The following is a 57,671-nucleotide window of genomic DNA, read 5'->3' as shown; positions in this document are numbered from 1 at the left end:
AGCATCACGACGCACCGTAGCTTCAAAACCATATCTTTCATCAAAATCATATGACACACGGCCAAAGTATGAGAATAAACCGGCGTTACGAATAGTAGCGTTAACGTTATCTACAAATAAGTCGTTTGCAGAGTTATCAGGAATAAAAGCGGCACCATCTCCGGGAGAGAATGTTTTAGGATCTAAACCTCTTTGGAAAAATCCAAAACCTCTAAAATGCGCTTTGAAGTACTCTGTGTAAGCACCGGCATCAACGGTATGTTTACCCCAAGTTTTATTAAAGTTTAAAGATGTTACCTGGTTGTAACTAAAAATTCTGTTGGTTTGTTGATCTTGGAAACCTGAAGTTGGATTTCTAGCACCACCAAATAATAAGGCGTTAAAAGAATCTGGAGCTTCAGCTCTGGTTCTAATTTCATTTTGATAATCACCACCCATTACAACGTTAGCAGTTAAAAAATCTGTTAAAGCATAACTGGCGTTGAATGATCCTACCAATCTTACCTCCTCTTCAAAACGCGTAAATGTTCTAGATAAATCTAAAAGGAAAAGTGGTGTGTTTGTGAATGATAGTGGCGATAATATATCGGCTCCTGTGGTGTAGTCGTCTGCGGTGATGTACGGTACAGACTGCACAGCGCCTAAAACGAAGTTACGGTTAATACCTCCGGTACCAATAGCATCAGGCTCATCAGATTTGGAGTAGTTTAAGGTTAAATTTGTAGCGTAATTAAACTTGTTATTAGAAGATTTACCGGTTACGTTAGAACGTATGTTAAATCTTTTCAATCCACTATTAATTAAGATACCTTGGGTATCGTTAAAACCAAAAGAAGTAAATTGAGTTGAATTTTCACCACCACTAGATAATGATAAGTTGTGGTTTTGGGTAACACCTGTGCGGAAGAAGAAATCTAACCAATCAAAGTTAGGAGCTGCTGCGATTTGCGCGTCGGTCATTGGCTGACCAGCTCCAGGGTTAAATACACTGGTTGAGTTACCGGCACCGGCACCGTTACCACGAGTTCTTTCATAAGTTAACAACTCTTGTGAGTTCATGTAATTGTAATCGTTGTTTTGTAAAGTGTTAAAACCAACAAACATATTGTAGTTTACACGTAACCCTTGATTAAAACTACCTTGTCTTGTTTTGATAACAATAACACCATTGGCACCTCTGTTACCGTAGATAGAAGTTGCACCCGCATCTTTTAAAACGTCAATAGAAATGATGTCTTGAGGGTTTAAAGAACGAAAGTTGTCCTGATCAACAGGAGTACCATCGATAATAAACAACGGCTCGGTATCACCGTTGATAGAACCAACACCACGCAATTGCACTGTTGAGTTACCACCCGGCTGACCAGAACTGGTTGTAATATTTAAACCGGGAACTTGACCTTGCAGCGTTTGAACAAAACTTGCGTTAGGTCTATTCTCAATGGTTTCGGCTGTAACTCTTACAGACGATACACTAGATTTTGCCTTAGTTTGTGTAGCGTAACCTGTTACCACTACTTCGTCCAGTACATTACCAGCCTTCATTGAAACATTGACGGAATTACTTGCGCCTACTCTTACTTCGGCAGTTTCATATCCAACATAAGAAAACACCAACATTTCTCCTTCACTAGCTTTAATGGTGTAATTTCCATCAAAATCAGTTTGTGCTCCACGTTGAGTTCCTTTTACGATTACGTTAACGCCCGGCAACGGAAATCCGTCGTCAGCACCAGTAACCGTACCTGTGATAGTTCTCTCTTGCGAAAAGGAAAACTGCATCACAAACGCCATAAATAGCGTTAATAACCATGTTAACTTTAATTTCATAAAACAATTATTTGAGTTAGTCTTGCGCAAACATCTTAATTATTTATTAAATAAACAAGTAATTGCTATAAAAAAATGTTAATGTTATAACCTTAAAAAGCTGGGTTTTTCAACTATTTTTTGTAGAAGGTTTTTCTTAAGTATATTATGCACGCATAAATTTTATAAGTTTGAGTAATTAAATTTTTATAATTGAACATTGTATGCCTCTAGAAAAAAAATTTTCTACAAAATTATTTGAATGCGGTACCGATGAAGCAGGTCGTGGTTGTTTGGCCGGTCCGGTTACGGCTGCGGCTGTTGTTTTACATGAGAATTTTAACAACGGGCTTATTAACGACTCAAAAAAACTAACACATCACACCAGACAAATTTTAGAAACATATATTATAAATGAGTGTGACTATTTTGGCATATCTCACGTTTACCCCGAAGAAATTGATGACATTAATATTCTGAATGCTTCCATAAAGGCCATGCACCTATCTATAGCGCAATTAAAAAAGGAGCCCGAATTTATTATTGTAGATGGAAACCGTTTTAAACCCTACAAAAACATTCTATACCAAACCATTATTAAAGGTGATGCTAAGTATTTGAGTATTGCCGCTGCTTCAATCTTAGCTAAGACGGCGCGCGATGCTTACATGGATGCTATTCACGAAGAATACCCTATGTATAACTGGAAACAGAATAAAGGCTATCCCACAAAAGAGCACAGAGCTGCTATTGCTAAATATGGCATCACAAAATATCACAGGAAATCATTTAGGCTTTTACCGGATCAACTCAGTTTTAATTTTAATAGTCAAAATAAAGATATACCTTGATACTTAATTCATAAATCCCGACCGTTAATATTTCAAGAATTTTAGTTGTTTGTTTACCTTTGTTTGAAAATTAAATATTTTGAAATTTAAGCCTAACTTTTATATAGCATTATTTTTTTTAACGTCTCTCTCAATTTTGAATTGTAGCGATAACAATTCATACAAGAACAAATGGAATTATTTAGATGATTCATTTCAAACCGTTCTTGTAATGCACGACTTTGAAATTGCCAAAAGCAGGCTTATCAATAATGATTTATTTAAACAACTTGGCAGCTCTCATCCACTAGACAGTTTAAAAACTACCATAAATAATTTAAGCAATATTTCCTTTGAAGGTGAAGCCTTGTTAGCTATCACCAACCAAAAACAGTTTCACTACCTTTTAGTGGCTGATACGCTTGAATTGAAGTTGAATTTTAATTCTTCGGAAGATTTTATTAAAGACAGTTTATTGGTTTACAATCAACACAACATTAACCATACTCTTTTACAAAATGCTAACTTTTACAGCGTTTTAGATGAAGGTTTTTACCTGCAAACCAACAATATTGACTTATTGAAGTCTGTTTTAAATCAAAGCAAACCATCAGAACAGTTTAAAAACATTTATCAATTAAGCGATAAAAGCAAGACCATTTCCATATTAAGTAACAAAGACAAACTTCTGAGCACTTTTTTCTCACAAGAAAAAAATATCGGGTTTGGCAATTACTATGTGTTAGACTTAACCTTAGAAGAAACTCAAACCTCCATTACCGGGGTTACGCAAAGTACAGATAGTACATCAATACTTAATGTTTTACAAAACGCAAAACCCTGCAACACGCAATTTGAAAGTATTGCTCCAAGTTCAGCCGACTACGCCATTAGTTTATGCTTAAGCGATGTTGCTAATTTTAAGTTGCAACTTAATATAAACAAACAAGATAGTTTACCTGCCTTTTTAAATTTGGCGGTTGAAGCTGCGATGTTTACAACCAACACCGAAAAAGTGATGGCTTTGCGTTTTCCTGACAAAACTATTGTTACTAATGAAATTTTAGCCGAAACGGTTTATGAAACCTATCGAGAGGTTGAAATTTACAACTTTGCATCAGCTAACATATTCGAACATATTTTCAATCCATTTATTGATGTAGCAACTACAAATTACGTCTTTGAGTTAAACAATTTTTTTGTTTTTACAGAAAATTCAGATGTGGCTAAAGACATTATCAGCGATTTTACCTTAGGCCGAACAATTGAACAGTCGAAGGCTTACAAAGACATCGAACCTAAATTGAGCAATCAAAGTTCTGTTTCGCTTTTTCAAAATCAGAACTCATTACAACAAACTTTTGCCGAGGTATTCGGTACAGAAAATCAAGCAAAGCTTAATAATTACCAACTTTCTGCTTTTCAATTGATTTATGAAGACAACTTTGCTCATATCAATGGCGTTATTTCTCAGCATAGCACACGTAGTCAAACCGCTCAATTAAAAGAATTATTCAACATCACCTTAGAAAATGACATTATTGGTAATCCGCAGTTTTTTACCAATCACCTAAACAACACTAAAGATATTTTGGTTCAAGACAGTAGCAATCAAATTTATTTAATTTCTAAAGACGGAAAGATTCACTGGAATAAGCGTTTGGATGGCCCGATACGTGGCGAGATTTCAGAAATTGACACTTACAAAAACGGCCGTATGCAAATGGCTTTTGTTACTGATAAAACTCTCCATGTACTAGACCGCAATGGAAAAGATGTGAGTGGCTATCCCAAGACCTTTAACGATAACATTACGCAACCACTGTCGGTTTTTGATTACGACAATAATAAAAATTATCGTTTACTGGTAACACAAAAAAACAACCTGCTTATGTTTGATAAAGCCGGTAAATCGGTAGGTGGATTTAAACCAGAATTATTAAACGATGACATAACAACACCACCAAAACATTTTAGAATTGGCAACAAAGATTACATTGTTTTTGCTCAAGGCAATACCCTTCAAATTTTGGATCGTGTTGGAAAAACTCGAATTAAAGTAAGAGACAATATCAACTTCTCAGATAATAGTATTTACTTAAATGACAATGCTTTTGTTACCATTACAGCAGATGCCAAGCTTTTGAAAGTTAATAATAAAGGTATTAGTGCCTTTTCAAACTTAAAAACTTCAGGGAATACCCACATGACAGCAGACCAAAATACAACGGTGTTTTTTAGCGAAAATAAGCTCAATTTAAATAATAAGGAATTAGAACTAGACTTTGGTAATTATACCGCACCGGAACTATACAAACTCAACAACCAGAGCTATATTACAATAACCGACCTGCAATCTAAAAAGGGTTTTGTTTTTAACAAAAACGGAAAGGTTTTAGATAATTTCCCTATCTATGCTTCAGGGCCGGTACAGCTTACGAAAGCCAATGGTAGAAACTTATACGCACTTACAAAAACAGACAACCGAAGCTTGGTATTATATCAATTTTAAATTTTAAGACAAACTCATTTCTGCTTCAAACAGGCTTGAAAAATGATTTAAGAGTTTCTCTTTTACAAGTGTTTCATCGACCTCTGGTAATCCCAATTCAACATTTAAAGAAGTTACCGCTTTTCCTTTGATACCACAAGGAATGATGTTATCAAAATATCCTAAATCTGCATTGACATTAAGCGCAAAACCATGCATGGTTACCCAACGGCTTGCTCTCACGCCCATGGCACATATTTTTCGGGCAAATGGGGTGCCAACGCCCAACCAAACACCGGTTTCGCCAGGGCTACGTTCAGCATTTAGGCCGTATTCTGCTAAAGTTAGAATAATGACTTCTTCTAAAAACCGTAAATATTTATGAATATCTGTGAAAAAATTATCCAAGTCTAATATAGGATAGCCTACAATTTGCCCCGGACCGTGATAGGTAATATCACCACCGCGATTAATTTTATAAAAAGACGCCTTTTTAGCCTTGAGTTGAACTTCATTTAGTAATAAATTCTCAAGATTTCCACTTTTACCTAAAGTATAAACATGAGGGTGCTCAACAAACAAAAAGTAATTAGGCGTTTCTAATTGGCTGCTCTCTCTTCGGTTTTTAATTTTCGTATCTAAAATTCCTTGAAACAACAACTCTTGTAAATCCCAGGTTTCTTTAAAATCTTTAGTTCCTAAATCGGTTACTTTTACCACTTTGTTCATAGCCGGCAAAGTTACACAATTTTAAGACTTCGGATTGTTAAGAATAACCAAAGCTGCTACTACGCCCGGCACCCAGCCGGCAAGAGTTAAAAGTAAAACGATAAGAATAGAACCACAACCTTTATCAATTACGGCCAATGGGGGAAATAAAATAGAAAGTAATACGCGCCAAATGCTCACTTCAACAAAATTTAAAATTCAGTAACCGCTAAAATAACAAATAAAGCGATGTTAAAATTAAGAGATGTACTAAAAACTTTTATGAACAAAAAAATGTAATTTTGCACTTGTTTTCTCAACAACAGACAAATTTTATCTTTAGAAAATGCAACTATCAGAACAAGAAATAGTAAGACGCGAAAAATTACAAAAACTCAGAGATTTGGGTGTAAATCCTTATCCGGCAGACTTATATCCTGTTAAAGAAACTTCTAAACAGATAAAGGAAAGCTTTGAAGTAGGAAAAAAAGTAATTCTTGCCGGTAGATTGATGTCGCGAAGAATTCAAGGAAAGGCGTCGTTTGCAGAGCTACAAGACAGCGAAGGACGTGTTCAGGTTTATTTTAACCGCGACGAAATTTGTACCGGAGAAGACAAAATATTATATAACGAAGTCTATAAGAAACTTTTAGATATAGGGGATTTTATTGGCGTTGAAGGTGAATTATTTACTACTCAGGTTGGTGAAAAAACTGTTATGGTTAAAAATTTCACCCTCTTAAGTAAGGCTTTAAAACCATTACCCTTGCCTAAGACTGATAGCGACGGCAATACCTATGATGAATTCAACGATCCTGAGCAACGTTACCGTCAGCGCTATGCCGACTTGGTGGTAAATCCACATGTAAAAGAAGTATTTGTAAAGCGCACCAAACTTTTTAACGCCATGCGCGACTTTTTCAATAAAGCCGGGTATTTTGAAGTTGAAACACCTGTATTACAACCAATTCCGGGCGGTGCAGCGGCAAGACCTTTTATAACACATCACAACGCCTTAGACATTCCGTTATACATGAGAATTGCCAACGAGCTTTACTTAAAAAGATTGATAGTTGGCGGCTTTGATGGCGTTTATGAATTCTCTAAAAACTTCAGAAACGAGGGTATGGATCGCACCCACAATCCGGAGTTTACGGCCATGGAAATTTATGTAGCCTATAAAGACTACAACTGGATGATGGATTTTTGCGAACAACTTTTAGAACACTGCGCCATAGCGGTTAACGGCACTACCAAAGCCACTTTTGGCAAACACAGCATAGATTTTAAAGCGCCTTATATGCGCATTACCATGACCGAAGCCATCAAACAATTCACCGGTTTTGACATTACCGATAAAACCGAAGCTGAAATTAGGTTGGCTGCCAAAAAAATGGGTATTGAAGTTGATGATACCATGGGAAAAGGTAAGCTCATCGATGAGATTTTTGGCGAAAAATGCGAAGGCAACTTTATTCAGCCAACTTTTATTACAGACTACCCTAAGGAAATGAGTCCGTTATGCAAAGAACATCGCGAAAATCCCGAACTTACAGAACGATTCGAATTAATGGTATGTGGTAAAGAAGTCGCTAATGCCTACAGTGAGCTCAACGACCCGATAGACCAAAAAGAGCGTTTTGAACACCAACTCAAATTAGCTGAAAAAGGCGATGATGAAGCAACCCAATTTATTGATTACGATTTTTTAAGAGCTTTAGAGTACGGTATGCCACCAACCTCTGGTATGGGAATTGGTATGGATAGATTGGTGATGTTTTTAACCAATAATCAATCTATACAGGAAGTACTGTTTTTTCCACAAATGAAGCCGGAAAAAAAGGCGGTGAGCTTGAGCGAAGATGAAAAACTCATTGTGTCCATACTCAAAAAAGAATCGCCTTTGGAGCTAGAGCAGTTAAAACAACAATCTGAACTTTCTAACAAAAAGTGGGATAAAGCCATTAAGGGCTTAACAAAAAACGGTATTGCCAAAGTTGAGAAAACTGAAACTTCTTTAAATGTATTTCTATCTTAAGACGACACTTTTTTGTTAATTTCTGTACCAAATACCAAGGCTTAAGAGTTAAAAAAAATATTAGTTTTTAACAAGTTTAAACTCAGTTAGAAGATCAAATTTAGATTTCATCACACGTTAAATTTTTACTAAATAAACACAGGTTGTTTCAAGGCTTGGAGTTAATATGTATTTTCACCCATCTAATTTTTAATTCCAACTATTTTGAAACAATTAAGTACCAAGTTAATTATTTTTGCTTGTATTTTATTAGTAGCTTCTTGTTCAACCACTAAGAAAACAGCAAAATCTAAAAACGGGGCAGCGCAAACTTCGCAAGCCGCTACACCACCCGCCAAAAAACCGGGTAAAGATGACATTCAACCCTTTAGTAAAGTCATTACCAAAGACGCTAAAACAGATAAAGGTCTGTTTACAGTTCACAAAATAGACGATACTTATTTCTACGAAATTCCAGATTCACTCTTTGAAAGAGAAATGTTAATGGTAACCAGAATTGCCAAAACTGCCAGTGGCATCGGTTTTGGTGGTGGAAAAACCAATGAACAGATGTTGAGATGGCAGAAAAAAGATAAAAAAGTGATATTGAGGGTAGTTTCATCAGCGGTAACTGCTTCAGATTCGTTACCTGTTCACGAGGCCGTAGTTAACTCTAATTTTGAGCCCGTTTTATTTACCTTTCCAATTAAAGCCTTTGGAAAAGATTCTACCTCGACCGTAATAGATGCTACATCACTTTACGAAACAGATGTTAAGCCACTTGGCTTTCCACAAAGCGGACGTCAGCAATACGGTATTACACGACTAGACAATTCACTTTCTTATATTGAAAGTATTAAAAGCTACCCTACAAATATTGAAACGAGACACGTAAAAACATACGCAGCTTCAAAACCGCCTTCAAATGCCAGTACCGGCAATATTTCCTTAGAGATTAATAATTCCATGATTTTGTTACCAAAAGAACCTTACAGACGGCGTTATTTTGATCAGCGTGTAGGTTGGTTTACCAGTTCTACTATAGATTATGGCCTGCCGGTGCAAGAAAGTAAAACTGTGAGATATTTAGACAGATGGCGTTTAGAGGTGAAAGATGAAGATATTGAAAAGTTCAAAAGAGGTGAATTGGTAGAACCTAAAAAACCAATCATTTATTATGTAGACCGCGCCACGCCAGAACAGTGGAAACCTTATATAAAACAAGGTATTGAAGACTGGCAAGTTGCTTTTGAAGCTGCAGGCTTTAAAAATGCCATCATCGCTATGGACCCACCTTCTCCCGAGGAAGATCCCGAATGGAGCCCTGAAGATGCGCGTTATTCTGTTGTTCGCTATTTGGCATCACCCATACCAAACGCTAATGGTCCGCACGTAAGTGATCCGCGTTCAGGTGAAATTATTGAAAGCGATATTAACTGGTACCACAACGTAATGACTTTGCTACGCAACTGGTTCTTTGTTCAAACTGCTGCTATCAATCCTGATGCGCGTGGCGTAGCTTTTAAAGACGAAGTAATGGGAAGATTAATTCGTTTTGTTTCTGCTCATGAAGTAGGCCATACTTTAGGTTTACCCCATAACATGGGCAGCAGTGTAGCTTATCCGGTCGATAAATTACGCGATCCCGAATTCACAAAAAAATATGGGACCGCACCATCTATCATGGACTATGCACGTTTTAATTATGTAGCACAACCAGGAGATGAAGGTGTTGCATTAATGCCGGAAATTGGAATTTATGATAAATATTCAATCTCTTGGGGTTATAGACCTATTTTAGAGGCCAAAACAGCCGAAGATGAAAAGCCTATTTTAGACAGTTGGATTCTGGAACACGCCGGAGACCCAATGTACAGATTTGGTCGTCAACAAAGCGGAGGTGTAATAGACCCAAGTTCTCAAACTGAAGATTTGGGTGATGACGCTGTTAAAGCAAGTTTATACGGGATAGCCAATTTAAAGCGTATCATCCCTAACCTTATTGAATGGACAGCCGAAGATGGTAAAAATTACGACGATTTAGAAACCATGTATGGGCAAGTTCTTGGCCAATATGGCCGATATATGGGGCATGTTGCAGCCAATATTGGTGGTGTTTATGAATACTACAAGACTTATGACCAAGAAGGTGCCGTTTACACACACGTTGACAAAAAGCGCCAAAAAGAATCTTTAGATTTTCTTCAAAATGAATTGTTTACTACACCTAAATGGATGTTGGACGACAATATCTTCAATAAATTTGAAAGTGCCGGTCATGTAGAACGCGTGCGAAGTTTACAAACTCGCACCTTAAACGATGTTTTAGATTTTGGAAGAATGGCTCGTATACTAGAAAACGAAACTATTAACGGTCGAGATGCTTACCCACTGTTAACCATGATGCAAGATTTAAGAACAGGATTGTTCAGCGAGCTAAATTCAGGCAGAAGCATCGACATTTACCGAAGAAACCTCCAAAGAGCTTACATCGAGCGCATGGAATACATTATGAAGAACGACCAAGGTAGTGTACCCGCAGAGTTTAGAAGATTTATCTCTAGAACCAATGTTAATGTAAGTCAGTCTGACATTAGAGCAGTTGTAAGAGCCGAATTAAAGGCTTTACAATCTTCTGTGAGAAGTGCCGTTGGTAGAACCGGTGATACCATGAGTCGTATTCATTTACAAGATGCGCTTGAAAGAATTGACAATATTTTAAATCCTAAAAGTTAAGGGTTTTAATAATATTAAAATTTTAAAAGGCCGCCTCGAGCGGCCTTTTTTTATGGTAATAAAATAGCATCAATACTATCCCAGTATAAAGAAAATTCTGAAAGATTGTTATGCATGGCACCATCTACCATAATAAAGGCCGCTTTTTCACCGTAAAGCTGATACAGTTTTAATGCAGACTCAATTGGCACCAACCTATCATTTGTTCCGTGCATAATGGTAACCGGTGCGCTTATTTGATTGGCAAATTTATTATTAGGAAAATGATATTTAATTAATTTCTTAACAGGAAAGATTGGAAATCTTCTTCCTGCAACGTCGGCTATATTGTAAAACGGGGTTTCTAAAATGACATGGCTCACTTGCCGCTTAGAAGCTACATACGAAGCCATAGCGCAACCTAACGAACGCCCATAAGTTATAATATTCTTATAATTTTGAGCTATTAGCCAGTCGTAACAAAAAAGTGCATCGTGGTACAATCCCGCTTCAGAAAGCGTCTTACTGCTCTTTCCGTAGTTTCTATAATCTATTACTAACACATCGTAATTGTATTTAGTGAGTTGAGAGGTTATTTCTCCCCAGCGTTGTAAATTACCTGCATTTCCATGAAAGTATAAAATAACCCCTTTTGGTACTTTTGCTTTAAATAACAAGGCGTTAATCGTAGTATTTTCATCTGTTTTAAAAAACAACTCTTCAAAAGGCACTTTAAAATCGAACTGATGAGATAACTCCAAACTTACGGGTCTGAAAATAATATGCTCTTGAATGGTGTAAAAAATGGTCATAACAGCTAAGTAAACAGTTAGGATGGCAACAACCAGAAATTTAAGCTTTTTTCTTAGACTTTTTGGAGCTGTGGATAACATTAATGCTGGTATTTGATAAGTCGACCGTTTTTGCAGGGGTAGTAATAATACTTTCCAGCATTTCGTGATATGCAGGAAAATTATTTAAATCCTTATGACCACCGCCAATAACCGTATGAAGTTTTGTTCGTGACGAATTAATTTTACTGAGCTTTACACTTGTTTTATAAGGAATAAGTTTGTCGTTGGTGCCATGGATAATATGAATTGGGCACTGCACGTACTTCAGCCACTTATAAGTAGGAAGCGGATACTTCATTAAAATCGATAACGGCATAAAAGGCATAAATCTGGTGGTCACTTTAGTTAAACTATAATAAGGTGCATCTAGGATGAGCATTTTAGGGTTGTTAATAGAAGCCAGCTTAGCAGCAAATCCGGAGCCTAAGGAACGGCCATATAATATAATGTTGTTTTCGGGAGTGAGGGTTTTAATCTTGTTGTAAATTTCCTGTAAATCGCGCTTGATGGCCTTTTGTGTGCGTTTGCCGGTACTTTTCCCAAAGCCACGGTAATCAACCATTAATACGCTATAGCCCAAACGTGTAAAATCTACCGCAAACTTTCCCCAACCTTTAATACTTTTAGAGTTTCCTTTGAGGTAGAGTACAATTCCTTTTGGGCTTTCTTTACTTTTAAATAGCACCCCATTAATTACAGCACCGTCTCTGGTTGTTAAATTATACTCTTTAAACTCTTGATTATCATAATTAAACCTAAAATCCTTAGGGAGCTTCTCCGGTTTAAAAAGCAGGTAATCTTGTAAATAATACAATGCAATGCTTATGATAAAATAAACAGCAATTACAAGTAATAAAATATACAACCAAGAAGGCATAGTCAGTTATTAATGCTTTGAAAGATACAAAACTTTTGATTTTTGCACTGCATAACTGTAAGAAACATCAATTTAATATTGATTAACCAAGTTTGATTAATGGTTTTTTATTTCAAGAATAGAAATATTCTTGAAAAAATAAATTTGTTTTTAATCTTTCTATCTCCTTGTATGATTTAAAAGATTTGGCAGCAAAGAATTATCAAAAATCCAATAATTATAACTGTGAATTGGGTAACCTTAAACAAATTGCCTTGTTATTTTAGTTTCAAAATCACCTTTCTAGCGGCTTCCACGGTGGTATCGATATCTTTGTAAGACAATGCATCATTTAGAAACCAACTTTCAAAGGCACTAGGAGGTAGATAAATGCCTTCTTGCAGCATCCCGTGAAAAAATCTCTTAAAAGTATCGTTATTCCCTTTGGCTGCAGATTTAAAATCAACTACAGGTTCATCAGTAAAATGTACCGAAATCATGGAGCCAACACGATTAATAGTGTAATCTATACCAAAACCATTGAATACTCCATCCAATCCTTCGTGTAAATAGGCGGTTTTTGCGTTCAGACTCTCAAAAATGGTTGTATCATCATTTAATGCGTTTAACATGGCGTATCCCGCTGCCATGGCCAAGGGGTTTCCACTTAAGGTTCCAGCCTGATAAACGGGGCCAATAGGTGCAAGATAATCCATAATTTCGCTACGTGCGGCAAAAGCCCCAACGGGCAAACCACCACCAATTACTTTTCCAAAACAGACAATATCGGCTTTAATATTAAACAACTCTTGAACACCGCCTTTTGCTAGTCTAAAACCGGTCATCACTTCATCAAAAACAAGTAAAATATTGTGCTCATTACATAAACTTCTCAGCGCTGCTAAAAATCCTTGTTTTGGCGGAATACATCCCATATTCCCTGCAACAGGTTCAATGATAATACAAGCAATTTCACCTTTATTGGCATTCATTAATGTTTCCACACTTTCAATATCGTTGTACCTAGCAAGAAGCGTATCTTTAGCTGTACCCTGGGTTACACCCGGACTATTCGGACTTCCAAAGGTTACTGCTCCACTTCCCGCCTGAATCAAAAAGGCATCACTGTGACCGTGATAACAGCCTGCAAATTTGATGATTTTGTCTTTACCAGTAAAACCTCTGGCCAACCTAACTGCACTCATACAAGCCTCGGTACCTGAATTTACAAACCTGATTTTATCAATATTTGGAACCATGCTCACTGCAAGTTCGGCAATTTTTGTTTCCAACTCTGTAGGCATTCCAAACGAGGTTCCTAATTTGGCTTTTTCAATAACAGCATTTACTACCGGCTCGTAAGCATGACCTAGAATAACGGGGCCCCAGGAGCTTATGTAATCTATAAGTTGATTACCATCTTCATCAAAAATATAGGCACCTTTAGCCGACTTTGCAAAAACCGGTGTACCACCAACTGAACCAAAGGCTCTTACAGGTGAATTGACTCCGCCCGGAATCACCTTCTCCGCCATTTTGAAAAGCTCACTACTTCGTTTATATAACATTATTCTTTAATTTTTAATTCTTGACCAACAGATAGGTTAGTTGAAGTTAACCCGTTTAATTGCTGTATCCTTTCAACAGTTGTATTGTATTTTTTTGAAAGTGAATACAAAGTATCACCTGCCTGTACTTTGTGAGTAATTAATTGACTATCTGCTGAATTTATAGTTTCGATACTTTGAGCCACAGTATTTAATTTTGAGTTCTTCCCAAGCACCATCTGGTCGTATTCATATAATCGATATCTTTCAATTAAACCAATTAATTTTTCGGGATACTGACGATCTGTGGCATAACCGGCCTGTCTTAGGCCTCTTGCCCAACCTCTGTAATCGTCGGGTTTTAATTTAAATAAACCGGCATAACGCGATCTTCCTGTTAAAAACTTGGAGTGATCTTCATAGCTGCTCAAAACTTCATTATATTTTCTAAAACATTCCTGTGATGCGTCGTCATCGTGATAAATCTTATCGCCTTCCCAACCATGACATTTTATTCCGAAATGATTATTCGCTTCAACTGCTAATCTACTTCTTCCTGAACCGGATTCTAAAATGCCTTGAGCTAGCGTTATACTTGCCGGTATATGATATCTCTGCATTTCCAACATTGCTATATCTCGAAAAGCGTCAATGTAAGCTTCGGTTGAGTTAATAACTTTAGGTTTTTCTGCAGGAATTTCAGGTGATTTAACAATTTCTACTGAAGGCTTTTCGGTTGTTTTATCATAAACTACGCGCTCAACCGGGCTATTCTTTTTTTTAGTGACAACACCCTTTTTTGGTTTACAGCCAAATATCACCAGACTAAATACAATTAAGAAAATATAATGTTTCATCTGTTTAAATTATATTTTTTTCGGAACGACGGAATGCCCAAATAAACATTTTCGACTTCCGCGCCTGAAGCTTTGAAGCGCAAGGCGGTTGGTTTGCAATTTTGTTAATGGGCATTTCATTCAAAATTTATTAATGGTAATTTGGCACTCTTTAATTTTAAATTCATTCCTGTAACACCTTGGAGTCCGCCGGTGTGAATTGCTAAAATTTTTGTGTTAGGATTGAAATAATTACTCTTAATCAAATCCATAATTCCAAATATCATTTTACCTGTGTAAATCGGGTCAAATTTTATGCCGAAATCAAGATAAAAGTTGTTTAAAAACGCAATTAATTCTTCATTTATTTTAGCATAACCACCAAAATGATAGTTAGAATTTAGCTCCCAATTATTTCGCGTTGCAAATTTACTAATTTCTGAACTCAAAAAATCACCTTTCAATGCCGAAAACCCAATAATTTTTTGATGTGATGAAGCACTATTAATAAGACCGGAAATAGTACCACCGGTACCAACGGAACAACATATCACATCAAATTTTTTGTCGTATTCACTAAGAATTTCCTCACAGCCATTAACAGCCAAGGTATTGGTACCTCCTTCAGGAATGATGCAGGCACTGGGAAATACTTCTTTCAAATTATCAAGATAATTAGCTGCTGTCTTTTCCCTGTAGGTTGCTCTAGAAACAAATTTTAGCAGCATTCCTGCATTCTTTGCAAAATGTAAGGTTGGATTGTCTGCAATTTTTGTCTCAAGTTCCTCTCCCCTAATAATACCAACAGTTTTAAAGTTATAAATTTCTCCTGCTGCAGCAACAGCAGCAATATGATTAGAAAAAGCACCCCCAAAGGTGACTAAAGTATCTAATTTATGTGCCTTTGCATGGATCAAATTATATTTTAACTTTCTAAATTTATTGCCTGAAACAGTTGGATGTATTAAATCTTCGCGTTTAAGCCATAGTTCAACACCACTATTGGTTCTAAAAATGAACTCGTTATTTATTTTTGGATGTTTTAAATTCCAATCCATTAAACAATGTAATTACATAAATTAAACACACTAATTAAAAAATAATTGCATTAGATAAACAATATTAATTAAAGCACTTTAAAACTGTTAAATAATATTCGCTAAACCATTTAAACATATTTAAGAATCATCAACCAAGTTCTCTTTTTTAAATAATTAAAATCTTTTTCATTTGTGTAAGCCTCTCGCTCAAAACAAATGTTTAGATACGCCTGTTGGTGGTTACGATATTGCAAAAGTCTCACGATGTACTCCAAAAAATACCAGATATAAAATGGTAAAACCAACAATTCTATTTGTTGTCTCAAATGAATTTTTTCATGGTTTAACAACACCGAATTAGTACTCAAATCTCGATACTTTAATAAAACAAACGGATACAAAGCCATAGCCGAAACACTTCGCGGCAACCATTTTATGACCAATAAAATCATAGAGAGAAAATTAAATTTTTAGCTTTTGCTTTATCTTTGTAAGATATGAAGAAAATCATTCCTATAGAAGAAGGCGATTATTATTTAACTCCTGAAGGTTATCGTTGCTTTACGGCGCAATACTTACTTAAAAGAGGTTATTGTTGTGAAAGCGGATGCCGTCATTGTCCTTATGGATTCGATAAATCTAACTTAAAAACGCGCTGATGACTGTTGTAACAAAAACATTCAAAAAAGACATCTTAGAAGGTATTCCGAAGGAGTTGCCCAAGGCTAAACCTTTTGACCCCGAGGTAAATCATGCCCCAAAGCGCAAACAAATTTTAAGCCCGGAAGAAGAAACATTGGCCTTGAAAAATGCATTACGCTATTTTAAACCAAAGCATCACGCTGTTTTATTAGATGAATTTAGAGAAGAATTAAAAACCTATGGCCGAATCTATATGTACAGATTGAGGCCAGATTACGAGATGTACGCCAGACCCATCAATGCATATCCTGCCAAATCCAAACAAGCGGCAGCCATCATGCTAATGATTCAAAATAACCTCGACCCCAAAGTAGCACAACATCCGCACGAACTCATCACCTATGGCGGTAACGGTGCCGTCTTTCAAAACTGGGCGCAATACAGGCTTACAATGCAGTATTTAGCTACTATGACTGATGAGCAAACGCTGGTGATGTACTCCGGACACCCAATGGGATTGTTTCCTTCTCATAAAAAAGCACCAAGAGTTGTGGTAACAAATGGCATGATAATCCCTAATTACTCCAAACCGGACGACTGGGAAAAATTTAATGCACTTGGCGTAACACAATATGGCCAAATGACAGCCGGGAGTTATATGTACATTGGTCCCCAAGGTATTGTGCATGGTACCACTATCACGGTTTTAAATGCCTTTAGAAAAATAAAAAAATCTCCTGAGGGTGGCTTGTTTGTAACTTCCGGACTGGGAGGTATGAGTGGTGCGCAACCCAAAGCAGGAAACATTGCAGGATGCATAACGGTTTGTGCCGAAGTAAATTCGAAAATTGCACAAGTGAGATTAGATCAACAATGGGTTGATGAAAAAATAACCGATTTAGATCTTCTGGTTATAAGAGTTAAAGAGGCTAAGAAAAACAACGAGACGGTTTCTATTGCATTTCTCGGAAACATCGTCGATGTGTGGGAGAAATTCCTTGAGGCAAATTTAACAATAGATATTGGCAGCGATCAAACCTCATTACATAATCCCTGGGCAGGTGGCTACTATCCTGTAGATTTAGGTTTTGACGAAGCAAATACCATGATGTCTGAAAATCCTGAAGTATTTAAAAGAAAGGTTCAGGAGTCTCTAATCCGCCAGGTAAATGCCATCAATCAGCATGTTGAACGAGGCACCTATTTCTTTGATTACGGCAATGCGTTTTTATTGGAAGCCTCTCGCGCCGGCGCTGATATCATGGCCGAAAATGATATTGATTTTAAATACCCAAGTTATATACAAGATATTATGGGACCAATGTGTTTTGATTATGGCTTTGGTCCGTTTAGATGGGTTTGCGCCTCAGGCGATGCAAAAGACCTTGACATCACAGATGCCATAGCCTGCGAAGTTCTTGAAAAAATGATTCGAAAGGCGCCAAAAGACATATCTCAGCAAATGCAAGACAACATACAATGGATAAAAGCAGCGAAAGCCAACAATTTGGTAGTAGGTTCGCAAGCCAGAATTTTATACGCCGATGCTGAAGGCCGAATTAAAATAGCCCAAGCCTTTAACAAGGCCATTAAAAAAGGCATGATTGGCCCGGTTATTTTAGGACGTGATCACCACGATGTATCCGGCACCGATTCGCCTTACAGAGAAACCTCAAACATTTACGACGGCTCAAGATTCACAGCCGACATGGCCATACAAAATGTAATAGGCGACAGTTTTAGAGGAGCCACCTGGGTGAGTATTCATAACGGTGGAGGTGTTGGTTGGGGCGAAGTGATTAATGGCGGATTTGGTATGGTTCTTGATGGAAGTAAAATAGCTGATAACAACCTTAAATCTATGTTGTTTTGGGATGTTAACAATGGCATTGCCAGAAGAAGTTGGGCAAGAAATGAAGGTGCTGAATTTGCCATCAAACGCGCGATGAAACAAGAGAAAAAATTAAAGGTGACTATTCCAAACCACGTGGACGATTCACTTCTGAAATAACTTAAAATTGTACGACTATGAAAACAATACTCAAATTTTTTACACTGCTCATTATAGCGATATCTTTTAGTTCGTGCTCCTCAGTAAGAGTCGCTGCTGACTACGAAAAATCAACCGATTTCAACAAATACAAAACCTACGCGTTTTTTAAGCCGGGAGTTGATCAGGCTAAAATAAGCGATATTGATAAAAGACGTATTTTAAGGGCTATTGAAGCCGAAATGCTAGCCAAAGGCTTTACCAAATCCGAAGAACCCGATTTACTGATAAGTATCTTTACCGAGTCTACCCAACGTGTGGATGTCTACAACAACGCCTGGGGCATGGGCGGTTGGGGCTGGGGCGGCTGGGGCTGGGGCGGCTGGGGTCCTGGTTGGGGCATGGGCTGGGGTCCCGGATGGGGCAACTCAGTTTCTACCTCGGTTGAAGGACAACTGTTTATTGATCTCATAGATGCCAACAAAAAAGAATTGATTTGGCAAGGCTCTGGTACCGGTAATATTACTAATAAAGACGTGGATAAAAAAGTAGCCGAAATTAATACCTTCGTCAATAAAATTTTAGAACAGTTCCCTCCTGGTCAACAATAAAATATGCTATAAAAAAAGGTCGAATATAATTCGACCTTTTTTTATTTTATAATACTAATAAGCCAGTAATTCAATTAATTTTTGTTTTACTTTTTCGGTGCTTGGTATCATGGTTTCTTCAAGTATTGAGTTTAGAGGAATGGCCGGCATATTTTCGCTGCCAATGGTCATTACAGGTGCATCTATATATTGAAAACACTCCTCCTGAATTTTTCCTGCCAGAGCTCGTGCAAAGCTATTATTTGAAGGTTCTTCGGTGACCACCAAACATTTTCCTGTTTTTTTAACCGACTTCATAATGGTTGCTTCGTCTAAGGGGTAGAGTGTTCGAAGGTCTATAATTTCTACCTGATTTCTCAGATTCAATTCACCAGTGGCGTTGTACGCCCAGTGAACTCCCATTCCGTAAGTTACTATGGTTGCTGTTTCTTCTTCCTCTTGAGGCCAGATTTCCTGTAAAACCCAAGCTTTTCCGAAAGGCAATACGTAATCTTCTGCCGGCTCAACAGAGGTCGCGCCTTGCGTACCTTTCACCTTACTCCAATACAAACCCTTGTGCTCTAAAATTACTACCGGATTAGGATCGTAATAAGCGGCTTTCATCAAACCTTTTAAATCGGCTCCGTTACTTGGGTAGGCAATTTTAATGCCTCTAATATTGGTAACAATACTTTCAACTGAAGACGAATGATAGGGTCCGCCACTACCGTAAGCACCAATGGGTACCCGAAGAATCATGCTCACCGGCCATTTACCATTACTTAAATAACAACTTCGACTTACTTCGGTAAATAATTGGTTGAGTCCCGGCCAAATATAATCGGCAAATTGAACCTCAACAATGGGTTTTAAACCCACCGCGCTCATACCTACAGTACTTCCAACAATAAAGGCTTCTTGGATGGGTGTATTAAACACTCTTGCATCACCAAATTTTTGGGCTAAAGTGGCGGCTTCTCTAAACACACCTCCAAGTCTGCCACCAACATCCTGACCGTATAATAAACATTCAGGATGCTTGCGCATTAATTCTTCAATAGCAAACAAAGCGCAATCAACCATCACCACTTTTTCGGCTCCTTCAGGCGCACGTGTGCCTTTCTCTTCTGTTATGGGCGTTGGTGCAAAATCGTGTGTAAACAAATCTTCTGGTTTGGGATCCTCGGCTTTTAATGCTTTTTCGAAATCTGTTTGTACATTTTGTTTCGCTGAATTTTCAATATGAGTGATGTCATTTGTGGTGAATCCGTTATCTAGAAGTTGTTGTTTTAAAACCGGATAAGGATCTTTTGATTTTGCTTCTTCCAAATCATCGCGATACCACTCCATACGCACACCAGATGTGTGGTGATTTAACAAAGGTACTTTTGCGTGCACTAAAAATGGTCGCCGCTCTTCGCGAATAGTTTTTATTACTTTTTCAAGTGCTTGGTAACATTCAATAAAATTAGCACCATCAATAGAAATAGCTTCCAATCCTTTAAATCCTTTGGCGTATTCAAAGGCATCCTGTGCTCTGGTTTCTTCGGCATTAGCAGAAATATCCCAACCGTTATCTTGAATTAAATATAATATTGGCAATTGCTTTAATGCTGCCATTTGAAAGGCTTCGGCTATTTCGCCTTCGGTAACTGAGGCGTCGCCTAGTGAACACAGGACAATCGAATTCCCGCGAAGGCGGGAATCTCGTTCTTTAAAATCAGAGATAGACGTATTACCTTCGGCACTTTTCAGGACAAGATTACCGCTTTCGTGGTAATAGGATTGATTAGACTCCAAATTTGATAAACTAGTGTCATCTTTTTTCCCGAAGAGATTACCGCTTTCGCGGTAATTTAGGCCCATAGCAGCCCCGGTTGCCGGAATGGCCTGCATACCTGTAGCAGAAGACTGGTGCGGAATTTTGGGTTTATCGTCATCTCTTAAACTCGGGTGCGAGTAGTAGGTTCGTCCACCCGAAAAGGGGTCGTCCTTCTTTGCCAACAGCTGCAGCATTAAATCATAAGGCCGCATACCTACGGACAGTATCATGGCATCATCCCGATAATATGGAAAAACATAATCCTGTGGCAACAATTGCATTCCGGCTGCTATTTGAATGGCCTCATGACCACGCGACGTGGCGTGCACATACTTCGAAACGAGTTTAAAATTTTCTTCGTAAAGTTCAGCCATAGATTTGGCCGTACTCATCAATTCAAATCCTTTTTTTAAAATTTCTTTATTCATGATGCTGTAACAATTTCAGCTTTTACCATCCAGTTGAACGGGTCTTCAACTTTACCTGTTTTAATTTGGTTGAGCAAATCATTAATTTTTTCAGCCACCGGACTTTCCTCGGAAACAAAAATGGTATCTTCATCGCTTCCAATTTCTTCGATGTAAGCTATACCCACCGCAGTTCCTGTTCCAAAGGCTTCTTTCAAGGAACCATTGTTAGATGCTTCCTTTATTTCATTTAATGAAATTAATTTTTCTGTGACTTTATAACCCAAGTGCTGTAATAATTTCATCACGCTATCGCGCGTCACACCTTTTAAAACCGAGCCATCTAATTTAGGTGTGATGAATTCATCATTTACTCTGAAAAAAATATTCATGGTGCCAACCTCTTGAATGTATTGGTGCTCGGCGGCATCTAACCACAAGACCTGATCATAACCTTTTGATTTCGCAATTTCAGTTGGTCTGATAGCCGCTGCGTAATTTCCGGCAGCTTTGGCTTCACCGGTACCGCCTTGCGCAGCCCTGATGTATTGTTTTTCTGCCCATAATTTAATGCGTTTGTTATACAAAGGTCCCGATGGCGATGCAATGATTACAAACTTGTAATGCGTTGCTGCACGCATCCCGATAAATGCTTCATCGGCATACATAAACGGGCGTAAATAGAGTGCGCTCCCTTCTTGCGGCGGAATCCAGTTTTTCTCAACAGCCACATACTGTTTTAAACCTTCAAGGAACAATTCCTCCGGAAAGGCAGGCATTCCCATTCGGTCTGCACTTTCGTTAATTCTCTGTGCATTCTTTTCGGGTCTAAAAAGCATTGGAACACCATCGGGGTCTAAATAGGCTTTCATTCCTTCAAAAATGGCCTGGCCGTAATGCAAAGCCATGGCGGCCGGATGGGTGGCAATGGGCTGAAGCGGCTCAATTCTTGGGTTTACCCATTCACCATTTTCGTAATCGCAAACAAACATGTGGTCTGTAAAGGTTTTACCTAAGGGAATGTTGTTAAAATCGAGTTGATTTACTTTTGAATATTTTACCTGATTAATTGAAATATCATTGTTCATTTTTAATCTATTTACACCCCTAAAGTCCCCTCAAGGGGACAATAAGAGAATTATATTATTTTTAAATTTCTCTGTTTATATCAAACTGCTCCAGATAATCGGCTACGCGTCTTAAAAAACTACCGCCTAGATAGCCGTCAACCACCCGATGATCAAAAGACAGAGACAGATACATCATACTTCTAATGGCAATTTCATCGCCGACAGTAGTTTCGATAACCTCAGCTCGTTTTTTGATAATTCCTAAGGCTAAAATGGCAACTTCTGGCTGGTTGATAATAGGCGTTCCCATCACGCTTCCGAAGGTACCAACATTCGAAATAGTAAAAGTGCTGCCTTTGATATCATCGGAATTTAATTTGTTGTTTCTTGATTTTTCTACTAGCAAATTAACATCTGTGGCTAAAGTTTTTAAATCCTTTTCGTCCGCGTTTTTTACAACTGGCACAATTAAATTACCGCTAGGTAAAGCCGTTGCCATTCCAATATTAATATCAGGCTTCACTATTATTTTGTTGCCATCAACCGAGGCATTGATATTTGGAAAATCTTTGATGGCCTTCGCCACTGCTTCAATAAAAAGTGGTGTAAATGTTAATTTCTCACTATACTTTTTTTGAAATGCCTCTTTATGGTCGTTACGCCACTGCACCATATTGGTTAAATCTGCTTCAACGTAGGCCGTAACGTGCGGCGACGTATGCTTGCTATACACCATATGATCGGCAATCATCTGGCGCATTCGGTCCATTTCTATGATTTTTCCGGTGCCTTTGTCTAGATTTAATTGTGGAATTCGGTATGCTGTTGGGTCTTGCACCACTGTTTGCGCAAATTGATATGGTCTTCCGTCGCTGATATATTGAAAGACATCACTTTTTCTCAAACGACCATCTTTACCGGTAGCGGGAATGCGCGCCAGCTCTTCAAAGCTAATATGTTGTTGTTTGGCTATGGATAGTATTAGCGGTGAAAAAAATGCGCCTTCAGCCCTATCGGAGGCAACGGTTGTTACAGTTGGAGGTTGAATTATTTTTTTTGAAGTATTTTGCTTTTCTTGAAGAGGCTCCTTCGCTTTGCTAGGAATGACGGTCTTGTTTTGGTCTGCAGTATCTTCATTTGAAATTTCAAGAATAGCAATGACTTCGCCAACCGGCACTATGTCTTTCGCTTTAAACCGAATTTCCTTCAAAACACCCGATGCCGGCGCCGGCACTTCATTATCCACCTTGTCTGTGGCTACTTCTAATAAAATATCACCTTCATTAAAACTGTCACCTTCAGAGAAGAGCCAATTAATGATGGTTCCTTCAGTGATACTTTCGCCCATTTTGGGCATTTTAAATTCCCACAACAGCGGGAATCTCTTATCTTGGTTCATTTCTTGACAATTCAATTTTTAAACAAGATTAAAAGTACTACATCTTTAATTCTACATTTGTTAAAATCGTACAAAATAAATTTTAAAAGGATATTATTCTTTATTAAATATATTTTAAAGTTTTTTATTCTTTTTATATTTGAAAAAATATGATTTAAAGAAATAATTTTCGATGGCATACCATTTAGACAAAATAGACATTGAGATATTGAAAATGCTGCAAAAAGACAGTAACCGTACCACCAAAAGCATCGCCGCTCAATTAGACATGAGTACATCGCCTATTTTTGAACGTATTAAGAAATTAGAAAAAGAAGGCTATATCAAAAAATACGTAGCAGTTTTAGACAACAAGAAAATAGGCCTGAAACTAACAGTTTTTATTGGCATTACCTTACAGGGTCATACCAGAAGTTATCTCGAAAAATTTGTGAAGGAAATTAATAATTTTCCTGAAGTTGTAGAATGCCACCGGGTGAGCGGCAATTTTGATTATCTGCTAAAATTGGTGGTAGAAGATATTGAAGCTTACGAAACCTTCATTATTACCAAACTCACACTACTACCCTACCTGGGAAATGTTCAAAGTCTTATTACCTTATCTACAGGAAAGGAAACCAACGAAATTGATTTGAGCAGCGTACTTTAACAATCACTTTTTAAAAGTTTCGCGCAAGGTTTTGTATACATCATCTTGTACTTTCATTTGACTGGGCACTTCTCTAAGGGGTTCAACAGCCTTTAACGTGTCATGACATTCCTTAGGTAATTGCTGGTATAATTGGGTACCTTTGGTCTTCCAGGCAATCATCTCATCGCTTACCTGCTTAATTATTTTTGCGGGATTACCAACTACTAAACTCCTTGGCGGGATATTCATTTCTGCCGGTACAAAACACATGGCACCAATAATGCTTTCGTCACCAATTTGGGCATCGTCCATTATGACTGAGTTCATTCCTATTAAACAATTCCTGCCCAAATTGGCACCATGAATAATAGCACCGTGACCTACATGGGCACTTTCCTTTAACACGATACTTTTTCCGGGAAACATGTGCACGGTACAATTTTCCTGCACGTTCACACCATCTTCCAAAATAATCTGTCCCCAATCACCTCGAATAGCCGCTCCCGGACCAATATAACAGTTTTTACCAATGATAACATTGCCTGTAATAGCTGCGAGCGGATGCACAAAACTACTTTCGTGGATAACCGGTGTGTAGCCTTTGAATGAGTATATCATATGATTACGTTTATCATTGCGAGGACGAAGGACGCGGCAATCTTTGCAAGAGATTCCTTCACTTCGTTCGGAATGACTAGCTATTTTTATAAGTTTTCAACTTCTCCTTTGTGAAATCGCTTAACACTAACCTTCCGCTTATCTTGGCCCGCTGCATTAACAACTGATCCCAATCTTCTGTACCTCGCCAAAACATAGTTTTCATTTCGGTCATGGCTTTTGGGTTGTAAGTGCATAATTTTTTAGAAAAGCTTTCTACGGCTTCATCTAAGGCCTCGGTGGTATCAAACAATTCTGTGAAAAGTCCTTTTTGTAAGGCCCATTCTGCCGAAAAAAATTCATCTGCGTTCATAGCGATTTGCGACATCCCACTTAAGCCAAGTTTGCGCTGTACCGCAGGACCAACCACAAACGGGCCAATACCAACATTGAGCTCGCTTAGTTTGATTGATGCATATTTGGTGGCCATACAATAGTCTGTTGCCGAAGCCAAACCAACACCACCACCAACAGTTTTGCCCTGAACCCTGCCGATTATAAACTTCGGACATTTGCGCATGGCATTAATAACGTTGGCAAATCCGGAGAAAAAGGTTTTTCCGGTTTCTTCATCTTCAATCTCTATGAGCTCGTTAAAGCTGGCGCCGGCACAAAAGGTTCGGTCACCACCACTTTTAAGTATAATGACTTTAACGTTGGTATCCTCGCCCATTGCGGTAATTGTTCTTGCCAGTTCGGTTAAAAGAACCGACGGCAAGGAATTATGAGAAGGATGAAAGAACTCAATGGTTCCAACATGTCCTTTAATTTGTTTTTTTACGTATGGTTCGTTCATGTTTACTGGTATGTCAATGCGCACCTGTTGCGCATTCGGTTAATTTTTTGTTTTGGTATAATTTGATAAATCCCATTTGGCACTAAGGTCTACCCATTCAGGATTACCTTCAGTAATAATATTTATTTTCCACTGTTTTTTCCATTTTTTAATTGTCTTTTCCCTTTGAATTGCTATCCTAACATCACTATATTCTTCAAAATAAACTAACTTCTTGATATTGTATCGACCTACATGTGTTCCAAAAGTTGCCCTCTTATGCTCGCTCATTCGTCTCTTAATATTATTTGTTACACCTACGTAGAAAATATGATTTTTTTCATGTGTTAAAATGTAAGTATAATACTTTTTTGACATAGGCACTGTTTGAAGCGACTGCGCAACAAGTGCGCAGTGACCAAAAAACTACAACAAATTAAACTGCTCAAAATGATGATTCAAATGCTTTCTCTCCAATAAATACCATTCGTATCTATTCAATTCACCAAAGACCATATTTTTTAATTTTACATCCGGATTTTCCTTGAAAAAATTGAGATATTTTTCTCTCTGTAATTTGAAGTTTTCAACAGCAGTTTCCAAATCAGGGTGATGCAATGGTGCTAATGTATCCTTTTCTAACTGCGGAAAGTTGGTGTTTTTAGGAAACTTTTCGTAGTTGTATAGACTGGCATGAACTTTTTCTAAAATCTTTTCTGGCGTGGCAATTTCAAAATTCTGAATCTCACCGGAGGCAATTTTGTAAGTATATTCTAAATGCTCAATCATATGTTGCGCGGTCATGATACCCCATTTAGGTTTAGACGCTTCCGAAAGCTTGGGCAAACATTCGTCTATTTTCTGATTGGTCATTTCAACAAAAGTCTCCTGCTTTTTTTGCACCATGGTTAATACCGTTGCAAAGGCCACTTTTTCGTCGTTAGTAGCGTCAAAAATTTCAGCATACCATTTTACAATTCCGCTTGGATGTTCGGCAGAAGCCACATCTCTGTCTATTTTTTGCTTACAGGTTAAACGTACATAAATGGTATCGTTGTGGTATAACGGACGAAGGAAACGACATTCTTCTAAACCGTAATTAGCGGCCACCGGACCTTTATTCGGATACACAAACAATCCAGCAGCTGCCGAAATAATAAAGTAACCATGAGCAGTTCGTTTTTCAAAAATGCTGCCATCGAGCGATGTGATATCGGTATGGGCATAAAAATGGTCCCAAGTTAAATTTGAAAAGTTAATAATGTCTGAATCTGTAATCGTCCTGTTATGGGTTTTCATAGACATCCCTGTTTGTATGTCTTCCCAGTGATATTTAAACGGATGTTGATCTGCTTCTTTGTATTTGGCATTTTGCTGGAAGATACCTGTTATTTCCGTGATGGTTGTTGGCGAACCTTGAATGGCGGTACGTTGCAAATAATGTTTGATACCGCGAACACCACCCATTTCTTCACCACCGCCGGCGCGACCCGGACCACCGTGAACCAGATAAGGCAATGGTGAGCCATGTCCGGTACTCTCTTTGGCACTTTCGCGATTAAGTACTAATATTCTGCCATGATGACTGGCGGCATTAATAACGTATTCACGAGCAATATCATCATTATATGTTGCAATGGAGGACACCAAGGAGCCTTTACCCATTTGCGCCAAGGTAATGGCTTCATCTAAAGTTTTATAAGGCATGATAGTACTTACAGGACCGAAAGCCTCACGCTCATGAATTATTGTGTTCTTAAATGGATGATCTGCTCTTAAGACAATCGGACTTATAAAAGCGCCCTTTTCTGAATCTGCTCCAATAGTTTCTATAGTATCTAAATTGCCATAAACAATTTGCGCTTCTTTGGCCAAATCTTTAACCGAATCTTTAACGGCACTAACTTGCTGACGACTTACCAGAGAACCCATGCGCACTTCTTTCAGTCTTGGGTCTCCAATAGTGATTTTATCCAATTCTTTTCCTAAAGCAATTTGAACATCTTCTATCAAGTTTTCAGGGACAATGATTCTTCTAATGGCTGTGCATTTTTGACCGGCTTTCACAGTCATTTCTTTTCTAACTTCTTTAATAAATAAGTCGAATTCTGGTGTTCCCGGAATAGCGTCTCCACCTAAAATTGATGCATTTAACGAATCGGCTTCCATTGTAAATGGTACAGATTCTTGAATTAAACGCGGGTGAGCTTTTAATAATCTGCCCGTTGCTGCCGAACCTGTAAATGTCACTACATCTTGAGATTCTACGGTATCGAGAATGTTTTTGATAGTACCATTGATTATTTGCAATGCTCCTTCGGGTAAAATTCCTGAGGCAATGATTTCTTTTGCAACTGCTTCAGCTAAATACGACGATGATGGAGCCGGCAAAACCACTGCGGGAACGCCAGCCATCCAGTTAACGGCACATTTCTCTAACATACCCCATACCGGAAAGTTAAAGGCGTTGATATGAACAGCAACTCCTTTTTTAGGCACCATGATATGATGCGCCATGAAGCGACCGCCTCGTGATAAATCTATAGGATCACCTTCCACGTGAAAAGGCTGATTTGGGAATAATTTTCTTAAAGATGCATTGGCAAATAAATTACCGAAACCACCTTCAATATCTATCCAACTATCAACTCTGGTTGCTCCGGTACGATAACTTAGTTCATAAAACTGTTCTTTCCTTTTAGTAAGGTAAAGCGCCAGTTTTTTAAGCATGTTGCCGCGTTCTTGAAAGGTCATTTTCCTTAGAGTTTCACCTCCTTTGGTTCTACCGTAGTTGAGAATTTCAGGAATATCTAAGCCATCGATGGCTACTGAAGCAAAAGCTTCGCCTGTGATGGCGTCGTGTATGGGTGTACCTTCTTCTTTTCCGGTAGTCCAGTTTCCGGTTACGTAATGTTCAATCTTCTTCATATGCTTGGTGCTTTGTATGATGAGATTTCCGCTTTCACGGAAAGGTGATGTTGTATTTTTTGCATCAGTACCGTAATTTAATGTAGGTTCGAATTGTTTCTAATATTTTAATATTTTGAACAAGGTATCATGGATTGAGGTTATTTTAGTTTTTGAGATAGTACCAAGTTTTTTTTTGAAACGTTCCTTTGATAATGTCCTAACTTGAAAAACCAAAATCTCCGAGGTTTCTTTTAATCCATTTTCTTCATTAGGCTCTATGATTGGATGTTCTTTAAAATAATGCAATGAAGTTGTTAGCGGACAAACTATTAACAAATTTGATTTTTGATTCATTGTGTTCCCACTGATAATCACTGCCGGCCTATTACCACTTTGTTCGCTACCTTTTACCGGTTCAAAGTAAACGTTCCATATTTCGCCTTGTCTCATTCTTTTTCTAAATCTTCAAGTATTTGGAACCATTCTTCTATTCCTTCTTCGGCTATTTCCAACATATCGGGATCGTTTGCAGCTCGTTCAAAAGATTGAGCGAATTGTGCCTTTTCAATTTGAATCAAATAACGCTGCAGCGCTTTCTGAATGAGCTTATTTTTTGGAATTTTTAATTCCGATGCTGTTTTTGCAAGCTGATCAAGGAGTTCTTGTGGAAGTGATGACGTAAATGTTGCCATTTTATATTTATTTTTTGTAAATATAATTAATATTTATCACATTTTTTCAATGATAGCTGCATAACCCTGACCAACGCCAATACACATTGTAACAAGTGCGTATTTTTTGTTTTGTTGATGTAATTCTAAAGCGGCGGAATAGGCAATTCTTGCACCGGTTACACCCAGTGGATGACCAATGGCTATCGCGCCACCGTTGGGATTCAATCGAATGTCGTCATCAGCCAAGCCCAATGCACGTGTACAAGCCAGTGCCTGAGCTGCAAAGGCCTCGTTTAACTCTATAATATCCATATCGTTCATGCTTAATCCTGCTTTTTCAAGTGCTTTGTTGGAAGCTTCCACAGGACCAATACCCATAATTCTGGGTTCTACGCCAACCACAGCAGAACTTACAATTCTAGCAAGCGGTTTTAAGTTGTATTGTTTCACGGCATCTTCTGAGGCGATGATGGTTGCAGCCGCACCGTCATTTAATCCTGATGAATTTCCGGCGGTAACACTACCGCCTTCTTTTTTGAAAGCCGGACGAAGCTTTCCTAAAACCTCTAAAGTGGTTGCCGGTTTTATAAATTCGTCCTTAGAAACTATAATTGGGTCTGCTTTTCTTTGCGGAATTTCTACCGGAATAATTTCCAATGCCAATCGGCCATTGACTTGTGCCTTAGCGGCTTTCATTTGGCTCCAGTAAGCAAATTTATCTTGATCTTCGCGAGTGATGTTATATTTTTCAACTAAATTTTCAGCAGTGTTTCCCATTCCGTCTGTGCCATTCATCTCATGCATTTTCGGATTAACAAATCGCCAACCAAAACTAGAATCGTACATTTTAGAATCGGTTCCATAGGCAGCTGAAGGTTTAGAAATTACATAGGGTCCGCGCGTCATGTGCTCAACACCGCCGGCAATAAATACATCGCCGTCGCCAGCTTTAATGGCGCGACTGGCGTGAATAATAGCCGATAAACCCGAACTGCATAATCTGTTAACCGTTTCACCCGGAACTGTATAGGGTAATCCCGCCAGAAGTAAAGCCATTCTCGCTATATTTCGATTGTCTTCACCTGCCTGATTGGCACATCCCAAAATAACGTCGCTGTAAACTTCTTTAGGAATTTGTGGATTTCTTTTTACAATTTCTTTGATAACCAAAGCAGCCAGATCGTCTGTTCTTACTGCAGACAGACTACCTTGATAATTGCCAATTGGTGTTCTGATACCGTCTATAATATATGCTTCTTTCATCTGTTTATATTTATTGTTTTTCAATGGCGCGATGTAATTCGTCAATTACGATTTATGTTTGTAACAACTTAATTACTTTGGCTCATATCATCTTACCGCCCACAAACTATGGGTATCTTTTTTAGTTATTACTAGTTAGTTTAACAATGCTGCAAAGGTGTCGTGATTTCTCATATCACCCGTTTGATAACCTTTTAAAAACCATTCCATTCGCTGCTGTGAAGTACCGTGTGTAAACGAATCAGGCACCACATAACCTTGCATTCGTTTTTGAATGGTATCGTCGCCTACGGCCTGAGCCGCACTTAAAGCTTCTTCTATATCGCCTTCCTCGAGGTATTTCTTATTGTAATGTGCCCAAAGACCTGCATAAAAATCGGCTTGTAGCTCCAGTGCAACTGATAATTTATTGCCTTCGGCTTTCGATACACTTCTTTGCAACTGCCTGACTTTTTGTGATGTTCCTAATAAGGTTTGCACATGATGACCAATTTCGTGCGCGGTGACATAGGCAATTGCAAAATCACCCTTTTTGGCTCCAAACCTATGATGCAATTCATTAAAAAAAGCTAAATCCATATATACTTTTTGATCGGCCGGACAGTAAAAAGGACCCATTGCAGACGAAGCCGTACCACAAGACGAAGTAACCTGTTGAGTGAATAATATCATTTTAGGTTCTTGATAAGTTCCAAGATTGTTTTGTGTGAATATACCATGCCAAACATCTTCGGTATCTGCAAGTACTGTTCCTACAAAATCACCTATTTCAATTTCATCTGGTGTAAGTTGTCTACTTTCAGATTGAACCGATTGTGTTTGCTGCTGATTGATTTGCTCCAGAATCGGAGCAATAGTTTGTCCTGTTTCACCACCAAATAGTTGTAATAAAATTATTACAACAGCTATTAAGCCACCACCGGCAACCACCTTGCCTTTGGTGCTTGTACCGCGACGATCTTCGAGGTTACCACTTTTTCTTCTGCCTTGCCATTTCATATTTTAATTGTTTAAGTAAGTTTTTAATATTGAGATTCCTGCTTTCGCAGGAATTGTTACCAATCTTTTTGAGTTCTGTAAACCACTCCTTTAAACAAAGCCACAAGCTCGTTGCCTCTTTTAACCTCGACTACATTAAAACCAAGTTTGTTGTTCACTTTTTCAATAACAGACTCAGCAATTAAATAGTCGCCTTCGTTAACAGCTTCTATATGATTAATACTTGTTTCTATAGAAACGGCATATTTACCATGTGTATTGGCGGTAAATCCGAAAGCTGTATCAGCTAAAGCGTAAGTAATACCTCCATGAGCCTTACCCATGCTGTTAAGCATGTCTTTTCTAACAGTCATTCCCAACTTACATGCACCAATTTCACACGCCAATATTTCAATGCCGAGCCATTGACTGAATGGGTCGAGGGATAACATTTTAGACGGGATAGTTCTTGAGCCTATGAGTTTTTGAGTATTTGAGTTGTTCGCCATTGTGTAATATAATTAAAATCATTTGTTGGATTTTATATAGTTTTTATAAGAAGTAATCATTTTTGATAACTCTGTTACTAGCTCACGATTCTTTTCGTCAGTCTGCTTATCTATAAAACCACGTCTCAAAGCCTTTGTGCTGCAAACCACACATTCATGTGCACTATCCCAAGCAATTTGTAAGTATCTATTAAAGTTGAGTTTTGTACTTGATGAACCTTCGGCAATATTCAAAGCAATAGCATCAGCCGCTCTGATAAACTGAGAGGAAAGCCGGTAGGTTTCTTCCTTCGGAAAGCTCTTTATTTGTTCAAAAACGTAATCACCAAAATCTAATGCCTTTTGATACATTATCAAATCTTCAAACTTAAAATGATATTTTTTTTCCATTTAATTAAAAGTTTTCAATTGACAAACACGCATTAACTCACAAACTCAAAAACTAAAAGACTCACCGCTTTGCCCCATTCGTCTCAATATCGGACTGCAACGATAGCGATCTTCCCGATATTCATCATATAGCGAATCCATTTTTTCAACACACCAATTGATTCCCTTTTCGTTTGCCCAAGCAAGTAGACCTTTAGGATAATTAACCCCTTTGGTCATGGCGTTGTCAATGTCCTCAGCTGAAGCAATATTCAAAAATAAGGCGTCAGCGGCTTCATTGATGAGCATGACTAAAATGCGTTCGAAGATTTTTTGTGCCAATTCTTTATCAGAAGATTCTTCGCTTTTGCTCTGAATGACAGTCGAACCATTTTCATTGTAATTGTAATAACCTTTTCCCGTTTTGCGACCTAAGTATCCTGCTTCCGCATAACGCTTTTGGGTGAACGAAGGTTTATATCTGGGATCGTAATAGAAAGCCGTGAAAACAGATTCGGTTACCGTGTAATTTACATCGTTGCCAATAAAATCCATAAGCTCGAAAGGCCCCATTTTAAAACCACCTATTACTTTCATGGCGCTGTCTATTTGAGCAAAAGATGCGATGCCTTCTTCATACACACGAAGCGCTTCGCCATAAAAGGGGCGTGCAACGCGATTCACAATAAAACCGGGCGTATCTTTAACTACAACAACAGTTTTTTTCCAATCTTTAATAATTTGAATTGTCTGATTTTTGATTTCTGCTGAAGTTTGAACCGCTGGTACAATCTCAACCAACGGCATTAGAGGTGCCGGATTAAAAAAGTGAATTCCGATGAATCTTTCAGGCTTTTCTAGGGCAGCTGCAATAGAAGCGATGGACAAGCTTGAAGTATTTGATGCCATAATGCAGTGTGCATCAACATATGTTTCCAACTCAGAAAATACCTTCTTTTTGGTATCGAGATTTTCAATAATAGCTTCAATAACTAGATTTGAATTTGCCAGATTTTTTAGGTTATCTACATAACTAATATTGTTTTGAATTCTATTTTTCTCATCTGAATCGATGTGGCCTTTCTCTATTAATCTGAGTAGAATTTTATTTAAACTTGCCTCTGCTTTGTTCAGTGCTTCACGATTGGTATCGTACAATTTTACTTTACAATGAGCTGTGGCCGCCACTTGAGCGATACCGCTTCCCATAGTTCCGGCGCCTATGATTCCTACATTCATATGTTTGGATTAAAATGGTAAATTTTTCACATCAACGTTTCCGCCCGATAAGATAATACCAATATTTTTATTTTTAAAATTATCTCTTTCCTTAATTAACGCAGCAAATGGGACAGCACATGACGGCTCTATAATTATTTTGAGTCGTTCCCAGATTAATTTCATGGCTTGAATGATCTCATCCTCATCTACCAAAATAATTCTTTCGACGTGTTGCTGAATGATGGGGAAATTCCTATCGCCTAAATTGGTGCGTAACCCGTCAGCCACTGTATTGACCGAATCATTGAATTCAATTTTACCCGATTGCAAAGATCTGAATGCATCGTCGGCTTGCGAAGGCTCTCCTCCTATCACCTTACAATTATTACCAAAGTAATGAGCAGCTAAGGCCGTTCCTGCAATGAGTCCGCCACCACCAACAGGAGCCATTAAATAATCTAAATCGGGATGTTCCTGCAATAATTCCATTGCAGCTGTTGCATTGCCATAAATTACTTCATCCTGATTGGACGGGTGCAAAAAAGTAGCGCCGGTTTCAATCCTGATTTTATCAGCCATTTCTTCTCTGTCAATGGGAGTGGATTCACTTTCAATAATTTCTCCGCCATAGGCGCGTACCGCATCTTTCTTTACCTGTGGCGCATTTTTAGGCATTACGATATATGATTTAACGCCAAGTTGATTGGCCGCTAATGCAACGGCTTGCGCAAAATTGCCTGATGAATGTGTGACAACGCCTTTTTGCCGTTCCTCCTGCGTCAACGATAAAATAGCATTAGAAGCACCGCGCATTTTAAAAGCACCCATCTTTTGAAAGTTTTCGCATTTGAAATACACATGTGCACCGGCTATTTCATCTAGTAATCTTGAAGTTAGCACTGGTGTATTGTGTATAAATGGTTGTATTCTTTGGTGGGCTTGGATAAGAACTTGTTGATTCATAATAACTAATCAAAAATTAAGCTCCCTTGAAATCAGGTTTTCTTTTTTCTATAAATGCCGAAACACCTTCGGCATAATCATTTGTTTGGGCTGCTTCTATTTGTAATTTTGATTCTAAAGATAATTGTTCTTCTAGATTATTGGTTAGCGATTGGTTGAAGGCTTCCTTAATTTTGCCCAAAGCAAGTGTTGGCATTTGAGCCAGCCTTAAGGCTACTTGACTTACTTCATCTTCAAAATTTTCTAAAGGAAGCACTTTATATATCATTCCTAGTTTTTCTGCTTCTTGAGCTGACACCTTATCGCCTAACATAGCTAATGCCGAAGCTTTTTGAAATCCGATGAGCCGTGGCAAAAAGAAAGTTCCTCCACTATCGGGTATCAAACCAATTAAACTAAATGCCTGAATAAAACTAACTTTTTCATGCGCCAACACAATGTCACAGGCTAAAGCAATATTGGCTCCTGCTCCTGCAGCAACGCCGTTAACGGCCGCAATAATTGGCTTTTTAATAGTTCGAATTAAGGAAATAATAGGATTATAATGTTCATCTAATATTTTTTTGAATCCCGGATTTAACTCGGGTGAAGTCACTTCCTTTAAATCCTGACCGGCACAGAAGGCTTTGCCATTTCCGGTAAGAACCAAAGCTCTTACTTCGGAATTGGTTTCGCAGTCCTTAAGGACTTGTTGCAGCCTTAAGGCCATTTCGCGATTGAAACTATTGAAAACCTCAGGGCGATTTAACCTGATGTAAGCTATATTGTTTTCTATTGATAAGCGTATACTTTCATTCATAATTTCGATTCGAATACATGCTGTACTAAGACAAAAATATTTTATTGTTTAATACTTTAATTATAAGAGATTCCTGCTTGCGCAGGAATTTAATTTACTTCAAACACTTAAAATAATCAAAAGGTTCTAAACAATCTTCACATTGAAACTGAGCTTTACACGCCGTGGACCCAAACTGACTGACTAGTCTGGTATTGGTAGAACCACAATTTGTACATTTAACAATTCGCTTGTTTCCAAGAAGTGCTTCTTTATCGGCTGTTTCGCTCAAGGGTGCTGCAATTCCATAATCTTCGAGGGCTTTTCGACCTCTGGGTGTTATCCAGTCTGTAGTCCAGGCAGGATATAAAATTAAATCAATTTCTACCTCGTAACCTTCGTCTTTGAGTGCTTTTTTGATATCATCACCAATAACATCCATTGCCGGACAACCGCTGTATGTTGGCGTAATTTCAACTTTTACCTTGTTATTTTTCAAAACTGCAGAGCGCACTACACCCATATCCATGATTGACAAAACCGGAATTTCAGGATCTGAAACTTGTTCCAGGATTGGAATGAGTTTATTGTCAATATTTTGCTCTGTTGTTGTCATTTTACCACTCCATATTAGGATACGCGCGCTGCATGTACTGCATTTCGGCTAATATATAACCCATATGTTCTGTATGAACACCTTCTTTTCCTCCTTTTTGGAAAAATTTTACCTCGGGAATCTCAATTGTGGCTTCATTTAGCACATCGTTAAGTTGATTGTAATAGTCTGCTTTTAATTGTGTGACATCAACACCTATGCCTTCGTTTAGCATTTCTTTATCGGCTTCTGTGAGTTGAAACAATTCGTTGGTAAAAACCCATAAATCATTCATGGCGTTTTGTATCCTTGAATGACTTTCATCTGTACCATCACCAAGTCTTTTTATCCAATCTGATGAAAAACGTTTGTGATACAAAGCTTCTTTTAATGATTTTTTTGCTATTGCAGAAAGCGTTAAATCTCTACTATGCTGCAATTGATCTAAAAATAAAACGTGATACACATCAAACAAAAATTGTCTTGCAATGACGTATGCAAAATCTGTATTGGGTTGCTCAACAAGTAACACATTTTTATAATCCCGTTCCTTTCTTATGAAGGCAATGGTATCTTCGGATGCATTACCACCAAGTATTTTGGCAGCATATTGATAATAACCACGCACCTGGCCTAACAAATCAAGCGAAATATTGGTGAGTGCAATATCGGTTTCTAAACTAGGTCCATGGCCACACAATTCACCTAAACGCTGACCCAATATCAGTGAATTGTCGGCAACACCGAGAATATAATTGTATAGATTTTTGTTCATAATACTTTTAATTAACAAGGTTCCTGCTTTCGCAGGAATTTTACATATGTTTCACTTCGTCAGGAACTTTATAAAAAGTTGGATGTCTGTAAACCTTGTCTTGAGCAGGTTCAAACATTTCACCGTTGTGTTCGGGATTTGAGGCGGTGATGTGCTTAGATTCTACTACCCAAATACTCACACCCTCATTTCTACGGGTATAAACGTCCCGTGCATTTTCGAGTGCCATTTCAGCATCTGCAGCGTGCAGACTTCCAAAGTGACGGTGCTCTAAACCATTTTTACTTCTTACGAAGACTTCCCAAAGTGGCCAGTTTTTTTTCATAATACTGCCCGCGAAAGCGGGTATCTTTTAGTTAAACTACTTGTTTTTCTTTTCTGTCTGCTTGTTTTTCGGCATAAGCCATTGCTGCATCTCTCACCCACTCGCCGCGTTCCCAAGCACCTTTTCTGGCTGCTAATCGCTCTTTATTGCACGGACCGTGGCCTTTAACAACCTGCCAAAATTCGTCCCAGTTAATGGGGCCAAAATCGTAGTGACCGCGTTCTTCGTTCCATTTTAAATCAAAATCTGGAATGGTCAGGCCAATTAAATCTGCCTGAGGAACGGTTTGATCTATAAATTGCTGACGCAATTCGTCGTTGGTTTTACGCTTTAATTTCCATTTCATGGATTGCTCGGTATGAACTGAGGCATCGTCTGTTGGACCTAACATCATAAGCGATGGCCACCACCAGCGATTTAACGCATCTTGTGCCATTTCCTTTTGCTCCGGTGTTCCCTGAGCCAATTTCATCATAATTTCAAAACCTTGCCGCTGATGAAAACTTTCTTCCTTACAAACACGCACCATAGCTCTGGCATATGGCCCGTAAGAGGTGTTGCACAATGGCACCTGATTGATAATGGCAGCCCCATCAACCAACCAGCCAATTGCACCCATATCTGCCCATGTGAGCGTGGGATAGTTGAAAATACTTGAATATTTGGCTTTTCCAGTGTGTAACTGCTCGTACAATTCGTCTCTTGAAATACCTAAGGTTTCGCAAGCACTATACAAATACAAACCATGTCCTGCTTCATCCTGAACCTTAGCTAAAAGTGCTACTTTACGTCTTAACGACGGCGCTCGGGTTATCCAATTTCCTTCGGGCAACATGCCTACAATTTCAGAATGGGCGTGTTGCGATATCTGACGAATATGTGTTTGACGGTACTTTTCGGGCATCCAGTCCTTTGGCTCTATTTTTTCGTCGCGCGAAATTTTTGCTTCAAATTCGGCTTCCAGATTTTTAATTTGATTTTCACTCATGGCTTTATATTTTGGTAATTTTTCTTTTTTCGAAATGTCTATGTCGAGATGCCTTTTTACAAAGGCATTTTATACATCAAAATCTACTACTACTTTTTCACTCACAGGTTCAGCCTGACAACTCAATACGTAATTATTAGCTACTTCATCGTCTTCTAAGGCATAGTTCACTTTCATTTTCACTTCACCTTCAACCAACTTACACTTGCAGGTACTGCAAACGCCGCCTTTACAGGCGTATGGCAAGTCGGCACCCGCCGCCAAGGCTGCATCGAGAATGTTATCATAATCTGATTCCATATTAAAATGAAATTCTTTTCCGCCATCAATGATGGTTACAGGAATACCATTGGCTTTTATGGTTGACACTTCCTTTGTAGCCGTTTTAACGACAGGCACATCTCCCGCAAAAAACAGTTCAAAATGAATGTTATCTTTACACAAGCCCATAGCTTGTAAAGTCTCACTAATCATAAAGATCATATCCTTAGGCCCGCAAATAAAACAATGGTCTACATCATTTACATCAAAAAAATGCTTGCTGAGGGTTTTAATTTTTTCTTCTGTAAATCTGCCGTTAAACAAAGGAATGTCTCTTTGCTCTTTTGTTAGAAAATAAAATATCTCAAACCTGTCAAAAAATATATTTTTAAGTTGCTCAATTTCTTCTTTAAATATAATTGATTTTACAGTTCTATTCAAGTAAAATAGCTTAAATGTTGCATTAGGCTCTGCTAACAAATGCGTTTTTATGATAGATAGCATTGGTGTAATTCCACTACCGGCAGCAAAAGCAATATAATTTTTGGCTAAGTTTGGTGCTAAATCGACAGAAAATTTCCCTGAAGGTGGCATCACCAACAATTCATCACCCGATTTTAAAGTTGTATTGGCATAAGACGAAAATATTCCGCCTGGAATTTGTTTAATTGCCACACGCCATTGATTGTCTAACGGACTGGAGCAAAGCGAATAAGAACGCCTAACATCTTGTCCGTTTATTTCCTTTCTTAAGGTTAAATGCTGACCCTGTGTAAATTTAAAATCAGATTTTAAATGCTCGGGGATATCAAAGGTAACCACGGTTGTATCCTTGGTGTCTTTGTAAACATCCGCAACTTTTATAGAATGAAATTGTACCATAACTTTAATACTAACAACTGTTAGTTTAGAATTCAAAATTACAAATTTATTTGTAAACTATTTGTTAATTCCGCCAATGAGTACTTCCACTAACTGCGAAGTAAGGTTGTTAATATCAATATCTTCTTTTTTAGGTATCCAAACATACAAATACCTAAGGGTTGATAGTAACGAAAACATTACAACATCGGGGTTCATATTTTTAATTTCATTATGTTCAATTCCTTTTGTAATAATTGTCTTTAGATTATCCTCGTATTGCTTGCGAAGTTGAAGATAGTATCCGCGTTTATTTTCCAAATGCATCCAATCGTTATTGAGCACTGCCATACCATCAGGATTTTCTGAAGCCAGTTTAACGTGTAAAAGAACGACACTTTTCAATTTTTCAACATTGGTATTATCAGAAATTAAAATGTTTTGCATACCCGATGTAAATTCTTGGGCTATTTGAATGAGAATTAATTCTAAAATTTCTTGTTTCGAATTGATATGATTGTAAAGGCTGGCCGCTTTAATACCCATTTCTTGCGCTAGGTCTCTCATGGTAACAGCGCTGTAGCCTTTCTGTTTAAAAAGTTTTCCAGCAATTTTTATGATTTCTTCTTTTCGAGTTGGGTTTATCATAATTATTTACAGATATAAAATCCTAAAATACTTTATTTACCAACGTAATGTATAGAACATTTAATAATTTTGTTTTCAAAAAATTAACTATGAGCCATGAATATGAGTCCAATCCTTTAATTGACAGACTTCCTCCTCACCTAAAACAATTCATAAAGCCGCAAAATTACAACCTGTATTCTCCCATTAATCAGGCAGTTTGGCGATATGTGATGAGAAAAAATATTTCCTATCTGTCTACAGTTGCGCACAAAATGTACTTAAAAGGGCTGGAGTTGACAGGAATTTCTATAGATACCATTCCAAATATGTACGGAATGAATCGTATTTTAAAAGAAATAGGCTGGGCAGCTGTGGCTGTTGATGGTTTTATTCCACCAAATGCCTTCATGGAATTCCAAGCGTACAAAGTGTTGGTCATCGCATCAGATATTCGTCAATTAGAACATATTGAATATACCCCTGCACCAGATATTATCCATGAAGCGGCCGGGCATGCTCCTATTATTGCTAATCCCGATTATGCCGAATATTTAAGGAGATTTGGCGAAATTGGATCTAAAGCGATACTTTCGGCTCATGACAATGCCATTTACGAAGCTGTTAGAAAGTTATCAATTTTAAAAGAATCTACCTCTAGTTCAGAAGAAGAGCTAGTGCAAGCCGAAAATGAGGTAAATCAATTGCAAGCTGAAAAAGTTGAGCTTTCCGAAATGGCACAGATTAGAAATTTACATTGGTGGACAGTAGAATATGGCTTAATAGGCACCCCTGAAAACCCTAAAATCTATGGAGCAGGATTGCTATCCTCTATTGGTGAAAGTAAATGGTGTCTTTCTGAATCTGTAAAAAAAATACCCTATTCTGTAAAAGCAGCGCAAACCGAATTTGATATAACGAAACCGCAACCTCAGCTATTCGTGACACCAGATTTTTCTTACCTTATGGAAGTTTTAGAAGAGTTTGCAAACACCATGGCTCTTAGAACCGGCGGTTGGCGCGGACTTCAAAAATTGATAGATTCCAAAAAAATTGGGACTATTGAACTAAATACAGGTCTGCAAATTTCTGGCAAGTTTATTCAATTAATTAAAGACGAAGACAATAATGTGGTATTCTTCAAAACCGAAGGTCCAACAGCCTTAGCCTCCCGCGAAAAAGAGCTTATTGGACACGGTATAGCCCGTTATTCTAATGGTTTTAGCTCGCCGATCGGGAAATTAAAGGGTATTAACCTAGCTATTGAAGATATGGGACCACGAGATTTAAAAGCTTATAATTTCTACGATGGAAAGCGCATTTCTTTTGAATACGAAAGTGGTATTACCGTAGAAGGTCTTAACATAACAGGATTGCGTAATATTAATGGAAAACTAATATTAATTCTATTTGAAGATTGTACCGTTATGTACAAAGGTGAGATACTGCACTCACCAGAAGACGGCTCTTTTGATATGGCTGTTGGGTCTTCAATTATATCTGCTTTTGCGGGTAGTGCTGATTTTCTTTCTTTCGAAAATTTGTATAACGTTTCTAACTACAACACGCATCAAGCCGTCAAAAGTAAGGCAACTCTTAAGCTTGAAGGACTTTATCAGCGTATTAGGGAATTGAGAAATGGAAATAAAGAACTTATTGAAGATGAATTATTAGAGCTGTTGAACACCTTAAAAGTAGAATTTCCAAACGACTGGCTTTTGACATTAGAATTATTTGAACTCGCTTATACGAAACAGCACCAGAAATTAATATCAACGACGCGTTTATATTTAGATTATCATATAGAATACCAGCCAAAAATTGCGCACCTCATAACCGATGGTATTAAAATAGTTAATGAAACGCACTAGCGATGTTGCGGTTTGTAACTTTAGTTACTTTAAAATAAAAGTATTAATAAGACCTTTGAACAAAATTATTATTTATGGGATTATTAGATTTTTTTAAAAGCAACTCAACCGATTATATAACCGATTTTAAATCGAGAAATGCCATTATTGTTGATGTTAGAACTCCAGGCGAGTTTAGACAGGGCGCCATTAAAGGAAGTAAAAACATTCCTTTACAAGATATCAATAATCATTTGGTTGAACTGAAAAAATTAAACAGACCGGTTATTACCTGTTGTGCCAGTGGAATGCGTTCAGGGTCTGCTGCCAGTATTTTAAAGCGCAACGGCATTGAAGTTGTTAACGGTGGCGGTTGGATGAGTTTAGAAAAACGATTATAAATCTAGCTCATTAAGCTCGGTTGCCGCCTCAATTGGTGTTTGATTGTATTTTAAGGTCCATCCAAGCGAATTGGTTAAAATGTAAAACTTAGACAGTTCGCTAATCAATCTATTTTTTGCGTTAGATTTCATCTCTGAATTCTCAAGTTTTTTGCTAAGAGAACTTTTTATGATATCTTTAATTTGGTTATAGTCTGATGCTTCAAAAGGGTTAAAAAAATCTGCCTGAACATCGTAATATTCTAAATCGGGACTAATTTTAATTTCTTCCTTCGGAATATAGGTGATTGTAAGTGTTTTGTTGGCTTCATCAATTTGGTATTCTAATTTACTCAAATCGTATGCAATAGTTACATCGGCATTTACAACAACAAGTGCTTTTTTTTCTGACGTTAAATAATCTCCAAAGAAATTTTTGGAGTTTTTGTAATTAAAAACTTCGCTAAAATGACCTTCGATAACAATGAGTTTACCAACATTTTTTACCTGCTCCTGAATAAGAGCTGAACTTTCCCGCAATTCTACGCGGTTATCACGCCTATCTTCACAATACTTGAAAGTAAACAAGATAACCAACGTAATTACAACACCTAAGAGTATTTTTCGCATTATAAAGTTTCAATAATTATTTTTTTAACTCCAGTTTTTCGGCAAAATAGTCGCAAAAATCTTTCATGGTTTCGTACATTTTATCGTCTTGGGTAGCGCGCTTGTAGGCGTTGGCCATAGATACCAGTGTTTGATGAAAAAATATTTGCATTTCATCTACCGGCATATCTTTGGTCCACAAATCAATTCTAAGCGTTTCTTGCTGGCTCTGGTCCCAAACAGATAGCATCATAGCCTTGGCTTCTTCATTATTAATGCCGCCATCTTCGGCAGACCAATATAATGTTTCGGGTACGCGATTCTCATCTAACTCTACCGTAAGTTCTATGGTTGATTTTATGGTATTATTCATTATTTTGTGGGTTTGTATTTTGTGTTATCAAATATTTCTTGGGTACTTGTTTGCATCATTTTGAATACATCTACTTCATTATTTTGTCTCATATAAGCCTTAATAATTTGCCAACCAATATATTGACCAATTCTTCCCGGAGATTCGTTATCAATTTCAAGATAAAATTTTGAAAACGGTGCCGGCGTTATAAAACGCGCAGGTAAACTGTTGTCGGTGCTAAACAAAAATGCACCGTCAACAAGATAACTCCAAACTTGGGCTTCGTTGGTATGAGCCCAGTTGATCTCTTCTTCGGTATAACCTATTTTTTCGGCATCAGATTTAAACGGCAACATAACATCTTTAAAATACAATAACTTCCCAAAGTAAATCATTTCGTCTAATAAGGTTTTTCTGGAAGTTTGATAAGTGTATTTTTCGGCATAAGCTTCAGCCAGATTTACCGAAATGGATTCCGGTTTGAAATTCTTTCTAAGGTATACCGAAATAAAATCGTAGAAATAATGGTCCTCACCCAAATAATTATCTAAAGCTATAAGTGCGATAGAATCTGTAACTACAATACTTTCTCTGTAATCTACATTGTTGATGACTGTGATTAATCTGGGCTCTTTAAAAACTTTATCGTAATATTTTAAGTGTTGGTAAAACTTTCGAATTTCTAATTCAACCGCATCAAAATCAGAAAATTTACTATCAACTTCTCTTAATATTTCCTGTTGTAGCGTATCTTTTAGCATTTCAACCCAAACTGAATCTGTGATTCTCTTTGGAAACAAAAACGGGTAAGTTTGTTTTAGTTGAGGCAATTCACTTTCGGTTGTTTGTGCGAATAATTTGTCAAACCTTTCAATATCGAGGTCAACTGTTATTTTAGAAATTTCGGTTTCTAAAGTATTTTCCTTATTACACGCCAAGAACACTAATGAACAAACCAAGAATAAAAAATACTTCATATTGATGTAATAAATAGGATTATGAAATTTTTATAATGCTTTTAGATACTGTAATTTTGTGTAGCAAAGTTACGGTACTTTCCATTAAAATCTATAAAAATGCACACTGAAAAAGTAATTGATCACATTGTAAACTGGTTAAAAGATTATGCTACAAGCGCAGGAATGAAAGGATTTGTTATAGGTGTTTCGGGCGGAATTGACTCGGCATTAACATCTACATTATGCGCTAAAACCGGCTTAGACCTTTTGTGTTTAGAAATGCCCATTCATCAGGCACCGTCGCAAGTTAACAGAGCCATTAACCATATTAAATGGTTACAATCTAATTTTGACAATGTAACCAACGTACAAGTTAATTTAACACCTGTTTTTGACAGCCTTATCGATGCTTTACCTTCAGTTGAAAATGAAGAAGAACGCTTTATGTCTTTGGCCAATACGCGTGCGAGATTACGAATGACCACACTCTATTATTTTGCTGCTTTGGAAAAATATCTGGTTGCCGGTACGGGGAACAAAGTTGAAGATTTTGGAGTTGGCTTTTATACCAAATACGGCGATGGCGGCGTAGATTTGAGTCCGATAGCCGATTTACTAAAAACCGAAGTCTATGACCTTGCAAAACATTTAGGCATTAATCAGGAAATTATTGATGCAGCTCCAACCGATGGTCTTTGGGGCGATGATCGCACAGACGAAGACCAAATTGGTGCCAGTTATCCTGAACTTGAATGGGCTATGGCTATGGATGAACGAGGTAAAACAGATAGCGATTTTTCAGGCAGAGAACTGGAAGTTTTTAACATATATAAACGTTACAACCGGGCCAATAAACACAAAATGGTACCTATACCAGTGTGTGAAATACCTAATGATTTGAAATAAATTATATAAACTGTGATTCACTATATAATTTTTTGTTAAAATTTCTTATCTTTAGAAACAAATCTCCACAGGATACTTAATCGAATTAACGCTATTAATTTAGCATAACCAATAAACCAACCATGATAAAAGTATTAGTTGTAGATCCGCATCCCGTTTTCCGTTTAGGTATGGAAACGCTTATTAAAAGAACGGCCGATGTACATTTGGCTGGTAGCTTAAAAAGTGGTGTAGAAATATTTGAATTTGTAAGGCGACAGCATGTGGATGTTATTGTACTAGAAGTAGATCTACCCGAACTAAATGGTATAACTACGCTAAGAGCCATTAAAAAGGAGCATAAAGATATTGCTATGCTAATGGTCTCTAACCAACCTGAAGAAATTTATGCAGTTACCACGGTAAAAGCCGGTGCATCGGGTTATTTGCACAAAACCGTTGAAGGCGAACAGATTATTGAGGCCATTAAAAAAATTCATGTCGGTGGTATTGCACTAAGTCCAGAAATGAGCAAACAGCTTACTTTTAACGACTCTAAAATGAGCACCAGCCGTATTTTTAAAAGACTGTCTACAAGAGAAGTTGAAGTTTTAAAATTGTTATCAATTGGTAAGAAAAATAAAGAAATCTCAGCCGAATTAGATATCAACGAAAAAACCGTTAGCACTTATAAAGCCAGATTGTATAAGAAGTTAAATGTAACTAACTTGGTCGACTTGGTGCATCAGGCAAAACATCAGGGAATTACTTAAATTTTGCCACCAACAACTTGACCCAATTTACGGGAGAGCAACATTTTTAATCCTAAGTAGTCTTTTACATCTTCTAAAATAGATTGATTGCTGCTGTTTTCAAGTGTCGTCTCGTATTGGTAGTTTTTTACTTTTTTATCGATTAAAAAACAACGCAAACTTAATATGGTTTGAGTTACCAGTTGCGATAAACTTTGTGTTTTAGTTTTGGGTATAATTTGCTTGCGTTCCCAATCGTGCAGGGTGTATTTTTCCTCCTCCATTAAAATGGACACCACTTCGTGAGCCATATCTTGATCTAACTGTTGAATAAAATCTTTTATATCAAATTCTTGATTTTGGTTCAATTTTTCCAGCAATGTATAATACAAAATCTGAAAATTACCATTGGTAAATTGCATTTCGTCTTCTTGTAAATCCAGATAAATTTTTTCATAAACAAAAGCTTCCTGAACTACAGGCTCTAATTCCAGACCTTTGGTTTTTTCATTTTCTTTTAAAACCAAATCTTCAAATCTCTCTTTTTTGTTGCCGTAAAGCAATAAAATTTCTATGATTTTCCGTTCCAGTTCGTATTGCCGGTCTACTTTGGGTGCGGTTTGAGGCTCAGATTTAATAACTTCAAAAGCCTTCTGTTCGGTACTAACTTGTTTTTGAGAGTCGCGAAGATTTTTTTGTTGTTTTTGAGCAAGAGCGCTAAACAACACTTTCTCACTGATGTTCATAATTTTCGCGCACTCCTGAACATAAATTTCACGCTTAATAGCATCAGGTATTTTAGCAATACTATTGACCATATCGCCAATGGTTTCAGCTTTTTTAATAGGATCGTTTTGTGCTTCTTCAACTAAAAGAGACGCTTTAAAACTGATGAAATCGCGCGAATTATTGGCTAAATAGTCTTTAATTTCATCCAAATCATTATTTCTTGCAAAACTATCGGGATCTTCACCTTCCGGGAAAGTGCAAATTTTTACATTCAGGCCTTGCTCTAATATTAAATCAACCCCGCGAATAGCAGCGCGCAAACCTGCGGCATCGCCATCAAATAGCACCGTAATATTATTGGTCAACCGGTTAATAAGTCTTATTTGTTCCGGTGTTAGAGCCGTACCTGAAGACGACACCACATTAGGTATGCCGCGTTGTGCAAACTGGATCACATCGGTATAACCTTCAACTAAGTAACAATTTTCTTCCTTAGCAATACTCTGTTTGGCAAAATATAAACCGTATAAAACTTTGCTTTTGTGATAAATTTCAGACTCAGGCGAATTGAGATACTTGGCAGCTTTTTTATCGTTGATTAAAATTCGGCCTCCAAAACCTAAAACACGACCGCTCATACTGTGAATAGGAAACATCACACGACCTTTAAACCTATCGAATTGTTTATTCTCCTTAATAATTGTAAGTCCGGTTTTTCCCAAATAATCAATATTATAACCGCTGCTCAATGCTGCTTGAGTAAAGGCTTCCCATTCATCGAGGCTGTAACCAAGCTGAAACTTTTTGATTGTATCTTCAGTAAAGCCGCGCTCTTTAAAATAGCTTAAGCCTATGGCCTTGCCTTGGTCTGTTTGATGCAGCGTTTTTTGAAAGTAATCATTGGCGAAATCGTTCACCAGATAAAGACTTTCGCGCTCATTGGCATCTTCTTTATCGGCATCGGTTTGAATGGTTTCTTCAATTTCGATGTTATACTTTTTTGCCAGATATTTTATAGCCTCAGGATAGGAAAAATGCTCGTGTTCCATTAAAAAAGTAACAGCATTACCCCCTTTTCCACTACTAAAGTCTTTCCAGATTTGTTTCACCGGTGAGACCATAAAACTGGGCGATCTTTCGTCTGTAAACGGACTTAAACCTTTAAAATTACTGCCCGATTTTTTCAATTGTACAAAATCGCCAATCACCTCTTCAACGCGGGCGGTTTCAAAAACTTGGGCTATGGTGTTTTGTGATATCATACATTTTTCTGCGAAAGCAGAAATCTCTTAATTTTTATGCGGCGAGTGTTTTAATTTCTCCTTTGATAAATAAGAAGTAAATGTACTACAAAAGTAAAAGGAATTAAAATTATTGAAAGACCTAAACAAAAAAACTCCTGAAATTAAACAAGGAGTTTTAATGATTGTTTTGACTAACTTAACACTTAATAAACATCAAAAACATCAAATCGAAGTCCTATTGAAATATTATTTTGGTCAACCGCCTGATTTCTGAATATTGGATTTAGATCGTACTTTACGTAAACTGCCACGTCACCAATGGCTATATAACCACTTAGGCCATAGATAAATTCATTGATATTAAAATCACCTTTTTGCTTGTCTTTAATTCTATCACTGCCGTCTTTATATTTTAACTTTTGCATATGTCCAATACTAAATCCGGCGTAACCGCCTACTCCGAGTCTGAATCTATTTTGACGGTAGATAATTCTATCATCATAAGTTTTAGTGACCGAACGGCCGGGACCAAATTGTAAATGCACAGGAAATACCAAGTTAGTAGTTCTAAACTTGGCCTTATTTAAATCTAAAGGAAACTCCTCTAAACCAATGTTATTACCATCTCGAACAAAATACTGGTTGTCTTTAATATTGAGTTTATTCCACTGCAATGACGCACCGTACTTCAAGTGTAAAAATCCTGAGTTTGGAAATACTCTTGTAGTCCAAGCATAACCTAGTTCAACAAAGCCCGAACCTCCTAATTTATAAGGCGAATCGTTGATATCTTGACCATCTATAATGGCGTTATTAAATCCTATGGCAAAAACAACATCATCATAGGTTCTGCTGCCGTAAGAGTATTCTTTTTCAACTTTTTTCTCAATAGTTTGAATGGGGACACTTTCCGGCGTTTTAAATTCTGATTTTGTAGTAATCGAATTATTTCTAGCCAATAATGCAATTTGATTATCAATAATCGCCAATCTGTTTTCGATATTTAAAGCACGTTTTTCAGCAGCTTCTTTTTTTAGTTGTGTGGCTTCTTCTTCGGTGATGTCATTTTTTTCGAGTCTTTGATTAATGGCTTCAACCTCGGCTTTGAGTTGTTCCTTTTCTTCAGATTCTACTTTTTCTTTTTCTTTAAGCAGAGCTTCAATTTTAACCTGATTATTGTTAATTTTTACTGAATCTTGCTGCGCATTTACATATTGCGTGATGAAGGCTAACATGAAAACAATAAAATACCTGGTAATGATTTGCATAACTGTTTGTTTTTTGATTTATGAATTGATTTAACTACTAATTCTTACGATCGGCTACGGCAGTCTTTACTGTTATAAAACCGGATTTTAAGGCCTCAAAAACTTTATCTCTAAAAGATTGATTTAATTCACCTTCAACCTGAGCTAATAATGCCGTGGCATCAACTTTTTTAGTTTGTTCGTTATAGATGTTGTTGAGTAATATATCGCGTTGCGCTTCTTTTAAAAGTAACTCAATCTCTTGTTCTGTTACTTTGTTGTTTTGGTTTTGAATCTCTGCAATGGCTGCCACTACTTCAGTTACTTTTTTGTCTTCAAAACTTTGCGATAACTCAATTGATGTTTCTTTGTTTTCGGCTATTTGAGTGGTTTTAATTTTAGTTGGTATGGGTTGTTTTTCTTCGGAAGTGATAACGTTTGTTTTATCTTGCTCTGAAAGAATTTCAGCTAGGCCCGATTCTGTGTTCTCAATTATTGAACTTTTATTTATTTCTTTTGAAGGCTTAATGTTATCTGTGGGTAAATCGACAATTATAGGTGTTTCAAGAGCTTGGGAACTTTTAAAAATAAACGCACCACCAACGCTCAAGGCAATAATTAAAAGTGCAGCCACAGATAACCATTGCAAAAACACGCGCTTTTTGTTTTTTTGATGCGAATCTAATTGAGCAGAAAGCTTTTCCCAGGCATGGTTTGAAGGCTGCGAGTTTCGAGATTCTAATTGCGATTTAAATTGATGATCTATTTTATTTGGTGCCATAATTATTGTTGTTAGCTTGTTTTAGTTGCTCCTGCAACATACGTCGCGCCCTTGATAATTGCGACTTTGAGGTACCTTCTGAAATGTTGAGCATTTCAGCAATTTCGTTGTGTTTATAACCTTCTATGGCATACAACACAAAAACCATTTTGTAACCTTCGGGTAAATGATCGATTAAATTTTGCAAATAATCATCTTGGAACAATTCGAATTCACCGGCTTCCTCTTTAACTGTATAATTACCTTCTTCCGTAAAAACGACTTCCTTCTGACCTCTAAGAAAATCAATGGCTTGCCTCACCATTGTTTTTCTAATCCAACCTTCAAAACTTCCATTAAACTGAAATTTATGAAGATTGATAAATACTTTAAAAAATCCGTCGAGCATTACCTCTTCTGCGTTGTGAACATCCTTGATGTAATATCTGCAAACACTCAACATTTTTGGCGAATACATTTCAAATAAACTGTGTTGCGCCTTTCGGTTTTGCTTGATTGCAGACTTAATAAGTCGTTCTAAATTTTGATGTAATGCTACTACTTTCAAAGTTTATAGAGATGGTTTATTTATAAAGACGATTTTTTGAAGCAAATAGTTGCACCGATTGCGAAAAAAATATTCAATAAATTTATAATGAATTGTTAAACAGTAAATTAAAATTTATTTTTTTCGGTCGATAACGTAGTCTACCATAAGTTTAAGAGCATCTTTATACGAAGAATCTTCGAAGTCTTCTAACATAGATAAAGCTTCGTTTTTAAAATGATACATGCGTTTTACAGCGTAATCTAAACCATCATTGTCTTTTACAAATTGAATTACTTCATTCACCCGCTTTTTATCCTTATTGTGATTTTTAACCGAGTTAATGATCCATGCTTTGTCTTTAGCGCTGCAATTATTCAAAACATATATAAGCGGCAAGGTCATTTTTTGTTCTTTAATATCAATTCCGGTAGGTTTTCCTATGGCTTTAGACCCATAATCAAACAAATCATCTTTAATTTGAAAGGCCATGCCAATAAGTTCACCAAATTTGCGCATTTTCTCGACGTCGTCAGAATTGGGTTTAACCGAAGCTGCTCCCAAACTGCAGCAGGCAGCAATTAAAGTAGCTGTTTTTTGACGAATGATTTCGTAGTAAACGTCTTCGGTGATGTCGAGGCGTCTGGCTTTTTCAATCTGGAGTAATTCGCCTTCGCTCATTTCTCTAACCGCCACCGAAATAATTTTGAGGAGATCAAAATCGTTGTTATCTATACACAGCAATAAGCCTTTAGATAAGAAGAAATCGCCAATTAAAACGGCAATTTTATTTTTCCAGAGTGCATTGATAGAAAAGAAACCTCGCCGAATATTACTATCGTCAACTACGTCGTCATGTACCAAAGTTGCAGTATGAATCAACTCAATAACCGATGCACCGCGGTAGGTACGCTCGCTTACCTCTCCGTTATTAATCATTTTTGCAACCAAAAGCACGAACATAGGCCTCATTTGTTTACCCTTTCGGTTAACAATATAATGGGTAATGCTGTTGAGCAAAGGAACTTTACTAGACATTGACAGACGAAACTTTTGCTCGAAAAGTTCCATTTCAAAGGCTATGGGTTGTTTTATTTGCTCTACTACTTTCATTTTGGCAAATCTATGGCTTTTTTGGCATTCTGTTTCAAGCTGAGATTTTAATGCTTCATATAAAGATTCCTGCTTTCGCAGGAATGATGGGTTGTTTTATTTGCTTTACTATTTTCATTTTGGCAAATCTATGGCTTTTTTTGGTTCTAATTAAAAAGTAAACTATCGCCAAAAAGTATATAATAAAAAATGTATTAGGTTTAGATATTAACGATTTATTTGAATGTGCCTAACTTTTAGTAGCTTATAATTTTAGGATTTGTTCGCTAATTGCCCACAAGCGGCATCAATATCCTTACCGCGTGAGCGTCTCACGGTAACGGTGATGTTATTGGCTTCTAACATGTCTATATACATATTGATAGCTTTTTGGTCGGCCTGCTGAAATTCGCCATCGTCAATAGGATTGTATTCAATTAAATTGACCTTACTTGGTGCAAATTTGCAAAATTGTATGAGTGCCTCTACATCTCTTTTGGTATCGTTAATGCCCTGCCAAACCACGTATTCGTAGGTAATTCTGTTTTTTGTTTTTGAATACCAATATTCTAAAGCTTCGCGTAAATCTTTAAGCGGGAATGTGGCATTAAACGGCATGATAGACGTTCTAATATCGTCAATGGCCGAATGTAAAGACACGGCCAGTTTAAATTTAACATCGTCATCGGCCATTTTTTTTATCATTTTAGGCACTCCTGAAGTAGAAACAGTAATGCGCTTTGGAGACATCGCCAAACCTTCTTTTGAAGTAATTTTATCAATGGCTTTTAAAACGTTATTGTAATTCATAAGTGGTTCGCCCATACCCATAAACACAATGTTACTTAATGGCCTATTAAAATATAACCGACTTTGGTTGTCTATGGCCACAACCTGATCATAAATTTCGTCAGGATTGAGATTGCGCATGCGTTTTAATCGCGCTGTGGCACAAAACCTGCAATCTAAACTGCAGCCCACCTGAGACGACACGCAGGCTGTGGTTCTTTTAGGTGTTGGAATCAAAACCGATTCAACTATCAAATCATCATGTAATCTAACTGCATTTTTTATAGTGCCGTCATTACTGCGTTGCATGACATCAACTTTGATGTGATTAATAACAAAGTTTTCCTCAAGCAGTTGTCTTGTTTCCTTGGTAAGGTTGGTCATATCAGCAAAGCTATGTGCAGATTTAATCCACAACCACTCATACACTTGATTCCCTCTAAAAGATTGGTCGCCTATGCTCACGAAAAAATCACGTAGCTGTTGTTTGGTTAAGGCTCTAATATCTTTTTTGATAGGATTCATATAGAAATTAATAACAAATATATTAAGTTAAAAAAAGCCTTGACATGCAAGGCTTTTTAATTTTTAGATGATGAGCATGGCATCGCCGTAAGAATAAAATCTGTACTTTTCTTTAACGGCTTCTTCGTATGCTTTTTTCATTAAATCGTGGCCGGCAAATGCTGAAACCATCATTAGTAAAGTTGATTTTGGTGTGTGAAAATTAGTAATCATACTGTTAGCAATACTAAAATCGTATGGTGGAAAAATAAACTTATTGGTCCATCCATAAAATTCGTTGAGATGACCATTAGACGACACAGAACTTTCAATGGCTCTCATAACTGTAGTACCAACGGCACAAATGCGCTTCTTTTTTTCTTTGGCACTGTTAACTGTATTAACAGCATGTTCGTCAATAATAACTTCTTCGCTGTCCATCTTATGCTTTGATAAATCTTCTACCTCAACAGGATTAAAAGTTCCTAAACCTACATGTAATGTGATTTCGGCTGTTTCTACACCTTTTATTTCCAAACGCTTTAATAGGTGTTTTGAAAAGTGTAATCCGGCAGTTGGTGCTGCAACAGCGCCTTCGTGCTTAGCGTATATGGTTTGATAACGCTCTTCGTCTTCGGGTTCAACAGGACGATTTATGTATTTTGGAAGTGGCGTTTCGCCAAGTTCGGTTAATTTGTTTCTAAACTCTTTGTAAGAGCCATCGTATAAGAAACGTAAGGTTCTACCACGTGAAGTGGTATTATCAATGACTTCGGCTACTAATGAGTCGTCATCACCAAAATATAATTTGTTACCAATTCTAATTTTTCTGGCAGGATCAACCAAAACGTCCCACAATCTTTGTTCTTCATTTAACTCTCGTAACAAAAAGACTTCGATTCTGGCACCTGTTTTTTCTTTGTTTCCATAAAGTCTGGCCGGAAAAACTTTGGTGTTATTCAAAATTAAAACATCGCCTTCATCAAAATACCCAATAATATCTTTAAACATTTTATGCTCAATAGTTTTGTTGGCTCTGTTCACCACCATTAATCTACTTTCGTCTCTGTTTTCTACAGGTCTGTCAGCAAGGAGTTCTTCAGGGAGTTTAAAATTAAAGTGAGATAACTTCATAGGATTTTTTTAGTTTTAAGATTTGATTTAATTTTTAAATCAAATTTTTACAAGGGTGCAAATATACAATCTCAAAACAGGCCTTGTCAAGTGTTTTGACAGTTATTCTTCAATAATTTGAAACCCAATTGATTTTAGGTCGTTCCAAAAGGTTGTATAGCTCTTAGTAACTACCATGGCGTCGTTAATGTAAATTGGTACTTTTAGAGCCAATGGCGCAAAAGCCATGGCCATTCTATGGTCGTTATAGGTTTCGATTGTAACGGCGGAAGATATTTTATTTGAAGCTTTTAAATGAAGGGAATTATCTGTAATTTCAACTTCACCGCCTAATTTTTCTACTTCAGTTTTTAGGGCAAAAATCCTGTCGGTTTCTTTAATTTTTAAGGTGTGTAAACCATATAAATCACATGGCAAACCTAAACCGAAAGCAGTAACTGTAATTGTTTGGGCAATATCGGGGCAGTTATTTAAATTAAAGTTGATGACCGTATTTGCTTGGGCCGTTTTGGTAATGCGAATGCCATTGTCTTGAAAAACTGTTTCCACTCCAAAATCCTGATAAATTTCAGCTAAGGTTGAATCTCCCTGAAGTGAATTGATTTGATAATACTTTAAATGGATGCTTGATTGTAAAGGACTTAAAGCAATCATACTATAATAATAAGAAGCCGAAGACCAATCAGATTCTACAATTAAATTTACAGGTGTTTCAAGTGCTTTTTTAGGTTGTATGTTAATAATATGATCTTGAAATGAGGTAGAAACTCCAACTTTATTGAGTAAACTCAAGGTCATTTCGAGATACGGCCTCGAAGTGATCTCTCCTTCTAAAACTATTTTTAGACCATTGTCTAACGATGGCGCTACTAACATTAGCGCAGAAATAAACTGACTGCTAATTCCGGCATTGAGATGAACCGTAGATCTGGTAATATTTTTGCCGTTAATTTTTAGCGGTGGAAAGCCTTCGTTTTTTAAGTATGAAATGTCTGCTCCTAAGGTTCGCAAAGCCTCAACTAACACCCCAATGGGCCTTTGTTGCATTCTATCAGAACCTGTAAGCACCACTTCTCTGTTTGGTAAACAAGACATATAAGCCGTTAAAAATCGCATGGCTGTACCGGCATGATGTATATCGATTATGCCACTATTTGATTGTAGCGCCTGTTTTAACACAACGGTGTCATCTGAACTTGACAGGTTGTCAATACCTAGGTTGTTAAAAAGGGCCTTTAAAATGAGTAACCTGTTAGATTCACTTTTTGAACCTGATATAACGATGGTCTGATTATTAGTAACCTCTGACTTTAGAATTTTTAACAACATAAAGTTTGCATAAAAAGAATGGCAAAGTTACTTTAATTTGTCGTTACTGTGGTGCCGATCATGGTCACGCTTGGTTTTTTTATCCATTTTAGCGTCAAAAGCCGCTTGTAAATCTATCCCGGTTTGGTTGGCCAGGCACAATACCACAAACACCACGTCGGCGAGCTCTTCTCCTAAGTCTTTATCTTTGTCGCTATCCTTTTCGCTTTGCTCGCCATATCTACGGGCAATAATTCGGGCAACTTCACCAACTTCCTCTGTAAGTTGTGCCATGTTGGTAAGCTCGTTAAAATAACGCACGCCATGGTTTTTAATCCATTCGTCTACAATTATTTGGGCGTTTTTTATATCCATTTTAGACTTTTTTTAATACCACTTGTTCATTTTGTTTTTCAACTATTTTCTCAAAAAATGCCTTAAACTCGGTATAATCGGTGGTACCTATAACAGTTGTATTAATATCTAAGCTAATATTTAGTTGCAAATATTTACCATTCACTTTTGAAATATATTTAAATATGCAAGCTTCGTCTTTAAAGGTTAAAGCCTCACTTTGTGGCAAGATCTCTACTTCATATCCTTCAGGTAACATAATATTGATGATGTATTTTTCTGAAACCGGATACGTAAAATCTATTGGATATAATCTTGTATCTGATTTAAATGGTGATTCTTTCATAGCCGTAAACAGCATTGGTTGAAGATACACATTATCTCCTATATTTTCAACTGCATCTTGAAGTTCATATTTATAGCTTACATCAACCGGTTTGGTAACATCTTTGGCATTTTCGAAATTTAATTCAGAAATTTCGATACTTCCATTACCACTTTCTAATTTTGTGATGTGATCATCGTCACTTGAAAACGCATACTTATTGCGATAATCAAAGGCTAAATAATCTGTGTAACGCTTTCTTACAACACCTTCAGCAGAAAAATCATCGTTTAATGTTACATTTAACGAAGTGGACTGAATAGAAGGTTTATTAGGTATTAAATTTACCCAATGCGAAGACCCGTCAGGTTTTAAAACACGACCTTGCCAGTTTATCGCTCTTGGTGGCAACACATTAAAACTTGTGAAATTTTCACTAGCGTCAAAAAGCGCGTAGCCTTCATCTGTTTCTACCATACAAATCACATAATTAAAGCCATTTTGAGTGGGAAAAAGCGGCACACCATGATTACGAGTACTTACCAAAACCGGGTAGGCATTAACGTTACTAGACTGCAACATCGAAATTAGTAATAAATTAATGTCTGCAATATTTCCGGCACCTTCTTTATAAGCATTTCTAATACCTTTAGGTGAAGTAAATCCGTAAAGGCCGTTCCATTTTACTTTCGATCTTACAAAATTTTGCAGAATAAATGCCTTTGTAAAAGGATCAGAGATACTTCCAACAATTGGCTCAATATCTGACGAGTAAAAATTAGAACGTTTAATTTGTTCACCAAAACTGGGAGCCTGGTATATGTTTTCACAAACCTTTTCCCAAGTAGTAGAAAACGTTTTAAAGCCACCGCCCGATTGTTGTATGGCTGTAAGTTCCATGCCTAGCTTTGCTCGGTAATTATCTAAACTTGAAATAAGTTCTTCGTCTTTTAGTGCAGGAATGTTGGTTTCGTTAATTTCAATACGGTAGTCGATATATGTACCTTGACTTTGGCTATAATTTCTACTGGCATTTTTTGGTGCATTAATTGAAGTGGTTGGACCGCTTGAAGATACAAGGGTAGCAGATTTATTTTCTTGTGATTCTTTAATAACGGGATAAAACTGGGCTTTAGGATTGAACGTTTTGTTATATCTGTAGTACTCAGGCGTAGCAATAGCAACTTCTAGTTGATTAATTGGTACTTCATACTGTAAGATAACGTCATCAATTGCTAAAAAAGGTGATTCGATAGTATATGCATATTCAATTACGGTGCCTTCTTTAATGTTAGGCATTGTGAAGGTACTAACTCTTATAAAATCATTAACATCCTCTTCAAAAATAGCCTGTTTTGTGAGTTTATCTTTACTAATTTTACCGCCTTCTATATTATAAGTTTCACCCTGTACTTTTTTAAGAATTTCATTAGAGCCGCCACCACCGCGATACAATACTATTCTTTTTGTTGCCCAATCAAATCCTTCTTTATTGTAAATTTTAATTCGCTCATGTACTTCTCGCATTTGGTTGAAACCGTCTGAAGTATAAACGAAATAGATTTTTTCACTTTTATATAAAACCGCAGCATTGGCATTGGGCTCCAGCGGATGAGCTTTTTCTATAACCTCAACATCGGAAACTTTTCCATACTTGAAATTTTGTGCAGTTAGCGTTAAGTTAAAAACGAGCAGTAGTGTTAAAATTATTGATTTCATGAAAGTAAATTATTTTGTTTTTAAAACCATTTTTGCTTTATCGTGTTTGGCAATGAGTTTTCTAAACTCTCTAAAATCTTCATACTCTTCTTTTGCATAACTGCCTTTATTTAAAATATATTTGCGTTTGTATTGCACTTTATTCTTATCTAGGGTTTCGATACTAAACTCGTAGGTTCCAAATTTTGTGTCGATTAAAACAGGCTCAGGAAGTGCCTCAATTTCTAAAGTATCTGGAAATTCAAGTACATATTCGTCTTGATCTTCATAGCCGCGGCTTATCTGAAAATCGAGATATCTTGTAGAATATCTTGCAGGAATTGTACTTACAACGTTAAACAAATTT

General features: G+C 37.2%; 57 protein-coding genes (2 of these 57 cut by a window edge). 12 read left to right on the top strand and 45 right to left on the bottom strand.

Annotated features, from left to right (window positions below; translation table 11 throughout):
* On the bottom strand, window positions 1-1,830 hold the 5' portion of the coding sequence (locus tag FJ651_RS14520) for a SusC/RagA family TonB-linked outer membrane protein (RefSeq protein ID WP_140991336.1). The gene continues 1,215 nt to the left of window position 1, outside the view; 1,830 of the gene's 3,045 nt are visible here — the first part of the coding sequence; its start codon is at window positions 1,828-1,830; the stop codon falls past the left edge of the window.
* Window positions 1,831-2,033: 203 nt separating this feature from the next.
* On the opposite strand from FJ651_RS14520, the gene FJ651_RS14515 reads away from it, so the two are divergent.
* Together FJ651_RS14515 and FJ651_RS14510 are read left to right on the top strand one after the other, a co-directional pair.
* Window positions 2,034-2,660 carry a ribonuclease HII gene (locus FJ651_RS14515; RefSeq protein WP_140991334.1) on the top strand — a complete coding sequence of 209 codons (627 nt, stop codon included), beginning with the start codon at window positions 2,034-2,036 and terminating at the stop codon, window positions 2,658-2,660.
* A gap of 136 nt (window positions 2,661-2,796) precedes the next feature.
* Window positions 2,797-5,151: a hypothetical protein gene (locus tag FJ651_RS14510; protein ID WP_140991332.1), complete on the top strand. Its 2,355-nt coding sequence runs from the start codon at window positions 2,797-2,799 to the stop codon at window positions 5,149-5,151.
* Window positions 5,152-5,154: 3 nt separating this feature from the next.
* Here the strand turns inward: FJ651_RS14510 and lipB are convergent, their stop codons facing one another.
* On the bottom strand, window positions 5,155-5,859 hold the full coding sequence (lipB, locus tag FJ651_RS14505) for a lipoyl(octanoyl) transferase LipB (RefSeq protein ID WP_140991330.1): 705 nt from the start codon (window positions 5,857-5,859) through the stop codon (window positions 5,155-5,157).
* Between the two features lie 21 nt (window positions 5,860-5,880).
* The gene (locus FJ651_RS14500; RefSeq protein ID WP_140991328.1) at window positions 5,881-6,039 is read right to left on the bottom strand and encodes a YqaE/Pmp3 family membrane protein; all 159 of its coding nucleotides are present in this window, start codon (window positions 6,037-6,039) and stop codon (window positions 5,881-5,883) included.
* A gap of 145 nt (window positions 6,040-6,184) precedes the next feature.
* On the opposite strand from FJ651_RS14500, the gene lysS reads away from it, so the two are divergent.
* Window positions 6,185-7,876 carry a lysine--tRNA ligase gene (lysS, locus tag FJ651_RS14495; protein ID WP_140991327.1) on the top strand — a complete coding sequence of 564 codons (1,692 nt, stop codon included), beginning with the start codon at window positions 6,185-6,187 and terminating at the stop codon, window positions 7,874-7,876.
* A gap of 201 nt (window positions 7,877-8,077) precedes the next feature.
* On the top strand, window positions 8,078-10,591 hold the full coding sequence (locus tag FJ651_RS14490) for a zinc-dependent metalloprotease (protein ID WP_140991326.1): 2,514 nt from the start codon (window positions 8,078-8,080) through the stop codon (window positions 10,589-10,591).
* Between the two features lie 50 nt (window positions 10,592-10,641).
* Here FJ651_RS14490 and FJ651_RS14485 read toward each other — a convergent pair whose 3' ends face one another.
* From FJ651_RS14485 to FJ651_RS14460, 6 genes are all read right to left on the bottom strand, one after another.
* Window positions 10,642-11,463 (bottom strand): alpha/beta hydrolase, encoded by an 822-nt coding sequence (locus FJ651_RS14485; RefSeq protein WP_140991325.1) that lies wholly within the window; start codon window positions 11,461-11,463, stop codon window positions 10,642-10,644.
* Window positions 11,423-12,301, bottom strand: a complete 879-nt coding sequence (locus FJ651_RS14480) for an alpha/beta hydrolase (protein ID WP_140991324.1) — start codon at window positions 12,299-12,301, stop codon at window positions 11,423-11,425. The genes FJ651_RS14485 and FJ651_RS14480 overlap by 41 nt, the downstream gene beginning before the upstream one ends.
* 257 nt (window positions 12,302-12,558) lie before the next feature.
* Window positions 12,559-13,848: a glutamate-1-semialdehyde 2,1-aminomutase gene (hemL, locus tag FJ651_RS14475; protein WP_140991323.1), complete on the bottom strand. Its 1,290-nt coding sequence runs from the start codon at window positions 13,846-13,848 to the stop codon at window positions 12,559-12,561.
* Complete coding sequence (locus FJ651_RS14470; RefSeq protein WP_140991322.1) at window positions 13,848-14,684, bottom strand: glucosaminidase domain-containing protein; 837 nt, start codon at window positions 14,682-14,684, stop codon at window positions 13,848-13,850. Before FJ651_RS14470 ends, hemL begins: the two co-directional genes overlap by 1 nt.
* Before the next feature lie 116 nt (window positions 14,685-14,800).
* Window positions 14,801-15,721, bottom strand: coding sequence for a 1-aminocyclopropane-1-carboxylate deaminase/D-cysteine desulfhydrase (locus FJ651_RS14465; RefSeq protein ID WP_140991321.1), 921 nt, complete (start codon window positions 15,719-15,721; stop codon window positions 14,801-14,803).
* Window positions 15,722-15,831: 110 nt separating this feature from the next.
* Complete coding sequence (locus FJ651_RS14460) at window positions 15,832-16,152, bottom strand: hypothetical protein (protein WP_140991369.1); 321 nt, start codon at window positions 16,150-16,152, stop codon at window positions 15,832-15,834.
* Between the two features lie 48 nt (window positions 16,153-16,200).
* Here FJ651_RS14460 and FJ651_RS15780 point away from each other — a divergent pair, with 48 nt between their 5' ends.
* Genes FJ651_RS15780 through FJ651_RS14450 form a run of 3 tightly spaced genes read left to right on the top strand, consistent with a single transcriptional unit; the run spans window position 16,201 to window position 18,946 of the window.
* Complete coding sequence (locus FJ651_RS15780; protein WP_216746160.1) at window positions 16,201-16,362, top strand: DUF5522 domain-containing protein; 162 nt, start codon at window positions 16,201-16,203, stop codon at window positions 16,360-16,362.
* Window positions 16,362-18,356: a urocanate hydratase gene (locus FJ651_RS14455; protein ID WP_140991320.1), complete on the top strand. Its 1,995-nt coding sequence runs from the start codon at window positions 16,362-16,364 to the stop codon at window positions 18,354-18,356. The genes FJ651_RS15780 and FJ651_RS14455 overlap by 1 nt, the downstream gene beginning before the upstream one ends.
* Window positions 18,357-18,373: 17 nt before the next feature.
* Window positions 18,374-18,946 (top strand): DUF4136 domain-containing protein, encoded by a 573-nt coding sequence (locus FJ651_RS14450; protein ID WP_140991319.1) that lies wholly within the window; start codon window positions 18,374-18,376, stop codon window positions 18,944-18,946.
* Between the two features lie 54 nt (window positions 18,947-19,000).
* Here the strand turns inward: FJ651_RS14450 and FJ651_RS14445 are convergent, their stop codons facing one another.
* The 3 genes from FJ651_RS14445 to FJ651_RS14435 form a co-directional block, all read right to left on the bottom strand.
* Window positions 19,001-21,175, bottom strand: coding sequence for an alpha-ketoacid dehydrogenase subunit alpha/beta (locus tag FJ651_RS14445; RefSeq protein WP_140991318.1), 2,175 nt, complete (start codon window positions 21,173-21,175; stop codon window positions 19,001-19,003).
* Entirely contained in the window at window positions 21,172-22,242 is a 1,071-nt protein-coding gene (locus FJ651_RS14440; RefSeq protein ID WP_140991317.1) for a branched-chain amino acid aminotransferase, read from the bottom strand. The genes FJ651_RS14445 and FJ651_RS14440 overlap by 4 nt, the downstream gene beginning before the upstream one ends.
* A gap of 61 nt (window positions 22,243-22,303) precedes the next feature.
* Window positions 22,304-23,623, bottom strand: coding sequence for a dihydrolipoamide acetyltransferase family protein (locus tag FJ651_RS14435; RefSeq protein ID WP_140991316.1), 1,320 nt, complete (start codon window positions 23,621-23,623; stop codon window positions 22,304-22,306).
* 172 nt (window positions 23,624-23,795) lie between these two features.
* On the opposite strand from FJ651_RS14435, the gene FJ651_RS14430 reads away from it, so the two are divergent.
* The gene (locus tag FJ651_RS14430; RefSeq protein ID WP_140991315.1) at window positions 23,796-24,272 is read left to right on the top strand and encodes an Lrp/AsnC family transcriptional regulator; all 477 of its coding nucleotides are present in this window, start codon (window positions 23,796-23,798) and stop codon (window positions 24,270-24,272) included.
* Window positions 24,273-24,275: 3 nt separating this feature from the next.
* Here FJ651_RS14430 and FJ651_RS14425 read toward each other — a convergent pair whose 3' ends face one another.
* From FJ651_RS14425 to FJ651_RS14335, 19 genes are all read right to left on the bottom strand, one after another.
* Window positions 24,276-24,872, bottom strand: a complete 597-nt coding sequence (locus FJ651_RS14425; protein WP_140991314.1) for an acyltransferase — start codon at window positions 24,870-24,872, stop codon at window positions 24,276-24,278.
* 76 nt (window positions 24,873-24,948) lie between these two features.
* Entirely contained in the window at window positions 24,949-25,707 is a 759-nt protein-coding gene (locus FJ651_RS14420) for an enoyl-CoA hydratase/isomerase family protein (RefSeq protein ID WP_140991313.1), read from the bottom strand.
* 39 nt (window positions 25,708-25,746) lie between these two features.
* On the bottom strand, window positions 25,747-26,064 hold the full coding sequence (locus tag FJ651_RS14415; RefSeq protein WP_140991312.1) for a GIY-YIG nuclease family protein: 318 nt from the start codon (window positions 26,062-26,064) through the stop codon (window positions 25,747-25,749).
* 48 nt (window positions 26,065-26,112) lie between these two features.
* On the bottom strand, window positions 26,113-28,614 hold the full coding sequence (gene paaZ / locus FJ651_RS14410; protein ID WP_140991311.1) for a phenylacetic acid degradation bifunctional protein PaaZ: 2,502 nt from the start codon (window positions 28,612-28,614) through the stop codon (window positions 26,113-26,115).
* A 99-nt stretch (window positions 28,615-28,713) separates the two neighbouring features.
* Entirely contained in the window at window positions 28,714-29,046 is a 333-nt protein-coding gene (locus tag FJ651_RS14405) for a type II toxin-antitoxin system PemK/MazF family toxin (RefSeq protein WP_140991310.1), read from the bottom strand.
* Window positions 29,043-29,288, bottom strand: coding sequence for a CopG family transcriptional regulator (locus FJ651_RS14400; RefSeq protein WP_140991309.1), 246 nt, complete (start codon window positions 29,286-29,288; stop codon window positions 29,043-29,045). Before FJ651_RS14400 ends, FJ651_RS14405 begins: the two co-directional genes overlap by 4 nt.
* 36 nt (window positions 29,289-29,324) lie before the next feature.
* On the bottom strand, window positions 29,325-30,533 hold the full coding sequence (pcaF, locus tag FJ651_RS14395) for a 3-oxoadipyl-CoA thiolase (protein WP_140991308.1): 1,209 nt from the start codon (window positions 30,531-30,533) through the stop codon (window positions 29,325-29,327).
* Between the two features lie 135 nt (window positions 30,534-30,668).
* The gene (gene ypfJ, locus FJ651_RS14390; protein WP_140991307.1) at window positions 30,669-31,532 is read right to left on the bottom strand and encodes a KPN_02809 family neutral zinc metallopeptidase; all 864 of its coding nucleotides are present in this window, start codon (window positions 31,530-31,532) and stop codon (window positions 30,669-30,671) included.
* Between the two features lie 56 nt (window positions 31,533-31,588).
* Window positions 31,589-32,020 (bottom strand): PaaI family thioesterase, encoded by a 432-nt coding sequence (locus tag FJ651_RS14385; RefSeq protein WP_216746159.1) that lies wholly within the window; start codon window positions 32,018-32,020, stop codon window positions 31,589-31,591.
* A gap of 18 nt (window positions 32,021-32,038) precedes the next feature.
* Window positions 32,039-32,410 carry a four helix bundle protein gene (locus tag FJ651_RS14380; RefSeq protein WP_140991306.1) on the bottom strand — a complete coding sequence of 124 codons (372 nt, stop codon included), beginning with the start codon at window positions 32,408-32,410 and terminating at the stop codon, window positions 32,039-32,041.
* Between the two features lie 45 nt (window positions 32,411-32,455).
* Entirely contained in the window at window positions 32,456-33,628 is a 1,173-nt protein-coding gene (locus FJ651_RS14375) for a 3-hydroxyacyl-CoA dehydrogenase NAD-binding domain-containing protein (RefSeq protein WP_140991305.1), read from the bottom strand.
* A gap of 9 nt (window positions 33,629-33,637) precedes the next feature.
* Entirely contained in the window at window positions 33,638-34,573 is a 936-nt protein-coding gene (locus FJ651_RS14370) for a threonine ammonia-lyase (protein ID WP_140991304.1), read from the bottom strand.
* 16 nt (window positions 34,574-34,589) lie between these two features.
* Window positions 34,590-35,372, bottom strand: a complete 783-nt coding sequence (locus FJ651_RS14365) for an enoyl-CoA hydratase-related protein (protein WP_140991303.1) — start codon at window positions 35,370-35,372, stop codon at window positions 34,590-34,592.
* A 94-nt stretch (window positions 35,373-35,466) separates the two neighbouring features.
* A complete protein-coding gene (gene paaD, locus FJ651_RS14360) occupies window positions 35,467-35,967 on the bottom strand; it encodes a 1,2-phenylacetyl-CoA epoxidase subunit PaaD (RefSeq protein WP_140991302.1) in 501 nt (166 codons plus the stop codon).
* Window position 35,968: 1 nt separating this feature from the next.
* Window positions 35,969-36,721, bottom strand: a complete 753-nt coding sequence (paaC, locus tag FJ651_RS14355) for a 1,2-phenylacetyl-CoA epoxidase subunit PaaC (protein ID WP_216746158.1) — start codon at window positions 36,719-36,721, stop codon at window positions 35,969-35,971.
* Window positions 36,722-36,761: 40 nt separating this feature from the next.
* On the bottom strand, window positions 36,762-37,046 hold the full coding sequence (paaB, locus tag FJ651_RS14350; protein WP_140991301.1) for a 1,2-phenylacetyl-CoA epoxidase subunit PaaB: 285 nt from the start codon (window positions 37,044-37,046) through the stop codon (window positions 36,762-36,764).
* A 31-nt stretch (window positions 37,047-37,077) separates the two neighbouring features.
* Window positions 37,078-38,034 (bottom strand): 1,2-phenylacetyl-CoA epoxidase subunit PaaA, encoded by a 957-nt coding sequence (paaA, locus tag FJ651_RS14345; protein WP_140991300.1) that lies wholly within the window; start codon window positions 38,032-38,034, stop codon window positions 37,078-37,080.
* A gap of 69 nt (window positions 38,035-38,103) precedes the next feature.
* A complete protein-coding gene (gene paaE, locus FJ651_RS14340) occupies window positions 38,104-39,177 on the bottom strand; it encodes a 1,2-phenylacetyl-CoA epoxidase subunit PaaE (protein ID WP_140991363.1) in 1,074 nt (357 codons plus the stop codon).
* Between the two features lie 57 nt (window positions 39,178-39,234).
* Window positions 39,235-39,804, bottom strand: a complete 570-nt coding sequence (locus tag FJ651_RS14335; protein WP_140991299.1) for a TetR/AcrR family transcriptional regulator — start codon at window positions 39,802-39,804, stop codon at window positions 39,235-39,237.
* Between the two features lie 89 nt (window positions 39,805-39,893).
* Between FJ651_RS14335 and FJ651_RS14330 the strand changes: the two genes are divergently transcribed.
* Window positions 39,894-41,654, top strand: a complete 1,761-nt coding sequence (locus FJ651_RS14330; RefSeq protein WP_140991298.1) for an aromatic amino acid hydroxylase — start codon at window positions 39,894-39,896, stop codon at window positions 41,652-41,654.
* A gap of 74 nt (window positions 41,655-41,728) precedes the next feature.
* Window positions 41,729-42,034 carry a rhodanese-like domain-containing protein gene (locus FJ651_RS14325; protein WP_140991297.1) on the top strand — a complete coding sequence of 102 codons (306 nt, stop codon included), beginning with the start codon at window positions 41,729-41,731 and terminating at the stop codon, window positions 42,032-42,034.
* On the opposite strand, the gene FJ651_RS14320 is transcribed toward FJ651_RS14325, so the two are convergent.
* Genes FJ651_RS14320 through gldB form a run of 3 tightly spaced genes read right to left on the bottom strand, consistent with a single transcriptional unit; the run spans window position 42,029 to window position 43,954 of the window.
* Window positions 42,029-42,643, bottom strand: a complete 615-nt coding sequence (locus FJ651_RS14320; protein ID WP_140991296.1) for a DUF4230 domain-containing protein — start codon at window positions 42,641-42,643, stop codon at window positions 42,029-42,031. The genes FJ651_RS14325 and FJ651_RS14320 overlap by 6 nt on opposite strands.
* Window positions 42,644-42,659: 16 nt before the next feature.
* Window positions 42,660-42,995: a gliding motility protein GldC gene (gene gldC / locus FJ651_RS14315; protein WP_140991295.1), complete on the bottom strand. Its 336-nt coding sequence runs from the start codon at window positions 42,993-42,995 to the stop codon at window positions 42,660-42,662.
* Window positions 42,995-43,954 carry a gliding motility lipoprotein GldB gene (gene gldB / locus FJ651_RS14310; RefSeq protein ID WP_140991294.1) on the bottom strand — a complete coding sequence of 320 codons (960 nt, stop codon included), beginning with the start codon at window positions 43,952-43,954 and terminating at the stop codon, window positions 42,995-42,997. The genes gldC and gldB overlap by 1 nt, the downstream gene beginning before the upstream one ends.
* Before the next feature lie 99 nt (window positions 43,955-44,053).
* Here gldB and nadE point away from each other — a divergent pair, with 99 nt between their 5' ends.
* Together nadE and FJ651_RS14300 are read left to right on the top strand one after the other, a co-directional pair.
* On the top strand, window positions 44,054-44,842 hold the full coding sequence (gene nadE / locus FJ651_RS14305) for an NAD(+) synthase (RefSeq protein WP_140991293.1): 789 nt from the start codon (window positions 44,054-44,056) through the stop codon (window positions 44,840-44,842).
* A gap of 122 nt (window positions 44,843-44,964) precedes the next feature.
* Window positions 44,965-45,594 carry a response regulator gene (locus FJ651_RS14300; protein WP_140991292.1) on the top strand — a complete coding sequence of 210 codons (630 nt, stop codon included), beginning with the start codon at window positions 44,965-44,967 and terminating at the stop codon, window positions 45,592-45,594.
* Here FJ651_RS14300 and dnaG read toward each other — a convergent pair.
* The 11 genes from dnaG to FJ651_RS14245 form a co-directional block, all read right to left on the bottom strand.
* Window positions 45,591-47,564, bottom strand: coding sequence for a DNA primase (dnaG, locus tag FJ651_RS14295; protein ID WP_140991290.1), 1,974 nt, complete (start codon window positions 47,562-47,564; stop codon window positions 45,591-45,593). The genes FJ651_RS14300 and dnaG overlap by 4 nt on opposite strands.
* Before the next feature lie 185 nt (window positions 47,565-47,749).
* A complete protein-coding gene (locus tag FJ651_RS14290; RefSeq protein WP_140991288.1) occupies window positions 47,750-48,814 on the bottom strand; it encodes a hypothetical protein in 1,065 nt (354 codons plus the stop codon).
* 37 nt (window positions 48,815-48,851) lie between these two features.
* The gene (locus FJ651_RS14285; RefSeq protein WP_140991286.1) at window positions 48,852-49,574 is read right to left on the bottom strand and encodes a hypothetical protein; all 723 of its coding nucleotides are present in this window, start codon (window positions 49,572-49,574) and stop codon (window positions 48,852-48,854) included.
* Window positions 49,561-50,121, bottom strand: a complete 561-nt coding sequence (locus FJ651_RS14280) for an RNA polymerase sigma factor (RefSeq protein ID WP_140991284.1) — start codon at window positions 50,119-50,121, stop codon at window positions 49,561-49,563. Before FJ651_RS14280 ends, FJ651_RS14285 begins: the two co-directional genes overlap by 14 nt.
* A gap of 114 nt (window positions 50,122-50,235) precedes the next feature.
* On the bottom strand, window positions 50,236-51,213 hold the full coding sequence (locus FJ651_RS14275; RefSeq protein WP_140991281.1) for a polyprenyl synthetase family protein: 978 nt from the start codon (window positions 51,211-51,213) through the stop codon (window positions 50,236-50,238).
* Window positions 51,214-51,465: 252 nt separating this feature from the next.
* On the bottom strand, window positions 51,466-52,506 hold the full coding sequence (gene rlmN, locus FJ651_RS14270; protein WP_140991279.1) for a 23S rRNA (adenine(2503)-C(2))-methyltransferase RlmN: 1,041 nt from the start codon (window positions 52,504-52,506) through the stop codon (window positions 51,466-51,468).
* A gap of 63 nt (window positions 52,507-52,569) precedes the next feature.
* Window positions 52,570-53,619 (bottom strand): tRNA preQ1(34) S-adenosylmethionine ribosyltransferase-isomerase QueA, encoded by a 1,050-nt coding sequence (queA, locus tag FJ651_RS14265; RefSeq protein WP_140991277.1) that lies wholly within the window; start codon window positions 53,617-53,619, stop codon window positions 52,570-52,572.
* Between the two features lie 102 nt (window positions 53,620-53,721).
* Complete coding sequence (locus FJ651_RS14260; RefSeq protein WP_140991275.1) at window positions 53,722-54,948, bottom strand: 3-phosphoshikimate 1-carboxyvinyltransferase; 1,227 nt, start codon at window positions 54,946-54,948, stop codon at window positions 53,722-53,724.
* Window positions 54,949-54,975: 27 nt separating this feature from the next.
* Complete coding sequence (locus FJ651_RS14255) at window positions 54,976-55,302, bottom strand: nucleotide pyrophosphohydrolase (protein WP_140991273.1); 327 nt, start codon at window positions 55,300-55,302, stop codon at window positions 54,976-54,978.
* Window position 55,303: 1 nt separating this feature from the next.
* Complete coding sequence (locus FJ651_RS14250) at window positions 55,304-57,325, bottom strand: DUF3857 domain-containing protein (protein ID WP_140991271.1); 2,022 nt, start codon at window positions 57,323-57,325, stop codon at window positions 55,304-55,306.
* Window positions 57,326-57,334: 9 nt separating this feature from the next.
* On the bottom strand, window positions 57,335-57,671 hold the end of the coding sequence (locus FJ651_RS14245; protein ID WP_140991269.1) for a DUF3857 domain-containing protein. The gene runs 1,568 nt beyond the window's last position; the window shows 337 of its 1,905 coding nt (coding positions 1,569-1,905); its start codon lies off the right edge, out of view; its stop codon occupies window positions 57,335-57,337.

The organism is Paucihalobacter ruber (genome assembly GCF_006494535.1).
In the GTDB taxonomy this organism is placed as follows: domain Bacteria; phylum Bacteroidota; class Bacteroidia; order Flavobacteriales; family Flavobacteriaceae; genus Paucihalobacter; species Paucihalobacter ruber.
This window is presented reverse-complemented; position numbering and strand designations above follow the sequence as displayed.

Bases quoted from the DNA above. Each gene is read 5' to 3' on its own strand.
- FJ651_RS14515 (WP_140991334.1), top strand. From the start codon at position 2,034: ATGCCTCTAGAAAAAAAATTTTCTACAAAATTATTTGAATGCGGTACC.
- lipB (WP_140991330.1), bottom strand. From the start codon at position 5,859: ATGAACAAAGTGGTAAAAGTAACCGATTTAGGAACTAAAGATTTTAAA.
- lysS (WP_140991327.1), top strand. From the start codon at position 6,185: ATGCAACTATCAGAACAAGAAATAGTAAGACGCGAAAAATTACAAAAA.
- FJ651_RS14485 (WP_140991325.1), bottom strand. From the start codon at position 11,463: ATGTTATCCACAGCTCCAAAAAGTCTAAGAAAAAAGCTTAAATTTCTG.
- FJ651_RS14480 (WP_140991324.1), bottom strand. From the start codon at position 12,301: ATGCCTTCTTGGTTGTATATTTTATTACTTGTAATTGCTGTTTATTTT.
- hemL (WP_140991323.1), bottom strand. From the start codon at position 13,848: ATGTTATATAAACGAAGTAGTGAGCTTTTCAAAATGGCGGAGAAGGTG.
- FJ651_RS14470 (WP_140991322.1), bottom strand. From the start codon at position 14,684: ATGAAACATTATATTTTCTTAATTGTATTTAGTCTGGTGATATTTGGC.
- FJ651_RS14465 (WP_140991321.1), bottom strand. From the start codon at position 15,721: ATGGATTGGAATTTAAAACATCCAAAAATAAATAACGAGTTCATTTTT.
- FJ651_RS15780 (WP_216746160.1), top strand. From the start codon at position 16,201: ATGAAGAAAATCATTCCTATAGAAGAAGGCGATTATTATTTAACTCCT.
- FJ651_RS14455 (WP_140991320.1), top strand. From the start codon at position 16,362: ATGACTGTTGTAACAAAAACATTCAAAAAAGACATCTTAGAAGGTATT.
- FJ651_RS14450 (WP_140991319.1), top strand. From the start codon at position 18,374: ATGAAAACAATACTCAAATTTTTTACACTGCTCATTATAGCGATATCT.
- FJ651_RS14445 (WP_140991318.1), bottom strand. From the start codon at position 21,175: ATGAATAAAGAAATTTTAAAAAAAGGATTTGAATTGATGAGTACGGCC.
- FJ651_RS14440 (WP_140991317.1), bottom strand. From the start codon at position 22,242: ATGAACAATGATATTTCAATTAATCAGGTAAAATATTCAAAAGTAAAT.
- FJ651_RS14435 (WP_140991316.1), bottom strand. From the start codon at position 23,623: ATGAACCAAGATAAGAGATTCCCGCTGTTGTGGGAATTTAAAATGCCC.
- FJ651_RS14430 (WP_140991315.1), top strand. From the start codon at position 23,796: ATGGCATACCATTTAGACAAAATAGACATTGAGATATTGAAAATGCTG.
- FJ651_RS14425 (WP_140991314.1), bottom strand. From the start codon at position 24,872: ATGATATACTCATTCAAAGGCTACACACCGGTTATCCACGAAAGTAGT.
- FJ651_RS14420 (WP_140991313.1), bottom strand. From the start codon at position 25,707: ATGAACGAACCATACGTAAAAAAACAAATTAAAGGACATGTTGGAACC.
- FJ651_RS14415 (WP_140991312.1), bottom strand. From the start codon at position 26,064: ATGTCAAAAAAGTATTATACTTACATTTTAACACATGAAAAAAATCAT.
- paaZ (WP_140991311.1), bottom strand. From the start codon at position 28,614: ATGAAGAAGATTGAACATTACGTAACCGGAAACTGGACTACCGGAAAA.
- FJ651_RS14405 (WP_140991310.1), bottom strand. From the start codon at position 29,046: ATGAGACAAGGCGAAATATGGAACGTTTACTTTGAACCGGTAAAAGGT.
- FJ651_RS14400 (WP_140991309.1), bottom strand. From the start codon at position 29,288: ATGGCAACATTTACGTCATCACTTCCACAAGAACTCCTTGATCAGCTT.
- pcaF (WP_140991308.1), bottom strand. From the start codon at position 30,533: ATGAAAGAAGCATATATTATAGACGGTATCAGAACACCAATTGGCAAT.
- ypfJ (WP_140991307.1), bottom strand. From the start codon at position 31,532: ATGAAATGGCAAGGCAGAAGAAAAAGTGGTAACCTCGAAGATCGTCGC.
- FJ651_RS14385 (WP_216746159.1), bottom strand. From the start codon at position 32,020: ATGGCGAACAACTCAAATACTCAAAAACTCATAGGCTCAAGAACTATC.
- FJ651_RS14380 (WP_140991306.1), bottom strand. From the start codon at position 32,410: ATGGAAAAAAAATATCATTTTAAGTTTGAAGATTTGATAATGTATCAA.
- FJ651_RS14375 (WP_140991305.1), bottom strand. From the start codon at position 33,628: ATGAATGTAGGAATCATAGGCGCCGGAACTATGGGAAGCGGTATCGCT.
- FJ651_RS14370 (WP_140991304.1), bottom strand. From the start codon at position 34,573: ATGAATCAACAAGTTCTTATCCAAGCCCACCAAAGAATACAACCATTT.
- FJ651_RS14365 (WP_140991303.1), bottom strand. From the start codon at position 35,372: ATGAATGAAAGTATACGCTTATCAATAGAAAACAATATAGCTTACATC.
- paaD (WP_140991302.1), bottom strand. From the start codon at position 35,967: ATGACAACAACAGAGCAAAATATTGACAATAAACTCATTCCAATCCTG.
- paaC (WP_216746158.1), bottom strand. From the start codon at position 36,721: ATGAACAAAAATCTATACAATTATATTCTCGGTGTTGCCGACAATTCA.
- paaB (WP_140991301.1), bottom strand. From the start codon at position 37,046: ATGAAAAAAAACTGGCCACTTTGGGAAGTCTTCGTAAGAAGTAAAAAT.
- paaA (WP_140991300.1), bottom strand. From the start codon at position 38,034: ATGAGTGAAAATCAAATTAAAAATCTGGAAGCCGAATTTGAAGCAAAA.
- paaE (WP_140991363.1), bottom strand. From the start codon at position 39,177: ATGGTACAATTTCATTCTATAAAAGTTGCGGATGTTTACAAAGACACC.
- FJ651_RS14335 (WP_140991299.1), bottom strand. From the start codon at position 39,804: ATGATAAACCCAACTCGAAAAGAAGAAATCATAAAAATTGCTGGAAAA.
- FJ651_RS14330 (WP_140991298.1), top strand. From the start codon at position 39,894: ATGAGCCATGAATATGAGTCCAATCCTTTAATTGACAGACTTCCTCCT.
- FJ651_RS14325 (WP_140991297.1), top strand. From the start codon at position 41,729: ATGGGATTATTAGATTTTTTTAAAAGCAACTCAACCGATTATATAACC.
- FJ651_RS14320 (WP_140991296.1), bottom strand. From the start codon at position 42,643: ATGCGAAAAATACTCTTAGGTGTTGTAATTACGTTGGTTATCTTGTTT.
- gldC (WP_140991295.1), bottom strand. From the start codon at position 42,995: ATGAATAATACCATAAAATCAACCATAGAACTTACGGTAGAGTTAGAT.
- gldB (WP_140991294.1), bottom strand. From the start codon at position 43,954: ATGAAGTATTTTTTATTCTTGGTTTGTTCATTAGTGTTCTTGGCGTGT.
- nadE (WP_140991293.1), top strand. From the start codon at position 44,054: ATGCACACTGAAAAAGTAATTGATCACATTGTAAACTGGTTAAAAGAT.
- FJ651_RS14300 (WP_140991292.1), top strand. From the start codon at position 44,965: ATGATAAAAGTATTAGTTGTAGATCCGCATCCCGTTTTCCGTTTAGGT.
- dnaG (WP_140991290.1), bottom strand. From the start codon at position 47,564: ATGATATCACAAAACACCATAGCCCAAGTTTTTGAAACCGCCCGCGTT.
- FJ651_RS14290 (WP_140991288.1), bottom strand. From the start codon at position 48,814: ATGCAAATCATTACCAGGTATTTTATTGTTTTCATGTTAGCCTTCATC.
- FJ651_RS14285 (WP_140991286.1), bottom strand. From the start codon at position 49,574: ATGGCACCAAATAAAATAGATCATCAATTTAAATCGCAATTAGAATCT.
- FJ651_RS14275 (WP_140991281.1), bottom strand. From the start codon at position 51,213: ATGAAAGTAGTAGAGCAAATAAAACAACCCATAGCCTTTGAAATGGAA.
- rlmN (WP_140991279.1), bottom strand. From the start codon at position 52,506: ATGAATCCTATCAAAAAAGATATTAGAGCCTTAACCAAACAACAGCTA.
- queA (WP_140991277.1), bottom strand. From the start codon at position 53,619: ATGAAGTTATCTCACTTTAATTTTAAACTCCCTGAAGAACTCCTTGCT.
- FJ651_RS14260 (WP_140991275.1), bottom strand. From the start codon at position 54,948: ATGTTGTTAAAAATTCTAAAGTCAGAGGTTACTAATAATCAGACCATC.
- FJ651_RS14255 (WP_140991273.1), bottom strand. From the start codon at position 55,302: ATGGATATAAAAAACGCCCAAATAATTGTAGACGAATGGATTAAAAAC.
- FJ651_RS14250 (WP_140991271.1), bottom strand. From the start codon at position 57,325: ATGAAATCAATAATTTTAACACTACTGCTCGTTTTTAACTTAACGCTA.